The 51679-nt window shown below is 63.3% G+C and carries 37 protein-coding genes and 1 pseudogene; 19 read left to right on the forward strand and 19 right to left on the reverse strand.

Going from position 1 to position 51679, the window contains the following annotated elements; translation table 11 throughout:
* Positions 1 to 151: 151 nt before the first annotated feature.
* The 4 genes from ACF8MI_RS09505 to ACF8MI_RS09520 are packed head-to-tail and all read left to right on the forward strand — an operon-like array spanning position 152 to position 5751.
* Complete coding sequence (locus ACF8MI_RS09505) at positions 152 to 2062, forward strand: sigma-54-dependent Fis family transcriptional regulator (protein ID WP_156866902.1); 1911 nt, start codon at positions 152 to 154, stop codon at positions 2060 to 2062.
* Positions 2063 to 2065: 3 nt separating this feature from the next.
* Complete coding sequence (locus tag ACF8MI_RS09510) at positions 2066 to 3799, forward strand: ABC transporter ATP-binding protein (protein WP_104834652.1); 1734 nt, start codon at positions 2066 to 2068, stop codon at positions 3797 to 3799.
* Complete coding sequence (locus tag ACF8MI_RS09515) at positions 3789 to 4466, forward strand: peptidase S8 and S53 subtilisin kexin sedolisin (protein WP_104834653.1); 678 nt, start codon at positions 3789 to 3791, stop codon at positions 4464 to 4466. The genes ACF8MI_RS09510 and ACF8MI_RS09515 overlap by 11 nt, the downstream gene beginning before the upstream one ends.
* Positions 4459 to 5751: an NAD(P)/FAD-dependent oxidoreductase gene (locus ACF8MI_RS09520; RefSeq protein WP_200929391.1), complete on the forward strand. Its 1293-nt coding sequence runs from the start codon at positions 4459 to 4461 to the stop codon at positions 5749 to 5751. Before ACF8MI_RS09515 ends, ACF8MI_RS09520 begins: the two co-directional genes overlap by 8 nt.
* Positions 5752 to 5925: 174 nt before the next feature.
* On the opposite strand, the gene ACF8MI_RS09525 is transcribed toward ACF8MI_RS09520, so the two are convergent.
* On the reverse strand, positions 5926 to 7239 hold the full coding sequence (locus tag ACF8MI_RS09525; protein WP_104834655.1) for a hypothetical protein: 1314 nt from the start codon (positions 7237 to 7239) through the stop codon (positions 5926 to 5928).
* A gap of 155 nt (positions 7240 to 7394) precedes the next feature.
* Positions 7395 to 8888, reverse strand: a complete 1494-nt coding sequence (locus ACF8MI_RS09530) for an aldehyde dehydrogenase (protein WP_060500964.1) — start codon at positions 8886 to 8888, stop codon at positions 7395 to 7397.
* A 433-nt stretch (positions 8889 to 9321) separates the two neighbouring features.
* Here ACF8MI_RS09530 and peaA point away from each other — a divergent pair, with 433 nt between their 5' ends.
* From peaA to ACF8MI_RS09555, 5 genes are all read left to right on the forward strand, one after another.
* Positions 9322 to 10887, forward strand: a complete 1566-nt coding sequence (gene peaA, locus ACF8MI_RS09535) for a quinohemoprotein amine dehydrogenase subunit alpha (protein WP_200929390.1) — start codon at positions 9322 to 9324, stop codon at positions 10885 to 10887.
* A 48-nt stretch (positions 10888 to 10935) separates the two neighbouring features.
* Entirely contained in the window at positions 10936 to 12366 is a 1431-nt protein-coding gene (gene peaB / locus ACF8MI_RS09540) for a quinohemoprotein amine dehydrogenase maturation protein (protein WP_104834658.1), read from the forward strand.
* Between the two features lies 1 nt (position 12367).
* Positions 12368 to 12691 (forward strand): quinohemoprotein amine dehydrogenase subunit gamma, encoded by a 324-nt coding sequence (gene qhpC, locus ACF8MI_RS09545; RefSeq protein WP_012272119.1) that lies wholly within the window; start codon positions 12368 to 12370, stop codon positions 12689 to 12691.
* A gap of 32 nt (positions 12692 to 12723) precedes the next feature.
* Positions 12724 to 13845, forward strand: a complete 1122-nt coding sequence (gene peaD, locus ACF8MI_RS09550; protein WP_060500959.1) for a quinohemoprotein amine dehydrogenase subunit beta — start codon at positions 12724 to 12726, stop codon at positions 13843 to 13845.
* A gap of 76 nt (positions 13846 to 13921) precedes the next feature.
* A complete protein-coding gene (locus ACF8MI_RS09555) occupies positions 13922 to 15595 on the forward strand; it encodes a fatty acid CoA ligase family protein (protein ID WP_060500957.1) in 1674 nt (557 codons plus the stop codon).
* A 51-nt stretch (positions 15596 to 15646) separates the two neighbouring features.
* On the opposite strand, the gene mobA is transcribed toward ACF8MI_RS09555, so the two are convergent.
* The 3 genes from mobA to ACF8MI_RS09570 all read right to left on the reverse strand — a co-directional run bounded on the left by mobA (position 15647) and on the right by ACF8MI_RS09570 (position 20599).
* Positions 15647 to 16222 (reverse strand): molybdenum cofactor guanylyltransferase MobA, encoded by a 576-nt coding sequence (gene mobA, locus ACF8MI_RS09560; RefSeq protein ID WP_200929389.1) that lies wholly within the window; start codon positions 16220 to 16222, stop codon positions 15647 to 15649.
* A 61-nt stretch (positions 16223 to 16283) separates the two neighbouring features.
* Positions 16284 to 19412, reverse strand: a complete 3129-nt coding sequence (locus ACF8MI_RS09565) for an efflux RND transporter permease subunit (protein WP_060500952.1) — start codon at positions 19410 to 19412, stop codon at positions 16284 to 16286.
* A gap of 11 nt (positions 19413 to 19423) precedes the next feature.
* Positions 19424 to 20599 (reverse strand): efflux RND transporter periplasmic adaptor subunit, encoded by a 1176-nt coding sequence (locus tag ACF8MI_RS09570; protein ID WP_200929388.1) that lies wholly within the window; start codon positions 20597 to 20599, stop codon positions 19424 to 19426.
* A 159-nt stretch (positions 20600 to 20758) separates the two neighbouring features.
* Here ACF8MI_RS09570 and ACF8MI_RS09575 point away from each other — a divergent pair, with 159 nt between their 5' ends.
* Together ACF8MI_RS09575 and ACF8MI_RS09580 are read left to right on the forward strand one after the other, a co-directional pair.
* Positions 20759 to 21460 (forward strand): response regulator transcription factor, encoded by a 702-nt coding sequence (locus tag ACF8MI_RS09575; protein ID WP_060500948.1) that lies wholly within the window; start codon positions 20759 to 20761, stop codon positions 21458 to 21460.
* Positions 21461 to 21466: 6 nt separating this feature from the next.
* On the forward strand, positions 21467 to 22765 hold the full coding sequence (locus ACF8MI_RS09580; RefSeq protein WP_104834661.1) for an ATP-binding protein: 1299 nt from the start codon (positions 21467 to 21469) through the stop codon (positions 22763 to 22765).
* On the opposite strand, the gene ACF8MI_RS09585 is transcribed toward ACF8MI_RS09580, so the two are convergent.
* From ACF8MI_RS09585 to nrfB, 4 genes are all read right to left on the reverse strand, one after another.
* A complete protein-coding gene (locus ACF8MI_RS09585; protein ID WP_060500945.1) occupies positions 22740 to 23831 on the reverse strand; it encodes a diguanylate cyclase in 1092 nt (363 codons plus the stop codon). The genes ACF8MI_RS09580 and ACF8MI_RS09585 overlap by 26 nt on opposite strands.
* Positions 23832 to 23967: 136 nt before the next feature.
* The gene (locus tag ACF8MI_RS09590) at positions 23968 to 24807 is read right to left on the reverse strand and encodes a DUF4434 family protein (protein WP_200929387.1); all 840 of its coding nucleotides are present in this window, start codon (positions 24805 to 24807) and stop codon (positions 23968 to 23970) included.
* Complete coding sequence (locus ACF8MI_RS09595) at positions 24807 to 27812, reverse strand: phage receptor (RefSeq protein ID WP_200929386.1); 3006 nt, start codon at positions 27810 to 27812, stop codon at positions 24807 to 24809. The genes ACF8MI_RS09590 and ACF8MI_RS09595 overlap by 1 nt, the downstream gene beginning before the upstream one ends.
* A complete protein-coding gene (gene nrfB, locus ACF8MI_RS09600; RefSeq protein WP_164524572.1) occupies positions 27809 to 29983 on the reverse strand; it encodes a cyclic di-3',5'-guanylate-activated glycosyltransferase NrfB in 2175 nt (724 codons plus the stop codon). Before nrfB ends, ACF8MI_RS09595 begins: the two co-directional genes overlap by 4 nt.
* Positions 29984 to 30175: 192 nt before the next feature.
* Here nrfB and ACF8MI_RS09605 point away from each other — a divergent pair, with 192 nt between their 5' ends.
* Both ACF8MI_RS09605 and ilvA read left to right on the forward strand, forming a co-directional pair.
* Positions 30176 to 30607: a PACE efflux transporter gene (locus ACF8MI_RS09605; protein ID WP_060500938.1), complete on the forward strand. Its 432-nt coding sequence runs from the start codon at positions 30176 to 30178 to the stop codon at positions 30605 to 30607.
* Positions 30608 to 30788: 181 nt separating this feature from the next.
* Positions 30789 to 32348, forward strand: a complete 1560-nt coding sequence (gene ilvA, locus ACF8MI_RS09610) for a threonine ammonia-lyase, biosynthetic (RefSeq protein ID WP_200929385.1) — start codon at positions 30789 to 30791, stop codon at positions 32346 to 32348.
* A 137-nt stretch (positions 32349 to 32485) separates the two neighbouring features.
* Here ilvA and ACF8MI_RS09615 read toward each other — a convergent pair whose 3' ends face one another.
* From ACF8MI_RS09615 to ACF8MI_RS09625, 3 genes are all read right to left on the reverse strand, one after another.
* Positions 32486 to 33667 carry a hypothetical protein gene (locus ACF8MI_RS09615; protein ID WP_164524571.1) on the reverse strand — a complete coding sequence of 394 codons (1182 nt, stop codon included), beginning with the start codon at positions 33665 to 33667 and terminating at the stop codon, positions 32486 to 32488.
* Between the two features lie 63 nt (positions 33668 to 33730).
* Positions 33731 to 34198, reverse strand: coding sequence for a VOC family protein (locus ACF8MI_RS09620; RefSeq protein WP_060500934.1), 468 nt, complete (start codon positions 34196 to 34198; stop codon positions 33731 to 33733).
* A gap of 110 nt (positions 34199 to 34308) precedes the next feature.
* Positions 34309 to 35928, reverse strand: coding sequence for an NADP-dependent glyceraldehyde-3-phosphate dehydrogenase (locus ACF8MI_RS09625; RefSeq protein WP_104834669.1), 1620 nt, complete (start codon positions 35926 to 35928; stop codon positions 34309 to 34311).
* Between the two features lie 457 nt (positions 35929 to 36385).
* Between ACF8MI_RS09625 and ACF8MI_RS09630 the strand changes: the two genes are divergently transcribed.
* The 3 genes from ACF8MI_RS09630 (at position 36386) to ACF8MI_RS09640 (ending at position 39563) form a co-directional block, all read left to right on the forward strand.
* Positions 36386 to 37540: a hypothetical protein gene (locus ACF8MI_RS09630; protein WP_200929384.1), complete on the forward strand. Its 1155-nt coding sequence runs from the start codon at positions 36386 to 36388 to the stop codon at positions 37538 to 37540.
* 73 nt (positions 37541 to 37613) lie between these two features.
* Entirely contained in the window at positions 37614 to 38732 is a 1119-nt protein-coding gene (locus ACF8MI_RS09635; RefSeq protein ID WP_060500927.1) for a glycosyltransferase 61 family protein, read from the forward strand.
* Positions 38733 to 38774: 42 nt separating this feature from the next.
* Positions 38775 to 39563 (forward strand): AraC family transcriptional regulator, encoded by a 789-nt coding sequence (locus tag ACF8MI_RS09640; RefSeq protein WP_060500925.1) that lies wholly within the window; start codon positions 38775 to 38777, stop codon positions 39561 to 39563.
* On the opposite strand, the gene ACF8MI_RS09645 is transcribed toward ACF8MI_RS09640, so the two are convergent.
* Positions 39556 to 40137: a LysE family translocator gene (locus tag ACF8MI_RS09645; protein WP_060500923.1), complete on the reverse strand. Its 582-nt coding sequence runs from the start codon at positions 40135 to 40137 to the stop codon at positions 39556 to 39558. The two genes, ACF8MI_RS09640 and ACF8MI_RS09645, sit on opposite strands and share 8 nt — an antisense overlap.
* Before the next feature lie 270 nt (positions 40138 to 40407).
* On the opposite strand from ACF8MI_RS09645, the gene ACF8MI_RS09650 reads away from it, so the two are divergent.
* Positions 40408 to 41979, forward strand: a complete 1572-nt coding sequence (locus ACF8MI_RS09650) for a TerC family protein (RefSeq protein ID WP_060500921.1) — start codon at positions 40408 to 40410, stop codon at positions 41977 to 41979.
* Here the strand turns inward: ACF8MI_RS09650 and rarD are convergent.
* Positions 41942 to 42829 carry an EamA family transporter RarD gene (gene rarD / locus ACF8MI_RS09655; RefSeq protein ID WP_060500918.1) on the reverse strand — a complete coding sequence of 296 codons (888 nt, stop codon included), beginning with the start codon at positions 42827 to 42829 and terminating at the stop codon, positions 41942 to 41944. The genes ACF8MI_RS09650 and rarD overlap by 38 nt on opposite strands.
* 33 nt (positions 42830 to 42862) lie before the next feature.
* Entirely contained in the window at positions 42863 to 44449 is a 1587-nt protein-coding gene (locus ACF8MI_RS09660) for an EAL domain-containing protein (RefSeq protein WP_200929383.1), read from the reverse strand.
* A gap of 299 nt (positions 44450 to 44748) precedes the next feature.
* Here ACF8MI_RS09660 and hppD point away from each other — a divergent pair, with 299 nt between their 5' ends.
* Positions 44749 to 45825 carry a 4-hydroxyphenylpyruvate dioxygenase gene (gene hppD, locus ACF8MI_RS09665; RefSeq protein ID WP_016714000.1) on the forward strand — a complete coding sequence of 359 codons (1077 nt, stop codon included), beginning with the start codon at positions 44749 to 44751 and terminating at the stop codon, positions 45823 to 45825.
* A gap of 22 nt (positions 45826 to 45847) precedes the next feature.
* Here the strand turns inward: hppD and ACF8MI_RS09670 are convergent, their stop codons facing one another.
* Complete coding sequence (locus tag ACF8MI_RS09670; RefSeq protein ID WP_060500914.1) at positions 45848 to 46654, reverse strand: CSS-motif domain-containing protein; 807 nt, start codon at positions 46652 to 46654, stop codon at positions 45848 to 45850.
* A 133-nt stretch (positions 46655 to 46787) separates the two neighbouring features.
* A complete protein-coding gene (locus ACF8MI_RS09675) occupies positions 46788 to 47474 on the reverse strand; it encodes a type 1 glutamine amidotransferase domain-containing protein (protein WP_060500913.1) in 687 nt (228 codons plus the stop codon).
* 194 nt (positions 47475 to 47668) lie between these two features.
* Here ACF8MI_RS09675 and ACF8MI_RS09680 point away from each other — a divergent pair, with 194 nt between their 5' ends.
* A complete protein-coding gene (locus ACF8MI_RS09680) occupies positions 47669 to 49732 on the forward strand; it encodes an ATP-binding protein (protein WP_392517474.1) in 2064 nt (687 codons plus the stop codon).
* Positions 49733 to 49737: 5 nt separating this feature from the next.
* Here ACF8MI_RS09680 and ACF8MI_RS09685 read toward each other — a convergent pair.
* Together ACF8MI_RS09685 and ACF8MI_RS09690 are read right to left on the reverse strand one after the other, a co-directional pair.
* Positions 49738 to 50462: pseudogene (locus ACF8MI_RS09685) on the reverse strand (response regulator); the annotation flags it as partial.
* Positions 50463 to 50472: 10 nt separating this feature from the next.
* On the reverse strand, positions 50473 to 51528 hold the full coding sequence (locus ACF8MI_RS09690; protein WP_060500907.1) for a tetratricopeptide repeat protein: 1056 nt from the start codon (positions 51526 to 51528) through the stop codon (positions 50473 to 50475).
* Positions 51529 to 51679: the final 151 nt, after the last annotated feature.

Raw genomic sequence — 51679 nt, forward strand, 5'->3', positions numbered from 1 at the left:
CCAGATCTCATGAGGCTCCTTTCTGAGCAAGTAGGGGCTCTTGCGGAGGCTTGACCACACTGGCTTTACGCAGGCGTCAGGCTGCAGCACACTGCTGCAAGTCCTGATGCCCGTTCCCCGCCACCTTCGCGGGGTACAGCCGGAGTAGAAAATGGCGCGACAACTCATAACAAACGCCCAAGACCCGCTGCACGAATCCCGCCAGGCCCGCCTGAAACTGGCCAGTGAAGGCGAGCTGCCGTTGGGCATGCTGCGCGACGAAATCGACGCCTCCTGGCGCCGCAGCCTGGGCCATGGCCTGGATTGCCTGCAAGGCGAGCAAGTCGGCCTGGGCCTGGAGCAGGGCCATGACCTGCGCATGCTGCTGGAGCGCAACCGCCTGCTGGTCGACGCCGTTACCCCCGAACTGGACTACCTGGTCGCACGCCAGGGCAAGTCGGGCATCGTCATCCTTGGCGACGCCAAGGCGAATGTGCTGGCCATCGAAGGCCAGACCCACGTGCTCGGCCGCGAGGGCCTGCGTGACCTGCACCCGGGCAGTTGCTGGAGCGAGTCGCTGCGCGGCACCAATGCCATCGGCACGGCCGTGGTGGAAGGCCGGCCAACGTTGATCAACTGCGGTGAACACTACCTCGACCGCCTCAGCCCGTTCTCCTGCACCTCCGTGCCCCTGCGTGACCCGCGTGGCGAGGTGATCGGTGTGCTGGACATCACCCGCGAAGGGGTGATGGCGCAGCCACAGGACAGCCTGACCACGCTGATGCTGGCGGCCGGCAACATCGAAAGCCGCATGTTCGGCCTGTGCCACCCCGAGCAACTGGTGCTGGCCTTCCACAGCCGCCCGCAATACCTCAACAGCGCCTGGCACGGCCTGCTGGCGCTGAGCCTGGACGGTGAGGTGCTGGCCGCCAACGACAGTGCCTGCCAGCTTTTGCAGGTGCCACGCCATGAACTGATTGGCCGGCGCAGCACTGATCTGCTCGGCGAGCGTTCACCTGCGTTTATTGCACGCCTGTGGCAGGGTGGCGTGAGCAGCGTTCAAACGGCCAAGGGCGAGTTCTACTTCCGCGCTTTGCAGTTGCCGCGCCATGGCCGGGTAAATGGTGGTACGCCAGCCAGCAAACCGACGCTCGGTAAGCAGTCTCCCGCGCTCGATGCATTGGCCGGTGGCGATCCACGCCTGGCGCGCAACCTGCGCATGGCCCGCCAAGGGCTGGGCAATGGCCTGCCGGTGCTGCTGCTGGGTGAGACCGGTACCGGCAAGGAAGTGGTCGCCCGCGCCTTGCACCAGGCCAGCCCGCGTGCCGACAAACCGTTCGTGGCCGTCAACTGCGCCGCCATCCCCGAAGGCTTGATCGAGTCAGAACTGTTTGGCTATCGCGAGGGCGCCTTCACCGGTTCCCGCCGGGGCGGCATGATCGGGCGGTTGATGCAGGCCCATGGCGGCACGCTGTTTCTCGACGAAATCGGCGACATGCCGCTGGCCTTGCAGGCGCGCCTGCTGCGAGTATTGCAGGAACGCCGGGTAGCGCCGCTGGGGGCGGGCGACGAACAGGACATTGATGTGGCCCTGATCTGCGCCACTCACCGCGACCTCAAACGCCTTGTGCAAGAGCAGAACTTCCGTGAAGACCTTTACTACCGGGTCAACGGCGTGTCGCTGCGACTGCCGGCGCTGCGCGAGCGAGATGACCTGGGCGCGATCATCCAGGGCCTGCTGGACAAGTCCGATGCCCGTGGCGTCACCCTGGACCCGGCACTCACCACTTTGCTCGAAGGCTTCGACTGGCCGGGCAACATCCGCCAGCTGGAGATGGTGGTGCGCACGGCGTTGGCCATGCGCGAGGACGGCGAGCAGGTGTTGACTCTGGACCACCTCACTGACTGCCTGCTGGACGAACTGGCCAGCGGCACGGCGCCCTCAGGCAGCCTCAAGGACAACGAACTGGAATTGATTCGCGGTGCGCTGGCGCGTCACCAGGGTAACGTGTCTGCCGCCGCCGAGGCGCTGGGCATCAGCCGGGCAACGTTGTACCGCAAGCTCAAACAGTTGCGCGGCTGACCCATGGGCCCACTGTTCGCAAGGCTGGTGGAGTCCAGCGACCCTGTACTCATGCGCCAGGCATTGGCCTGGCTGTATGGTTTCGTGCGCCCGCACCGGCGCGCCATCGGCCTGCTGCTGGGCCTGTCGCTGGGCGCCTCGCTGCTGGCGCTGGCGCAGCCCTGGCTGGTCAAGACGCTGATCGACGAGGGGCTGCTGGCCAAGGATTACCAGACCCTCTGGCACATGGCGGCGATCATGATCGGCGCAGGCCTGCTGGGCACGGTGCTGGCCGGGGTCAACCGCTACCTGCACACGCGCCTGTCGGGGCGCATCCTGTTCGCCCTGCGCGATGACCTTTACCGCCACCTGCAGCAGTTGTCGCCAACGTTCTACGGGCGGCGGCGCATGGGCGACATCCTTTCGCGGCTGGACGGCGATGTGGCGGAGATCCAGCGTTTTGCCGTGGACTCACTGTTTTCGGCGGTGTCGGCGGTGATCGGCCTGGTGGGCGCGGTGGCGCTGATGTTGATGCTGTCGTGGCAACTGTCGTTGCTGTTGGCGCTGTTGGTACCGATGGAAGTGCTGTGGCTGCGCTGGATGCGGCGCAAGGTGGAGCGCGAAGTGCGCAACCTGCGTGAGCGTTCGGCGGATGTGTCGTCGTTCCTGGTCGAGACCTTGCCGGCGATGAAGTTTATTCAGGCGTCCGGGCAGCAAGGCCGCGAGGCAGGGCGCCTGGACCAGCTTGGGCAAGGCTACATGCGCCAGTTGCTGAAAGTGCAGGTGACCGAGTTCTTCACCCAGGCCATCCCCGGCACGCTCACCTCCTGGTGCCGCGCTTGCGCGTTTCTGGTCGGCGGCTGGTGGGTGATCCAGGGCACTTGGCAGTTGGGCGCGCTGATCGCTTTTTCCACCTACATGGGCATGGCAGTAGGCCCGGTGCAGAGCCTGCTGGGCCTGTACGTGGCGGTACAGCGCATGGCCGTGAGCCTGGGGCGGGTGATGGAGCTGAAGCAGGAGGCTGTGGCCGTGCGCCCGGCGAACAACTTGAAGCCGATACCCGATGGCCCCGGTGAGCTGCGCCTTGAAGACCTGAGTTTTGCCCATGAAGGGCGCCAAGGTGCCGTACTGAGCAACGTGCAGGTGTGTGTGCCGGGTGGCCTGAAGGTGGCCATCAGCGGTGCCTCGGGGGTGGGCAAGTCGACCCTGATCGACCTGTTGCAGCGCTTCTACGACCCGGACGCCGGGCGCATCCTGCTGGATGGCACCGACCTGCGTGACCTGGACCTGGCCGCGTTGCGCCGGCGTATTGCGGTGGTCAGCCAGGACATCGTGCTGTTCCGTGGCACCCTGGCGCAGAACCTGGCCTACGGCGTACCTGAGGCCAGCCGTGCAGAGCTGGAACGGGTCGTGCGCCTGGCGCGGCTGGACAGCCTGGTCGAAAGCCTGCCTCTGGGCTTGGACGGCCTGCTGGGCGAACGTGGCCAGCAGTTGTCCGGCGGGCAGAAACAACGCATCGCCATCGCCCGGGCAGTGTTGCAGGCCCCGGCTATATTGGTACTGGACGAAGCAACGTCCGCAGTGGACGAAGCCACCGAGCGCGAAGTGATCGCGGCCATCGACCAGCTTTTCGCTGGCCGCACGCGCATCCTGATCAGCCACCGAGCTTCGACACTGGCCGATGCCGACCTGCACTTGCAACTGCATGATGGCCAGTTGCAGGTGCTGCGGCAGGAGGCAATCAAACATGGGCACTGACGTGCGTGTTGGCATCATCGACAGCGGCTGCTCGCCGGAGCATGCCAACGGTTTGCTGGCTGCCCGCCGTTTCTGGCTGGAAGACGGCCAGTTGCGTGAAGGAGAGCTGCAGCCCGACCAGCTGGGGCATGGCAGCGCGGTGCTTGCCGGCGTGCAGCGTGAGGCTGGGCCGGTGCCGCTGCTGGTGGCCCAGGTGTTCAGCGCCCAGGCCAGCACTAGCGCCTTGCAGGTGGCTGCCGCGCTGCTGTGGCTGGTGGAGGCGGGGGCTACCTTGGTCAACCTTAGCCTTGGCCTGCAGCAGGACCGCCCTGTGCTGCACCAGGCTTGCGCCGAAGCGTTGGCAGCGGGTGTGCTGTTGTGCGCATCCAGCCCGGCGCAAGGCGGGGCAGTGTTCCCGGCCAGCTACTGCGGGGTGATCCGGGTGACCGGCGATGCCCGCTGCGCGCCGGGCGAGTGGTCGTGGCTGGGTACGCGGCAGGCGGACTTTGGCGGTTACGTGGGCACGGGCGACAGGGCGGGCGCGAGCCTGGGCTGCGCGGCCTTGAGCGGAAGGATTGCAGCGTTGTTGCGCGACGAGCCGGGCATGGGTCGCCAGCAGGTTTACGACTGGCTGCGCAGCAATGCGGCGTATACCGGCCCCGAGCGACGAGGTGTTGGCCATGCCTGAACCGCGCATTGTGGTGCTGGGTGCTGGCCCGGCGGGTGCTGCCACGGCCATTGGCTTGCGGCGGCTGGGCTACTCCGTGACGATGGTGTCGGAGTGGCGCCGTTTCGCGGCAGTCGAAGGGGTTTCGCAGCGGGTGCTGGAGAGCTTGCGACATGCAGGCCTTGGCGGGGCCTTGAGCCAGGCGGCCATGCCGGCTACCCGGCAGGTGCACTGGAATGGCCAGCACCTGCAAATGAACCAGGAGTTCTTGCTGGATCGACAGCGTTTTGACCGGGCGCTGCGCGACGACCTTCAGCGTGCCGGCGTGAGTGTGGTCGAGGGCCGGGTGCGCGAGGTTGTGCACGAGGGCGGTCATCATGTGCGCCTGGACGATGGGCAGGTGCTGATGGTTGATTTCCTCGTCGAGGCCCGAGGCCGTCAGGCACCGCTGGCCCCGGATCGCCTGCGTGGGCCGGAAACGGTTAGCCTGCTTAACGTGTGGCAGGGTAGCCCGGGGGCGCCTGCGTCGGCGGTGGAAAGCCTGGAGGATGGCTGGGCGTGGATGGCGCGGTTGGAGGATGGCCGCTGTTACTGGCAAGTCACCCTTGACGCGGCCGGGCTGCCGGGCAAGGCCGGCTTGGCGGATTACTGCCTGGCGCGGCGGGCCTGCAGCGCGCTGGTTGCCGAGTTGTTTGATGCCCAGGCGCTGGTTCCGGCACAGGTGCATGCACGCAGCAGCACTGCAATTCTGGCCGGCGAATGTGTCGGGCAGGACTGGATACGGGTCGGCGATGCGGCGATGGCCGTTGATCCCCTGTCGGGCAACGGGATTTTCCAGTCACTGTCTTCGGCGTTGCAGGCGCCGGTGGTGATCAATACGTTGTTGCGCAAGCCCGAGCGCTCGGGGCTGGCGCGGCAGTTTCACCAGCAGCGGGTCGAGCAGCTGTTCTTGCGCTTTGCCCGGATCGGGCGGGATTTCTATGGGCAGGAGCAGGGGCGCGCAGGGCAGCCGTTTTGGGCTCGGCGGCAAGGTTGGCCGGATGCGCAGCCGTTGCATAGGCCTGCGGATTGGAAAACGGTGCGGGTCGAGCGGCGGCCTGTACTGCGTGATGGGTGGGTGGATGAGGCTGAGGTGGTGGTGACGGCGGATCAGCCGTTGGGGGTTTGGCATTTGCAGGGGGTGGAGTTGGCGCCTGTCGTGCAGAAGCTACAGGGCGGGCAAGCACTTGAGGCAGTGTTGCCAGGTCTTGCGGATGAACAGCAGAAGATGGTGCGGCGCTGGCTGCTGGAGCAAGGTTTTGCTTGAGATCGCCGGGGCCGCTTTGCGGCCCTATCGCAGGCAAGCCAGCTCCCACAGGTTTTGTGCAAGGCTCAGGCTCTGTGCAAGGCCCTGGTCTTGTCCAAGAGCTCAGGCTCTGAGCAAGGCTCAGGTCTTGTGCTGACCTGTGGGAGCTGGCTTGCCGGCGATAGGGCCCTTGAGTCAGAAGAAGGTCCCCACAATCAACTGCATGTAGGCCCCGGTATCCCGCCCGCCCAGTTGTGTGCCGCCATTATCCGCACTACGCTCCGGCTTGTAGAAGCCCACCAGCGGGCTGATCAGCAGGTGGTCATTGACCATCCATTCCACATACAGGTCCAGCTCCCGTCCGCCCAAGTTGCCCTGGTCGGTGTCCAGCGTGTCGAAGTCGAAGTACAGTGCGCCCACGGTCAGGTTGTCCCGTGGCTTGCCCTTCAGCGCTACGTGGTGTACCTGGCTGTTCTTGTTGAACGGCCCGGCATAGTTGGCCGCCACTTCACCCTGGAACCAGGTGCCATAGCCCCGGCTCAGGCCATAGAACAGCGGGTCGAAACCTTCGGAAAAGCGGCTGTAGCGGTAGGTCGCGGTGGGCGACCAGGGTAGCTCGGAGAACGTCCAGTTGCCCTCCAGATACCAGGCATTCTCGCGTCCACCGGTCTTGTCCTGGGTCACGTATTCGGCGGCCAGCTCCAGGTCTTTCACGCCCAGGTTACCGCGCCCGCGCAGGCTGGCGGTGTCCATGCCGTCGCGGTGCTCCAGGCCCATGATCTGCGCGTAGCGCTGGTCAACGTCCTGCCCGCGTATCCAGCTGACGCCCACGGTGCCAGCGTCGGCGACGTGTTCAAGGTTGGCTACTGCCAGCGACGTGTCGGCCTGGTAGTGGTTGTCGGACTTAAGCCACATCAGGTCACCGCGCCAGCCTTGTTTGCCGCCCAGGCGCAAGACTGCGGTGCGGTCGAAGGCCTTACGGGCGGCCAGGTAGTAGGCGCCGCCACGGTTGAAGTTGGCGCCCAGGTCGACCTTGCCCAGGTTCACCGGGTCGCCCTGGATCAGGAACCCGTCGCCCAGTGTCACCACCTGGCGGCCACCGGAAATGTCCACGCCGTCTTCACCCAGGGCCGGGAAAAGGTTGGCCGAGCGCCAGCCCAGGTACAGGTCTTCGATGGCGGTGCGGCGTTCGTCGCCGAGGGTCAGGCCGGCGGCATCGCCGTCGCCCCAGGTGGCGGAGCTGAGCAGGTTGAACGCGCCGTAGAGTGCGCCGGCATCGGGCAGGGCCTGGCTGCCGCTGAGGCCGTATTTGATGTAGCCCTCCTGCCAGGCGGTGCTGCCGGGCTGGCGGTTGCCGGCCTGGTTGAAGCTTTCGTCGCTGTGGAAGACGCCAAACAGGGCTTCAAGGTCGGCGTTGAGGGTGGTGCCGTTGTGGTTGTACAGCTCGTGGGCTTGGCTGGCGGGTGCGGTTAACAGCAGGGCCAAAGTGCAGGCGAGTGTGTGCCTCATGGGTGTGCTCCAGGGTTTTTTATTGTTGTTTTTGTGTTGCCTGGGCCGGCCACTTCGCGGGCAAGCCCGCTCCCACAGAGTCCCCACAGATTTCAGGCTTGTGGTTATCCTGTGGGAGCTGGCTTGCCGGCGATAGGGTCGGTACAGGCAAAAGGTCAGAGCTTGATCAACACCGATTTGAGTTCGGTGTAATGCTCGATGGCAGCGGCCCCCATCTCACGGCCAACGCCAGACATCTTGTACCCCCCAAACGGCAACGCCGGGTCCAGCGCACTGTGGCAGTTGACCCAGACTGACCCCGACTTGATACGCGGGATCATCCGGTGCACCGCTGCCAGGTCGTTGGACCAGATGCTCGCGCCCAGGCCGTAGGGGTTGTCGTTGGCCATGCCGATCACTTCGTCGATATCATCGAACGGCATCGCCACCAGCACCGGCCCGAAGATTTCTTCCTGCACCAGGCGGTGGCGCTGGTCGACATCGACAATCACCGTCGGCTTGACGAAGTAGCCTGGGCCAAAGCTTTCGCCACCGCAGGCGATGGTCGCGCCCAATTCGCGACCCAGCTCGATGTAGCCGGTGACGCGGTCCTGCTGTTTGGCTGAAATCAGCGGCCCCATTTGCACGGCCGGGTCCAGGCCGCTGCCCAGTTTCATGCCATTGGCGATGCCGGCGATGTCGGCCACCACGTTGTCGAAGTGCTTGCGGTGTACATACAGGCGCGAGCCGGCGCAGCACACCTGGCCCTGGTTGAAGAAGATCGCCGTGGCCGCACCCGCAGCCGCTTCCTGCAGGTTGGCGTCGGGCATGACGATGGTTGGCGATTTGCCGCCGAGCTCCAGGGTGACGCGGGTCATGTTGTCCATGGCCGCCTTGCCGATCAGCTTGCCGACTTCGGTAGAGCCGGTGAAGGTCAGCTTGTCCACGCCGGGGTGGCGGCTGAGCGCGGCACCGGCATTAAGGCCGGTACCGGTGATCACGTTGAACACGCCCGCCGGGTAACCGGCTTCATCGACCAGTTCAGCCAGTTTGAGCACGCTCAACGGGGTTTCATCTGCAGGTTTGAGCACCACGGTGCAGCCGGTGGCCAGGGCCGGACCGAGCTTCCAGCAAGCCAGCAGCAGCGGGAAGTTCCAGGCGACGATGGCGCCTACCACGCCGACGGCCTCACGGCGCACGAAGCCGTGGAACTGGTCGTTGGGCATCAACGGCATGGAGGCGTCGACGGTGCTACCCTCGATCTTGGTGGCCCAGCCGGCCATGTAGCGCAAAAAGTCGATGGCCAACTGCACGTCCATCACCTGAGCCACGGCGGCGCTCTTGCCGTTGTTCAGGCACTCCAGCTCGGCCAGCTGGCGGGCGTCGCGCTCCATCAGGTCGGCCAGACGCCACAGCAGGTTTTGCCGTTCACGCGGGCGCAGGCGGCTCCACGGCGAGCCGTCGAAGGCCTGGCGTGCAGCGCGCACGGCGCGGTCAACGTCTTCGGCCTCGGCGGCGGGCACTTCACCCAGCACTTCGCCAGTGGCCGGATTACGGAACGACAGGGTGCGACCGCTGGCGGCGTCCTGCCAGTCGGCGCCGATGCGCATCTTCAGCTTGCGTTCGAGAAAGGCGCGGGTGGCGGGCAGGATGGGCAGTTCGGAAAGCATGGGGCTGTGCCTCTTGTCATTGGGTGTGACGGGCTCAGGCGCAATGGCCGTGCCAAGGTGGGCAAATGGCCGCAAAGTGTTGAAGGCGTTGGGTTTTGCCAGGGTGCAAGGTTGTGATTGCAGGCGTGCGCTGTTGCACATTGAGACGGCGTGAGACGGTAGTGAAACAGAAGCTGTGTCGGCCTCTTCGCGGGCAAGCCCGCGACGGCCTGCACGGCAGGCCCCTGTCTCAGGATGAAACACCCTGTCGCGAAATGGCACGCTGCAATTGGCCATCCCTGCGGGCATTGAAACCAGGAAAACGGCCTAAAAGCCTGAAAGAAAACGTTTTTACGACACCTGGCACAGTTCCTGTATCACAACCGTCACATGCACACCTGCTGTACCAAAGCGTGCGAAAAACGATAAGAACAACAACCGTGGAGGTCTGACCTTGAAGACGACTCGACTCCGGCGGCATGCGGGCAAACTGGCGCTGGTCGCCGCCGCGCTGCTGAGCACCCAGGCCATGGCGGCCGAGCAGGGCCCGAGCCTGTTGCAGAACAAGTGCATGGGGTGCCATATCCCCGAAGGCAACGATACCTACAGCCGCATCAGCCACCAGCGTAAAACGCCGGAAGGCTGGCTGATGAGTATCGCCCGCATGCAGGTAATGCACGGCCTGCAGATCAGCGACGACGACCGTCGCACGCTGGTCAAGTACCTGGCCGACAAGCAGGGCCTGGCGCCCAGCGAAACCGAGGGTGTGCGCTACGCCATGGAACGCCGGCTGAACACCGTCGAGCACTTCGATACCCAACTCAGCGAAACCTGTGGCCGTTGCCACTCCGGTGCCCGCGTCGCCTTGCAGCGCCGCCCGGCAAAGGAATGGGAGCACCTGGTCAACTTCCACCTCGGCCAATGGCCGTCCCTCGAATACCAGGCCCAGGCGCGTGACCGCGACTGGCTGCCGATTGCCCTGCAACAGGTGGTGCCGGAACTTGCCAAGCGTTATCCGCTGGACAACCCGGCCTGGGCCGAGTGGCAGAAGGCCAAGCCGAATGCCGATGTGCTGCCGGGGCAATGGGCCTTCAGCGGGCACATGCTGGCCAAGGGCGATGTGCGCGGGGTGATGAGCGTTACGGCTGACCAGGGCGACACCTTCAAGGTGGAGGTCAAGGGCGCTTATGCCGATGGCACGCCGTTCAACGGCAGTGGCACGGCAATCCTGTACAACGGCTATGAGTGGCGCGGCAACGTCAAGGTGGGCGACGCCAACCTGCGTCAGGTGTTCGCGGCACTGGATGGCGAAATGAAAGGCCGCATGTTCGAGGCCGAGCACGATGAACGTGGCCTGGAGTTCACTGCGGTGAAGGAAGGCAAGGCACGCCTGCTTGCCGTACAGCCGGCGTTCATCAAGGCAGGCGGCGAAAGCGAGATCACCTTGGTAGGCAGCGGCCTGGACGGCAAGCCCGACCTGGGCGCCGGGGTGGAAGTGACCGAAGTGTTGGAGCAAACCCCCACCCTGGTGCGAGTCAAGGCCCGCGCAGCCGCCGATGCCAAGCCTGGCCAGCGCGAGGTTGCAGTGGGCGCGCTCAAAGGTGCAAACCTGGCGGTATACGACAAGGTCGAGGAAGTGAAGGTCGTGCCGGCATTCTCCATTGCCCGCATTGGCGAGAACGGTGCTTCGGTACCGAAAGTGCAGGGCCGTTTCGAAGCCGAGGCCTGGGGTAAAGACGCCAGCGGCCAGCCACTGCGCATCGGCTACCTGCCAGCCACCTGGAAAGTCGAGCCGTTCAACGAACGTGCGGTCGAGGATGAGGACGTCAAGTTCGCCGGCAAGATGCAGGCCGATGGCGTGTTCGTGCCCGGCGGTGCCGGCCCCAACCCTGAGCGCAAGATGATGACCAACAACGCTGGCAACCTGAAGGTCATCGCCACCCTGGCCGACGGTGGCCAGACTGGCGAAGGGCACATGATCGTCACCGTTCAGCGCTGGAACAACCCGCCGCTGCCGTAACGGCAGGGCGCAACGGTTTTCCAACGGATCGATTATCGGGAGGTCGCCATGGGCGCACTACTGAACCTGGTCGAACGCAACCTGCATGAAGTGCAGGTTGATGCCGACCGCATGCTGTTCCATATACCCAGCAGTTCGCTGTTTGCCACAGATGCCGTGACCGGCAGCATCATCGACGCCTTGCGCCAGCAAGGTTGTTCGGCCGAGGAGCTGATGCAGCGCCTGGGCCAGCAGTTTGCCGGCGACGATATCCAGGACACCCTGCGCGAGCTGATCGCGCTGGAGCTGGTCAGCGACGGCTCGCCGCTTACCCCGGAAATCGCCCTCAGGCAGGTCGAGCGCACCGCGCTGAATACCGTGGTGCTGAACGTCAACACCGGCTGCAACCTCAGTTGCACCTATTGCTACAAGGAAGACCTGGACAAACCGTCCGCCGGCAAGAAGATGAGCACCGCCACCGCCGAAGCCTCGGTGGAGATGCTGCTCAAGGAATCGCCCAACGAGGAGCGCTACAGCGTGGTGTTCTTCGGTGGCGAGCCCTTGTCCAACCGGCCGTTGATCGAGCATATGGTGGCTTACTGCGAGCGGCGTTTCGCCGAGGCGGGCAAGGCGGTGGAGTTCATCATGACCACCAACGCCACGTTGTTGACCGAAGAGATCATCGACTGGCTCAATGCCCACCGCTTCGGCTTGTCGATCAGTATCGACGGCCCCAAGACCGTGCACGACCGCAACCGCATCACCGTGGGCGGGCAGGGCACCTATGACGTGGTGCGGCGCAAGGCCGACCTGTTGCTGTCGCGCTACACCAGCCGCCCGGTGGGCGCGCGGGTCACGCTGACCCGTGGCATCACCGACGTCGAGACCATCTGGAACCACCTGTTCAACGAAATGGGCTTCGCCGAAGTCGGCTTTGCCCCGGTCACCTCGGGCGACATGGCCGACTTCAACCTCACTGGCGAAGAGCTGGTGCAAGTGTTCGCCAATATGAAAGCGCTGGGCCGCAAGTACCTGGAGGCCGCGCTGGAACACCGCAACATCGGGTTCTCCAACCTCCACCAGCTGATTACCGACATCCACGAAGGCCACAAGAAGGCGCTGCCGTGCGGTGCCGGGCTGAAGATGCTGGCGGTGGACCACGAAGGCGAGCTGAACCTGTGCCACCGCTTCACCGGCTCCAGCCTGCCGACCTTCGGCAACGTGCACCAGGGCGTGAAGCAGGCGCAGCTCAACGACTTCCTGTCGCAGCGCCTGGACCGCAGCAACACCGGCTGCGAGAGCTGCCGTATCCGCAACCTGTGCTCTGGCGGCTGCTACCACGAAAGCTATGCGCGCTACGGCGACCCGCAGCACCCGACGTATCACTACTGCGAACTGATGCGCGACTGGGTCGACTTCGGCATTGAAGTCTACAGCCGCATCATGGCCGCCAACCCGGCCTTCATCGATCGCTACATCACCCCGCGGAAGGCGCACTGACATGAAGCACTTGAAGCCCCTGAACAACAAGGCGCGTATCCTCGAACAGGCCGCTGCCGAAGACCGCGTCGAAGAAGTCATGGCCATGAGTGCAGTGGCCGGCTGTACGGCCACCACCGACCCGGGTTGGGAAGTGGACGCCTTTGGTGGCGTGAGCTCGCTGTGCCAGCCGATGGAAGCCGACCTGTATGGCTGCTCCGACCCTTGCTGGTGGCCGGCCCAGGTGCCGGACATGATGAGCACCTATCAGGACTGGAACGCCCAGGCCACCAACTCGGCGGATGACTGGCGCAACCTCGGCACTGTGTTCCCGAAAGACAAGTGACCGGCCCAACAAGAATGACAAGGGGAAACCGCATGAAAGCTGGACGCTGCGCGCCACTCGCGCTCACCATCGCCGCCATGGCGTGTACCGGCCTGGCACAGGCCGACGATACCGCGCCGGCACTGAAGGCTGGCCACGAATACATGATCGTGACCAACTACCCGAACAACCTGCATGTGGTCGATGTGGCCACTGATACGGTGTACAAGAGCTGCGTCATGCCCGACAAGTTCGGCCCCGGCACCGCAATGATGGCGCCGGACAACCGCACCGCCTACGTGTTGAACAACCACTACGGCGACATCTACGGCATCGACCTGGACACCTGCAAGAACACCTTCCACGCCAACCTGTCCAGTGTGGCGGGGGAAGTGGGCCGGTCGATGTACTCGTTCGCCATCAGCCCCGACGGCAAGGAAGTGTACGCCACGGTCAACCCGACCCAGATGCTGAACGACCACTACGTGGTCAAGCCGCCACGGCTGGAAGTGTTCAACACTGCCGATGGCTTGCAGGCCAAGCCAGTGCGTACCTTCCCGATGCCGCGTCAGGTTTACCTCATGCGCACCGCCGACGATGGCACCTTGTATTTTGCCGGGCCGGACATCTACAAGATGGACGTGAAGACCGGCAGGCATTCGGTGGCCTTGCCGCTGCGCAACTGGAACCGCAAAGGCTACAGCGCCCCGGACGTGCTGTACTTCTGGCCGCACCAGAACCCGCGCCACGAGTTCTCGATGCTGTACACCATTGCCAAGTTCAAGGACGCCAAGCAGGACCCGAACGAGGCCGAGCTGTTGTACGGCTACCTGAGCGTCGACCTGAAGACCGGCAAGACCCACACCCAGGAGTTTGCCGACCTGACCGAGTTGTATTTCACCGGCTTGCGTTCGCCCAAGGACCCGAACCAGATCTACGGCGTGCTCAACCGCCTGGCCAAGTACGACATCAAGCAGCGCAAGCTGATCAAGGCGGCTAATCTGGAGCACACCTATTACTGCGTCACGTTCGACAAGAAGGGCGACAAGCTGTACCTGGGCGGCACCTTCAACGACCTGGCGGTGTTCAACCCGGAGACGCTGGAGAAGGTGAAGAACATCAAGTTACCGGGTGGTGACATGTCGACCACGACGCCTCAGGTGTTCATCCGTTAAACCGGAGTTGCCTTCTTCGCGGGCTTGCCCGCGAAGAGGCCAGTACAAACACTATAAAAACAACAAGAGAACACCCATGCCCCAGCCAAGCTACTCCAAGGGTAACCAGGACAAAGCCCTGCTCAGCCAGTGCATCGGTGATGCCTTCGACACCACCGTCGCCCGCTTCCCCGATCGCGAAGCTTTAGTAGTCCGCCACCAAGCCTTGCGCTACACCTGGCGCCAACTGGCCGCTGCAGTCGACCAGCACGCCCGAGCCCTGATGGCCTTGGGCGTGCAACCCGGCGACCGCCTGGGCATCTGGGCACCCAACTGCGCCGAGTGGTGCATCACCCAGTTCGCCAGTGCCAAGGTCGGCGCGATCCTGGTCAATATCAACCCGGCCTACCGCTCCAGCGAGCTGGACTACGCCCTCGGCCAGTCCGGCTGCCGTTGGGTGATCTGCGCCGACGCGTTCAAGACCTCCGATTACCACGCCATGCTGCTGGGCCTGGTGCCGGGCCTGGGCACAGGCCAGCCGGGGGCGCTGATCTGCGAGCGCTTCCCGGAGCTGCGCGGCGTGGTCAGCCTGGCCACCGCACCACCACCAGGCTTTCTGGCCTGGCATGAATTGCAGGCCCGTGCCGATGCAATCAGCCGTGAGGCCCTGGCCGAGCGCCAGGCGCAACTGCACTGCGACGACCCAATCAACATCCAGTACACCTCGGGTACCACCGGGTTCCCCAAGGGCGCGACCCTCAGCCACAGCAACATCCTCAACAACGGGTACATGGTTGGCGAAAGCCTGGGCCTGACCGAGCACGACCGGCTGGTGGTGCCGGTGCCGCTTTACCACTGCTTCGGCATGGTCATGGCCAACCTTGGTTGCATGACCCACGGCAGCACCCTGATCTACCCCAACGATGCCTTCGACCCACTGGCCACGCTACGCGCTGTGGCAGAGGAAAAGGCGACCGCGCTGTATGGCGTGCCGACCATGTTCATCGCCGAACTGGACCACCCACAACGCGCGGAATTCGACCTGTCGAGCCTGCGCACCGGGATCATGGCCGGTGCCACCTGCCCGATCGAAGTGATGCGCCGGGTGATCGGCGAAATGCACATGGCCGAGGTGCAGATTGCCTACGGCATGACCGAGACCAGCCCGGTGTCATTGCAGACCGGGCCGGACGATGACCTGGAGCGCCGTGTGACCAGTGTCGGCCGCACCCAGCCACGGCTGGAGAACAAGGTGGTCGACGTTGACGGCAACACCGTTCCGCGTGGCGAGATAGGCGAGCTGTGTACCCGTGGCTACAGCGTGATGCTCGGTTACTGGAACAACCCCAAGGCCACCGCAGAAAGCATTGATGGTGAAGGCTGGATGCACACTGGCGACTTGGCGGTGATGGACGAGCAGGGCTATGTGCGCATTGTCGGGCGCAGCAAGGACATGATCATTCGTGGCGGCGAAAACATCTACCCGCGTGAGCTGGAAGAGTTCTTCTTCACCCACCCGGCGGTGGCCGATGTGCAGGTGATTGGCGTGCCATGCAGCAAGTATGGCGAAGAGATCGTGGCCTGGGTGCGGCTGCACCCGGGGCATACCGCCAGTGAGGATGAACTGCGTGAGTGGGCGAGGGTGCGGATTGCGCACTTCAAGGTGCCCCGGTATTTCCGCTTTGTCGACGAGTTTCCGATGACGGTGACGGGCAAGGTGCAGAAGTTCAGGATGCGTGAGATCAGTGTCGAGGAGTTGTCGGCCGGATGACTTACTGCCTGTTCCGGCCTGTTCGCGGGCTCGAACAGGCGGTAGATGACTTCAGCCTTGTAGCAACTCCGGACTGTTGAAATTGCTTAGCCGGGGATCACTGTCGGGACATTCCAACCCCTGAATCACATCGCGCAGCAAGGCCTTCTGCAAACTCCGCTCACCCGCTGCCCATGCCTGCTCCAGCAACGGCAGCACCCGCCGTGGCAGCACGCTGAACATCGGCTGCCAATACCCCCCTTGGCGCACCATCGCCGCACTGTCACTCGCCACCGCCAACCGCAGCAAATCCTCGATCAACACCCGGTCAACCTGCGGCGCATCGCACGCCAGCAGCACCACCCACTCATGCCGCGCCACCTTGAGCCCGGCAATCACCCCCGCCAACGGCCCCGGGAAGCCCGCCTCGGCATCGCCCACCAACTGGTCGGCATACGCCCGGTAGACCTCCTGATTGCGGTTGCAGGAAATCACCAGATCATCGCTTAATGGCCGCACCACCCGCTGCACATGCGCCACCAGCGGTTCGCCCTTCCATTCGATCAGCCCCTTGTCACGGCCGCCCATACGCTGGCCACGGCCGCCGGCAAGGATGAGGGTGGAGCAGGGGGGGATTGCATCAGGCATGAAAAAGGGCTCCGGGCAGTCATTGCCGGGAACCCTCCCATTTCACGCGGGGCTTGTCCAGTCAGCTTTCGCTGCCAACCGGTTGCGTGTCGGCGTTACGCGCCTGACGACGCCCAGCCAGCCGCATCACCACCACAAAGAACACCGGCACAAACACCACCGCCAAGGTGGCGCTGAGCATGCCGCCGATCACCCCGGTACCGATGGCCTGCTGGCTGGCCGAGCTGGCGCCGCTGGCGATGGCCAGCGGTACCACGCCGAGGATGAATGCCAGCGAGGTCATCACGATGGGGCGCAGGCGCAGGCGGGCGGCCTGCACCGCAGCGTCGACGGCATCCACGCCCTGGTCGACCAGGTGCTTGGCGAACTCGATGATCAGGATGGCGTTTTTCGCCGACAGACCGATCAGGGTAATCAGTCCAACCTTGAAGAACACGTCATTGGGCATGCCGCGCAGGGTCACGGCCAGCACCGCACCCAGTACGCCGAGGGGCACCACCAGCAGCACGGCGGTGGGAATCGACCAGCTTTCGTACAGCGCTGCCAGGCACAGGAATACCACCAGCAACGACAGCGCCATCAGCATCGGTGCTTGGCTGCCGGACAAGCGCTCCTGCAGCGACAGCCCCGTCCATTCCAGGCCGGCGCCAGGCGGCAACTGGGCGACCAGGCGCTCGACTTCCGCCATCGCCTCGCCCGAGCTGTAGCCTGCTGCCGGTTCGCCGGAAATCGACACCGCCGGGTAGCCGTTGTAACGGGTCAGCTGCACCGGCCCGCTGACCCACTTGGCCTGGACGAACGCGCCCAGTGGCACCATCTTGCCGCTGTTATTGCGCACGTGGATTTTCAGCAAGTCTTCGACCTGGCTACGCTGGTCGCCTTCGGCCTGCACCACCACCCGCTGCATGCGGCCCTGGTTGGGGAAGTCGTTGACATAGCTGGAGCCCACCGCCACGTCCAGCACCGAGCCGATATCGGCAAACGAAACGCCCAGGGCATTGGCCTGGCGGCGGTCGATTTCCAGTTGCACCTGCGGGCTTTCGGCCAGCGATGCTTCACGCACGTTGGTCAATACCTTGCTTTTGCCGGCATTGGCCAGCAGCGTGTCGCGGGCAGCCATCAACGCGGCGTGCCCCATGCCGCCACGGTCCTGCAGGCGAAATTCGAAGCCGGTGGACTCGCCCAGGCCGTCGATAGGCGGCGGCAGCACGGCATAGGCCACAGCGTCCTTGAGCTGGGTGAAGGCCATGGTCGCGCGGTCGGCAATCGATTGGGCGCTGTCGTCGGCACCACGCTCGGACCAGTCCTTGAGCGTGGTGAATGCCAGTGCTGCGTTCTGCCCGCTACCCGAGAAGCTGAAACCCAGGATCAGCGTGGTGTTGCCTACGCCCGCTTCCTCGGCGTTATGCGCCTCGATCTGCGCGGCCACCTGTTCGGTGCGCATGCGGCTGGCGCCGGGTGGCAGCTGAATGTCGGTAATGGTGTAGCCCTGGTCTTCGGTGGGCAGGAACGCTGTGGGCAACTGGCTGAAACCGTAGCCCAGCACCGCCAGCAGCACCGCGTACACCAGCAGGTAGCGGCCGCTGCGCTTGAGCGCCTGCATCACCCAGCGTTGGTAGCCATTGCTCAGGCTTTCGAAGCGGCGGTTGAACCAGCCGAAGAAGCCTTTGCGCTCATGGAGCTCACCCTTGGCGACCGGTTTGAGCAAGGTGGCGCACAGCGCCGGGGTCAGGCTGAGGGCCAGGAATGCCGAGAACAGGATCGACACCGCCATCGACACCGAGAACTGCTGGTAGATCACCCCCACCGAACCTTGCATGAAAGCCATGGGCAGGAACACCGCCACCAGCACCAGGGTGATGCCGACGATCGCGCCGCTGATCTGGCCCATGGCCTTGCGCGTGGCCTCTTTGGGCGGCAGGCCTTCTTCGGCCATGATGCGTTCGACGTTTTCCACCACCACGATGGCGTCGTCGACCAGGATGCCGATGGCCAGCACCATGCCGAACAGGGTCAGCACGTTGACGGAGAAGCCCATGGCCAGCATGACCGCGAAGGTGCCCATAAGCGCCACCGGCACTACCAGTGTGGGGATCAACGTATAGCGCAGGTTCTGCAGGAACAGGAACATCACTGCGAACACCAGCAGCATGGCTTCGAAAAGGGTGTTGATGACCTGCTCGATCGACACCTTGACGAACGGTGAGGTGTCGTAGGGGATGTCGTACCTGACGCCTTCCGGGAAGTAGCGCGCCAGGTCCTGCATTTTCGCCCGCACCAGGGTGGCGGTTTCCATGGCGTTGGCCCCCGGCGACAGCTGCACGCTGAACGCGGTGGCCGGCTTGCCGTTCAGGCGGGTGCCGTACTGGTATTCCTGGGCGCCGATCTCGACCCGGGCGACGTCACCGACAGTGACCGTGGAACCGTCCGGGTTGGCGCGCAGGACGATGGCGTTGAACTCCTCCGGTGTGCTGAGCTGGCCTTTGACCACCACGTTGGCGGTAATTTCCTGGGTGTCACGGGTGGGCAGGTCGCCAATGCTGCCGGGCGCGACCTGGGCGTTCTGCGCGGCGATGGCCTCGGCCACGTCGTTGGGCGTGAGGTTGAAGCCGATCAGCTTGCGCGGGTCGATCCAGATGCGCATGGCGCGTTCCGAACCGTACAGCTGGGCTTTACCGACGCCCTTGAGGCGGCGGATTTCGTCCATCACGTTGCGCGCGAGAATGTCCGACAGCGCGGTTTCGTCGAGTTTGCCATCTTCGGAGGTGAGGGTGGCCAGCAGCAGGAAACCGGTAGACACCTTTTCTACCTGCAGACCCTGCTGGGTGACCGGGCGCGGCAGGCGCGACTCGACCACCTTCAGGCGGTTCTGCACGTCAACCTGGGCCAGGTCCGGGTTCGTGCCCGGGGCGAAGGTGGCGGTGATGGTGGCGCTGCCCAGGCTGCTTTGCGACTCGAAGTACAGCAGGTTGTCGGCGCCGTTGAGCTCCTGCTCGATCAGGCTGACCACGCTTTCGTCCATGGTCGCGGCGGAGGCGCCTGGGTACACGGCGTAGATTTCCACCTGCGGCGGGGCCACGTTCGGGTACTGGGCTACCGGCAGCTGCGGGATGGCCAGCGCGCCGGCCAACAGGATGAACAGTGCGACCACCCAGGCGAACACCGGGCGGTCGATGAAGAATTGCGGCATGAATCAGGCCCTCACTGGCCGGTGTGCTGTGCGATGGGCGCTGCGCCCGTTGCGTTGTCGACCTGCACCTGGTCACCGGCCTTGACGTGTTGCAGGCCTTCGACCACTACCTGCTCGCCTGGCGTCAGGCCTTCGCTGACGACCCAGCGATCACCCTGGGCGCTGCCCAGTACCACCTGGCGGTCGCTGACCCGGGCCTGAGCGTCGACCACCAGCACCTTGGGCACCCCGGCACTGTCGCGCAGGATGGCCCGCTGCGGCACGCTCAGGCCTTTGGGCTGTACGGCCTGCTCCAGGCGCACACGCACATAGCTGCCGGGCAGCAGGTCGAGGTCCGGGTTGGGGAACTCGCTGCGCAGGGTGATCTGGTTGGTGCTGGGGTCGACACTGATGTCGGAGAACAGCAGCTTGCCTGGCAGCGGGTAGGCACTGCCATCGTCCTGGATCAGCGTGGCGCGGGCCTGGCCGTCACCCACCTGCTGCAGCTCGCCTGCGCGCAAGGCCCGGCGCAAGGCGTTGAGCTCGCGGGTGGACTGGGTGACGTCGGCGTGGATCGGGTCCAGCTGCTGGATGGTCGCCAGCGGCGTGCTTTCGTTTTGCCCGACCAGGGCGCCTTCGGTGACCTGGGCACGGCCGATACGGCCGGAAATCGGCGCGGTTACCGTGGCGTAGCCGAGGTTCAGGCGGGTGCGCTCCAGGGCGGCCTTGGCGGCGGCCACGTCGGCGTCGGCCTGCAGGAAGCTGGCCTTGGCGTTGTCGTATTCCTGGCGGCTGACGGCCTTGTCGTCGACCAGCTCGCGGTAACGCTGCTCTTGCAGGCGTGCCTGGTACAGGGTGGCCTCGGCCTTGGCCAGGGTGGCCCGGGCACTGTCGTGGTCGGCCTTGAATGGCGCCGGGTCGATCAGGAACAGCACATCGCCTTGCTTGACGTCGCTGCCCTCGCGGTAGACGCGTTTGAGTACCACGCCCGCGACCCGTGCGCGCACTTCGGCGGTGCGCGGTGCCAGGATGCGGCCGCTGAGTTCGCTGCTTATTGCCAAGGGCTGCAATTGCAGGGTTTCGACCCGCACCTGCGGGGTAGGGGCCTTTTCGTCTTGCTCGGCGCTGTCGCCACAGCCAGCCAGGGACAAGCTCAGAAACGCCAGAAGCGCCACTGGGCGCAGGCGAGGGGAGAAAGTAGTAGGCATGCGGATCTTCCGATGATGACCGGGTATATGCTACGGCAGCTGTTGCACTGACGGCTGTTAATACCTGTAGGGTGAGTGTGAAAAAGTGTGAAGATCAATCCTCCGGGCCAGTAGGGTTATATATTCTGCGTACACCTGTACCCAGATTCCCAAGCACCTATGCCGAATATTTTCCTGGTCGAAGACGACAGCGCCCTGTCCGAACTGATCGCCAGCTACCTGCAACGCAACGACTTTCATGTCCAGGTGATCGCCCGGGGCGACCATGTGCTGGACGAGTACCGCCGACAAAAGCCGGACCTGGTCATCCTTGACCTGATGCTGCCGGGCATCGACGGCCTGCAACTGTGCCGCTTGCTGCGCCAGGAGTCGCAGAGCCTGCCGATTCTGATGCTGACGGCCCGTGATGACAGCCATGACCAGGTTTTGGGCCTGGAAATGGGGGCCGATGATTACGTCACCAAACCCTGCGAACCACGCGTGCTGCTGGCCCGGGTGCGTACGCTGCTGCGTCGTAGCAGCATCAATGAGCCGCGCCTGGACAACGACCTGATCCTGATCGGGGGGCTGCGCATCGACCTGGCCGAGCGCACGGTTAGCTGGCGCGGCGAAGAAGTGGAGCTGTCCAGCGGTGAGTACAACCTGCTGGTGGTGCTGGCGCGTAATGCGGGCGAGGTGATGAACCGCGACCGTATCCTGCAACAACTGCGGGGTATCGAGTTCAATGGCACCGATCGCTCCGTGGACGTGGCCATCTCCAAACTGAGGCGCAAGTTCGACGACAGCGCCGGCGAAGCGCGCAAGATCAAGACCGTGTGGGGCAAGGGTTACCTGTTCAGCCGTGTCGAGTGGGAGTGCTGATCGACCATGCTCAAGATCCTGGTGCGGCTGTACCTGGTGATCATCGTTGCCTACGCCGGTGCGTTGCTGTTCATCCCCGACACCATTGTCGGCCTGTTCCGCGACCGCTTCATGGCCTACAACCTGGACCAGGCCAAGGGCGTGCAGGCGTTGATCGTGCGCCAGTTCCGGCAGGCCCCGCGCGAGCAGTGGCCAGCCGTGGAGCAAGAACTGGCCAGTGATTTCGCGCCGCTGGAATTGCAACTGCTGCGCATGGACCAGGCCGGCCTGAGCGATGAAGAACAGGCGCGCCTGGAGCATGGTTTGTACGCGGTGCGCATTGCCGAGTGGGGCTACTACGAAACCGTGCTGGCACCGCTGGACAAGGAATGGCTGGTGCGCCTGCACTCACCGCCAGACCCGCTGGACATCAACGTGTTGTCGTGGGGGGTGACCGTGCTGATTGGTGCGGCCATGCTGGGGTGTCTGCTGCTGTGGGTATGGCCGCACTGGCGCGACCTGGAGCGCCTGAAGGAAACCGCTCGGCGCCTGGGCCAGGGGCAGATGGCCGAACGTACGCATATTTCGCCGCATTCCAACATTGGTGAGTTGGCTGGCGTGTTCGACACCATGGCCAGCGACCTGGAGCGCCACGTCAACCAGCAGCGCGAGCTGCTGAATGCAGTGTCGCACGAATTGCGCACACCCCTGACCCGGCTGGATTTCGGCCTGGTATTGCTGTTCGACGAGGTGCCGCCGGCCAGCCGCAAACGCCTGCTGGAACTGGTGGGGCATGTGCGTGAGCTGGATGAACTGGTGCTGGAACTGCTGTCCTACAGCCGGCTGTACAATGCCGACCAGGCCCGCGAGCGGGTCGAAGTGTCGTTGCTGGAGCTGGTCGACAGCGTGCTCGGTGGTTTTGCCGAGGAACTCGACGGCCGGGGTATCCGTTGGGAAGTGCAGGCCGAGGGTAATCTGCCCCGGTTCGTGCTGGACCCGCGCTTGACGGCGCGTGCGGTGCAGAACCTGGTGCGCAATGCCATGCGTTATTGCGATGAAAGCCTGTTGTTGCGGCTGCGGCTGGAGGGCGATGGTGCCTGCCTGCTGACCGTGGAGGATGACGGCATTGGCATACCGGTTGAGGAGCGCGAGCGGATTTTCCAACCGTTCTACCGCCTGGACCGCAGCCGGGATCGCAACACCGGCGGGTTTGGCCTTGGGTTGGCGATCAGCCGGCGAGCGATCGAGGGGCAGGGCGGCACCTTGACGGTGGCGCAATCGGCGCTGGGTGGTGCGCAGTTCAGGATTCGGCTGCCAGCCGGGTAGTCCACAACACAAACCGGTCCTTGCCCGTGTGCTTGGCTTCATACAGCGCCTGGTCGGCCTTGATCAGTGCCATGGTCAATGTATCGCCCGCGCTCACCTGCGCCAGGCCGATACTGATGGTTACCGGATGTGTGCCTGCATCTTCACGCACTCTGCGTACCAATGCCTCTACCTGCTGTTCAGCACTTTGCTGGTCCAGCCCCTCAAGAAAAATGGCAAATTCCTCACCGCCCAATCGGGCAAACCCGGAACCGGCCATGGCCGCCTTGATGTGCAGTGCCACGCGTCTGAGCACTTCATCACCCACGTCGTGGCCAAAACGGTCATTGACCTTCTTGAAGTTGTCTATGTCGACCATCGCCAGATACTGCCCGGGCGTCGCCCGTTTCAATTGCTGCTCTGTTTCGGCCATGAACGAGCGGCGGTTGGGGATTTCGGTCAGGGCGTCGACATAAGCCTGCTCAAGCAGCACCTTCGACAGGTAGAAGTTGTGCAGTTTGGCCTTGCGGATTTGCAGGTAGCTGTAGCTCACCAGGCCGCTGAGGAAAATGGCGTAGCTGATGAGCATGGCGCCTTCGAGGGCGCCCGGTTCAATGCGCGTGTGGTAGAAAGGGTTGAGCATCACCCAGGTGATGACCATGGCGCAGAAGAACGACCAGCGTCGCACCGGCTGCACCGACACGGCGTACAGCACGGTGGAGACGCCGAGCACCAGCCACACCGGGCGCAGGGCTACCGGGATGCCTTCGATCACCAGGCGCATGCCCAAGGTGATGACGGCAATGAACAGCAGGTTGAGCACGTCGAAGTGATGGCTGCGGCGTGTGAAGTGCAGCACGATGGTCAGGCAGCCCAGCAGGGCGATGAACAGGTAGGACAGCCAGGTGAAACCCTGGCCGCCGAGGAAGCTGACGATCAGGTCGAAGACCAGCCAGATCAGGATACTGATGCAGAACACCAGCAGGCAGAACGGGCGCATGGACTCGAATTCGTGCTGGCGGAATTCGGCGCGCAGGGCGGCGGGGGCGACCTGCTGGCGTACGTGTGCTTCGATGGTTTTGAACATCGGGGGCTCCTGGGAGTACTGCTTTGCCAGGCCCGGCCCTATCGCGGGTAAACCCCCACAGGTCCCCCACAGCGTTCGAGTGCTGTGCGGTCTGTGTGGGAGCGGGCATGCCCGCGAACAGGCCGGGCCTGGTGGCTCAATTCTGTGGCAGAACGTTCCGCGCCCAGGGCCGGTAGCGCAAGGCAAACACCGCCTCGGCATGGCACCCGCTACCCAGCTTCGGTTCGGCGGGCTCAGCCCTGAATGCCTGCCCTGGTCCGCTCACCTGGCGGAACGCCTCGCGCACCATGCCCACCCGGCACGGCAAAGCCTGTTCATAGCCTTGGCGTACCAACGCGGGCAAACGCCCGGTCCCGGCGCCATCCTGCCACCAGACAGTCAAGCCCAACCCGGCCAGTTGCTCCAGCCACGCGGCGTTGATTCTTGGCGACAATTTGCCCGCGCTGAACGCACTGATATGCAACGGTTTGTCCAGCTGGCGGTTGAAGGCCTGCAACTGGCTGTACAGCGCATCGCGCCGTTCAGCCTCACGAAAGTGCTGGTCGTCCAGCTCCATCGGCAGGTACCAACCGTCCACCGGCAACTGCCAGGTCTGGCGCAATTGCTGGTACTGACTGAGCGAGCGACCCAGCTGCGCTTTCCAGTAGCTGTTCATCCCTTCGCCGTCCAGTTCGTCGAGGCGCTGGTAGTAGGCCGGGTCCATGTACAACCCCACGATCAGTTGCAGGCCTTGGGCACGTGCGCTACGCAGGCTGCTTGCCAGCCAGCCCTGGGCACCGCCAAAATCGCTGTCACCATACGCGCTCCACTGCACGATCAGGGTCTTGCCACCCTGCGCCACGGTGGCGTGCCACAGCTGTTGCCACTGGGCAGGGGTGATACTGGCGTCGCGGTTCAGGGGTTGGTAGAACAGGCGCTGGTCAGCTGTGGCCGGCAGGCACAGGGCAAGCAGGCAGAGGGCGAGGATCGTACGCATCAGAAGGTCATCTCCGCACCGACCAGCACGCCGTTGGCGCGCTCGTAAAGATTGCCGCCCAGCGACTGCTGGTATTCGGCACGCACTTTCAGCGAGCCGCGGTAGGCGTTGTAGCGGTCGTCATCGAACCACCACTGCCAACGCACACCCACCCCCGCACGGGCGTCCTGGCGCCAGTCGTTGCTCGGGTCCTGGCTGGAGAACTCGACAAAGCCGTAGGGCATCAGGGTTTGCGGTGAGCTGCTGGGCAGCTTCCAGGCATGCCCCTGCTGGTAGCGCGACAGCCAGGCATGGTCGCCGGCACGTGTCCACCAGGCGGCGTCGAGGTAGAGGAAGCGCTCGTTCCAGTCGTCTTCATCCACCCGCCAGTCGTTGCGCCAGTCACCTTGGTCAAGGAATGAGGCCGTGGCGCGCAGCAGCAGGTCGTTGCTCGACTCGGCGTTGTGGCGCAGGTCGCCCCAGTTGCCGCCGACCTTGGCCGGGCTCAACAACTGCCCCAGGCTCAGGCTGCGATAGTGTTCTTCGTCGATCTGCCGCTGGTGATACAGCTCGGCGTACAGGTTGAGGTTGGCCTGGCCGAGCGGCTTGTAGCGCAGGCCAACACCGGTACCCATGCTTTGCGCGTAATCGGTACGGCCCTGACCACCGAACAGTACCCGGCCATACACCGACAGGGTGCTGCCGTTGCGGCTGGGCTCTTCACCCAGGGCGTGGTCCCACATGACCAGCTGCACGTTCTGCGATTGTGCGCGGCGCGAGCTGCCGCTGCGCTGGCCGTTGTCGAGGAACTTGTCGTTGGTCGAGGTGCCGGCGGGCGACCAGGTGCTGGCTAGGGTGATGGTGTCACGCCGTGACAGGGCTTCGTGGGCCCTGCGCTGGCGGTATTTGCGGGCTTCCAGGCTGCCGTATTCGTCGTCACCGTCGACCAGGTTCTGCTCCACATCGAGGATACGGCGCAGTTCGCGGCGTGCCGAGGCGCTGTCTTCGGCTTCGTCGTAGCGCAAGGCCAGCGTTTCGCCGAGGCGGTAGTCCTCGGGGAAGTCGTGTGTCGCCTGCTCCAGGTACGGGATCGACTGGCGGCGCTGGGCCTTGTCTGTGGCGCCGGCCAGGCGCATGCCGTAATCGGCGCGGTAGCGTGGCTGATCGGGGGCCAGGCGCACCGCTTCGGCCAGCCAGGCCATGCTTTGCGCGCTGTCGCCGGCCAGCTGCGCGGTGCTTGCGGCCGCGTAGTAGTGGTCGGCGCGTGGGTTGCTGGCCAATGCCTGGCGCTGGAAGCCCAAGGCGGACGGGTAATCGCCCTGGCGCTGGGCAATGGCGGCGCCCAGCGCCCAGTCATCAGCACTGTGGTGCGCGGCGGCGTCCCAGTAGCGTCGAGCGGCTTCTGCATCGCCGGCATTCAGCGCACCACGGGCGGCAGTGAGGCGGGCGTTGTCGGTCCAGGCGCTGTCCGGGACGCTGCGCCAGATGGGCAGGGCCGCCTCGGAGTCGCCCGCCGCTTCAAGGGCATAGGCCAAGGGCAGGCGATCGCCGCTGCCGCCCAAGCGTTCGGCGGCCTGGTAGTAGACCACCGCTTCGCCGGGCTGGTCAGGCATGGCGCAGCGGCCCAGTGCGCGGTACTGGCCGGGTTCGCTCGGGGTGGCCGGTATCGCCTGGTGCACGGCATCGCACTGGCCGGCTTCGGCCAGGCGGCTGAGTAACTGGGCGCGGGTGTTGGCATCCACTCGTGGTATCAGGCCAAGCATGCGGCGGCTGTCCAACGGCCCGTCAGTACGTGTATACAGGTTGCCCAGGCGTTGCAGCAACGACGGGCTGAGGCGGCCTTGGCGGCGGTCGTAGGCGTGCTCCAGCAGTTCCCGGGCGTGTGCCACCTGGCCTTGTTCCACCAACAGGAAGGTGGCTTGCTCCAGCGCGGCCAGGTCGTCGCTTTGGCGGTAGCGCTTTTCCCATTCGCTGGCGGTACGCGGTTGCGGCGGCTGTGGCGGGTCGCCGTACAGGCGTTGCTTGAGCACGGCGTAGGCGCGTGCATCGGCCGTGGTCGTGCATCCTTTGAACTGCTCGCGGGCCAGATCCGGATCATGGCGCGACAGCCAGTCCACGGTCTCCAGGCAGGGGCGCTGCAGGGCGTTGCTCAAGCGCATTACCATTGCCGCATCATCGCCTTCGCGGGCCAGCTCCCACAGTTGCTGGCGCTGCTCGGGTTGATTCAACTGATCGGGCGGCAGCGACTGCAACCAGCGTTGGGCCTGTTGGTTGTGGCCGACGGCAATGGCGCGGTTGGCCATGGCCAGGCGTGCCTGGCTGGCTGCCTGAGGGGAGGGTGCGCTGGCCAGCAGCGTGTTCAGCCCTTTTTCGTCCACCTGCTGGATATATGCATTGGCCAGGCGTTGCCAGTCTCCGGCGGGTAACTGGCCCTTGTCGGCGAGCGGCTGCAGTTGCTCGATGGTTTCCTTCCAGTTGCGCAGCTGTTCGGCAAAGCTGGCACGGGCCAGGCGCAGTACCTGACCATCATCGCGCGGTGGCAGCTGGTTCAGCCATTCCAGCGCTTTGCCAGCACCCCCGAACTTGGCCAGGCTCAGGCTGTAAGCCTGCCACAGGCGCACCCGGTGCATGGCATCGCTGGTGGCCAGCCATTGCTCGACCTGGCTGGCTGGCGGTGGGTCCTGCTCGATCCACGTCAGGCGAAGTTCGAGCAGCGCGTCGGCGTATTCGGGGCTGCCTTGCAGTTGTTCGGCCAGTGCTTCGGCGTCCTTGTAGCGGCGTTGGTGAGCCAGGGCTTCTACCAGCAGTGCGCGGGCTTCGTCGTTGTTCGGCACGCGGCCCAGCACGTGACGGGTCAGGCGCTCGACCTCGGCCCAGTTGTCTTTCCTGGCCTCACGATAACTGCGGTCCATGAACGGAAAGCTGGTGAACCGCTGGAAATCGGTCATCGGTGCCGAGGCGGCGACGGGCAGTGCGGCGGAGCACAGCAACAGGCCGGTGAAGGTGAGAGTAAAACGCGGCTTCATGCCACCTCCCGGGTCAGGTCAAGGGCAGCCTGCTGTTCGCTGGCCTGTTCGTCGAGTGCTTGCTGCAACACCTGCTCGGTGATGATGCCGCGCGCGATCAGGTGCTCGCCCAGGCTCTGGTGTTCGGGGTCGAAGTCGATCAGTGCCTGGTTGAACAAGGTGACGGGCACCATACCGCGCACCTGCAGCAAGGTACCGAGCATGACCTGGTGGTGGCTGACCCGTTCCAGCAGCGCCTCGTCGTCCTGATGGCGTGCGAGCGTGGCCAGCATGTCGCGGGTTTCCGGCTTCTGCCAGGGGCTTGGGTAGTGGTAGCGCAGGCCCAGGGTTACCCGGCCTTGTGGTGCCAGGCGCACGCGTACCGGGCGTTTGAGGTGGCGGCTGATTACCCCCAGTGACACTTGGCTGACCGGGCTTTCGCTGGCCAGGATCAGCGTGTCGCCGTCCTCGGCCACCGGCAGCACGCCGTAGTGCGTCGCCAGTTTGCGCGGCAGTTTGGCGATCAGTAGCGGTTCGAGCTTGAACGGGTTCAGCGGAGCCCATGGTATGTCTAGCTGCTCGGCCAGGGTGGCCACCAACTGTTCGCTGTTTACCCAGCCACGCAGCAGCAGTTCGCGGCCCAGGCGCCGGCGCACAGGGCTGTTGATTGCCTGTTGCAACTGCTCGTCGCTGATCAACCCTTTGGCCACCAGTCGCTGGCCCAGTGGCGTGCGGGCAGGGGCGGCGATGGCGGGGAACTCGTGTGTGGTCTTGTCCCAGGCCACGCGCCGAGAGTCACCCATCTCCATGACCTGGCGCAGGGCACGCAGGTTGGCGAAGAAGTTGACGAAGTTGCTCCACATCATGCGCGGTGCCGACAGCAGGCCTTCGCCAATGCCGTAGAAACGGGTAACGAACCAGCCGCGCTGGAACAGGCGGTTGAACAGCATCAGGCCGTTGAGCCAGAGCAGGGTCGAGAGCAGCCAGCTGTCGCTAAGGATCGACATGAAGCGCCACGAATCCGGCGCAATCACCGTGACCAGCCACATGGCCAGCAACACCAGCAGCAACAGGTTGACCAGAAAACTCAGCAGGTAGGCGAACAGCCCACGGCGGTCGCGCCAGAGGAAGTAGTTGAGCGCGCCCTTGCGGCTCCAGCCCAGGTTGCTGGTGCCCTGGAACACGATGCCGACGATCCACCGCGACTTTTGCCGAATGGCATGCTGCCAGTCCCGCGGGAAGTGCTCGCGTACGCAGATTACCTGGGAAAACTCCCGGCTCATGCCCGGGCGCCATTCCTGTTTCAGGGTCAGCGCCGGGTCGCTGATGGAGTAGCGGGCGAAAATGCACTTCATGCCTTTTTGCTTCAGGCGAAAACCAATGTCGTAGTCTTCGGTGAGGCTTTGCACGTCGAAGGCGATGCCGTCGCCGTCTTCCAGCAGCGCACTGATAGCGCGACGGCTGAAACAGGTGCCGACCCCGGCACTGGGCACCTGGCCGGTGAGTGCTTCGCGAACGATAACGTCCTTGCCGTGGTTTTCGGCGAACTCGTCGACATAGTGGCCGGCGGTAAAGCCCTTCCATTCGGGTGCGTAGGGGTACACCGGGATCTGGATCATGTCCTTTTTCGGCAGCAGGTAATTGAACAGGCGCAGCTCCATGGGCGAAATCACGTCTTCGGCGTCGTGCAGGATAAAACCGGCGAACTCGATACGGGCGTCCTGCTGAAAGCGCAGCAGCGCGTCGATGATGTTGTTCAGGCAGTCGGCCTTGCTGGTGGGGCCGGGGCGGGCGCATACCACCTTGTGCACGTTGGGGTAGTGCAGGCACACCGCGTCGACATCGGCCTGGGTTTGCGGGTCGTTCGGGTAGGTGCCGACAAAGATCTGGTAGTTTTCGTAGTCGATGGTGGAGGCCGCCAGGCGCGCCATTTCACCAACCACGCCCACTTCGTTCCAGGCCGGGACCATGATGGCCAAAGGTTTTTCCGGGACTTCGTACAGGCGTTTCTCGTCGGCCTTCTCGAACCTGTCGTAGATGCGAAAACGCCGGATCAGCTTTCGCCCCCAATAGCACAGGTCGATGAACAGGTCGTCCAGGCCCAGCAGGAACATCAACGAGGCGAGAATGATCGCCAGGATCTTCAGGCCGAACAGCACATAGGTGAGAAAATCGATGAATGCCAGGCTCATGCGGCAGTCACCGGCAGAATGGAATAGGCCATCGTCTGTATCCTCGCTCGGTTCCCTCGACGAAGTTGTACGACATGTCGCCGTTTGTACGGGATAGATACAAGCAGCCGAATGCGAGGTTGTCCAAATTTGGGCTTTTTCTTGTGGGCCACATCTTGTAGTTTTACAGGTCGTTTACCCAGGGAGCTGAACATGCAAGGCAAGGCGCGCAAGATCGTCCAGGCCATTCTTTACGAAGCCATCGCTGTGGCCTGCGTGGCGCCTGCGCTGGAGCTGGCGTTCGGTGCCGGCATGGCGCATTCGACCGTGCTGTCGGTGCTGATGTCGGGCATCGCGATGAGCTGGAACATGGGCTACAACTGGGTGTTCGAACGTTGGGAGGCGCGCCAGCACCAGCGGGAGCGCACTTTCATGCGGCGCTTGCTGCATGCACTGGGTTTCGAGGGGGGGCTGGTGGTGATTTTGCTGCCGCTGGTGGCGTACTGGTTGGACGTCAGCCTGTGGGCGGCACTGCTGACCAACCTGGCGTTGTTCGTGTTCTTCTTCGTTTACGCCTTTGTCTTCCAGTGGGGGTTCGACAAGGTGTTCGATGTGCCGCTTTCGGCGCAGCAAGCCAAGTGTTGACTTTGTGCCGCGCTACCGGCTAAGTTCCTACCCCATGAATACATTCCCGCACGTGAACGCCATTATTATTACCGCCATTATCAGCTTGGCGGGCTAGCGCGTACGTGCACCGAACCCGCCCTGGAGGCGGGTTTCTTCTCTCTGACTCCTGGGCAAACTGAAAACAGCCAAGGAGTCATCGATGACCAGCTTCAGCGTCCCGCGTACTGCCGTCACCCCCCAGCAACTGCTGTCGGAGCAGGTGCGGCGCATTCTTGCCGCCCCGGTGTACGACCTGGCCATCGAAACGCCCCTGCAAGCCGCGCCTGCCCTGTCTGCCAGCCTGGGTAACCAGGTATTGCTCAAGCGCGAAGACCTGCAGCCTACCTTCTCGTTCAAGATCCGTGGTGCCTACACCCGGCTGTCGCGCCTGACCCGTGCGCAGCGTGAGCGCGGGGTCATTACCGCTTCGGCCGGCAACCATGCCCAAGGCGTCGCCCTGGCAGCCTCGCACCTGGGCATGAAAGCCACCATCGTCATGCCCACCACCACGCCATCGCTGAAGGTGGAAGGGGTGCGTTCACGTGGCGGCCATGTGGTGCTGCACGGTGAAAGCTTCCCGCACGCCCTGGCACACGCGTTGAAGCTGGCCGACAGCGAAGGCGCTACCTTTGTGCCGCCGTTCGATGACCCGGACGTGATCGCCGGGCAGGGCACGGTGGCCATGGAAATCCTGCGCCAGCGCCCGGGTGCGCTGGATGCCATCTTCGTACCGGTCGGTGGTGGCGGTTTGATCGCCGGCATTGCTGCCTATGTGAAGTACCTGCGCCCAGAGGTGAAGGTGATCGGCGTGGAGCCGGAAGACTCCAACTGCCTGCAGGCTGCCATGACCGCTGGCGAGCGGGTGATCCTGCCGCAGGTCGGTACGTTTGCCGATGGTGTAGCGGTGGCGCAGATCGGCGCCCATTGTTTCGAGCTGTGCCGGCACTTCGTCGACGAGGTGGTGACCGTGAGCAGCGATGAGCTGTGTGCGGCGATCAAGGACATCTATGACGATACCCGTTCGATCACCGAGCCGTCCGGCGCCTTGGCGGTGGCCGGGATCAAGAAATACGTGGCACGCGACGGCGTACAGGGGCAGACCCTGGTTGCCATCGATTCCGGGGCGAACGTCAACTTCGACCGCCTGCGCCATGTGGCCGAGCGGGCGGAGCTGGGGGAACAGCGCGAGGCGATCATCGCTGTGACCATTCCGGAACAGCCGGGCAGCTTCCGCGCGTTTTGCCAGGCGCTGGGCAAGCGGCAGATCACCGAGTTCAACTATCGCTATTACCCCGGTAAAGAGGCGCGCTTGTTTGTCGGGGTGCAGACCCACCCTGTTCACGATCCGCGTGAGCAGTTGCTGGCCAACCTGCGCGAGCAGGGTTACAGCGTGCTGGACCTGACCGAAAACGAGCTGGCCAAGCTGCATGTGCGCCATACCGTGGGTGGCCATGCTGCACCGGGGGCTGATGAGCGGGTCATGCGCTTCGAATTCCCCGAGCGGCCTGGGGCGTTGTTGGGCTTTCTGGAGCGGCTGGGCAAGCGCTGGAACATCAGCCTGTTCCATTACCGCAACCATGGCGCGGCAGAGGCCCGGGTTTTCGCGGCGTTGGAGGTGCCGGGGGACGAGGTAGCGGGGTTGCCGTTGGCGCTGGATGAGATGGGGTATCGGTATTGGGATGAGACCGATAACCCGGCTTACAAGCTGTTCCTGGGCTGACTTGAAAGCTTGAGGCTGCCTGTACTGGCCTCATCGCCGACAGCAAGCTCTCACAGGGACCGCGCAATGCTGAAGAGCTATGCAGTACTTGTGGGAGCTGGCTTGCCGGCGATGGGCCGCAAAGCGGCCCTGGGATTTCAACGCTCCCGCATGAAAAAGCCGGCAACGAATCTGCTGAAGGTTTCCATGCTCTTGAAGTCGGCATAACGCTTGAAATTCTCGGCATCCGGCTCAGGCCCGATCGGCTGTTCCAGCAACGACACGGACAGCACCCGGTCCCGGTCGGAGGTCAGCACCAGTTCATCCATGACCTGCCCGCCAATCACCGGCCTGCGCATTTGCACTTTCACACCTTTGCTGGCCATCCAGTCAATCAACGACACCAGCGCCTTGAGCGGCTCGCGCTCTTCGTCGCGGTACACCGGGAACAGGTGAGCGCGGGACAGTACCGGTACGCTGGCCACATGGATCAGCTCATAGAAATGGCTGCCGGCGCTGGTCGGCGAGTAGATCATCAGCGCCAGGAGCGGCCCGGTGGTACGGCTACCGCCCCAATACAGGTGGTGCCCCTGGAAATCGAAGCCGTCTTCATTACGGTTGTTGAACAGCTTGCGCCCTTTGATCTGGTCGACACAGTCCAGCAGCAAGCCGTGCCGGCGGTGGTTGCCGAACACAGAGGCATCGCGCAGGCGGGCCTTGAGCATCATCATGTGCTTCATGTCCAGGCGGGTTTCCAGGTAGTTGCTGGCGGGCACCCGCTCCAGCAGCGGGTAGCGACTGGCAACGCTGCGCAGTTCGGCAAACTGGGTGGTCAGGTCCTTTTTCAGGTGGGTGGCATACAGGTTGAGGCCGCTGGTTTCGATCCAGGTCAGCAGCAGCGACAGCAGGCGCTGTTGTTCCCGGCGGTCGTTGCCCTCGCCGCTGGCACTGCTGGTGGCGCTGCGGAAGTCGCCGATCAGGCGTAGCGGCGTGTCGGGTGGCAGCCAGGCCGCAGGTGGGGCAGGGTCGTTTTCACGCTCGGCTGCCTCCCGCTCGTCCTTGGTGAACGGGCAGCCAGGCGCGTGTTCTGCCGTGCCCGGGTTGTTCTTGAGAAACAGCGTGCCGGTACTGCCGTTAAGGGTGACATTGAGCACCGGCAAGGCGTCGTTGCGGCAGTCACAGGCCAGCCACTGGTTTGCGTTGCGCACGTTCATCAGCAGCTGGTTGGCCTGCAGCAGGCGCGGGCCGCCAAGGCTACCGGTGGCAAAGCCGACCAGCAGCTCTTCTTCGGCGGGGGTCAGGCTGCGCACCTGGGCGGCGGATTTGTCGATGATTCGCATGAAGCAGCTCCAAGCTACGAGCCCCAAGCTTCAAGCAAAGTCGCGCTGCTTTCAACTTGCCGCTCAGTTGCCGCCAAACAGCTTCGCGGCACGGGCACGAATTTCGTCCGGGGTGAGGTCCTCCTTGTGAGTGGAGACGAACCAGATGTTGCCGAACGGGTCTTTCAGGGTGCCGCTGCGGTCGCCGTAGAACTGGTCCGTCAACGGGTGCAACTGGGTGCCGCCGGCCGCCAATGCTTGAGCGTAGACCTTGTCGCAGTCTTCGACATACAAGTGCAGGCCCACGCCTGCGCCGCTGAGTTTCTGGCTGGCGGTAAGGCCGCCCTCCATGTCGCAGGGGTCGCCCAGCATCAGCGACGAATCACCGATTTTCAGCTCGGCATGGCCCACACGGCCACCTGGGGCATCGAGGCGGAACATCTCGACCGCGCCAAAGGCCTGCTTGTAGAACTCGATGGCCTTGGCGGCATCGTTGATGGCCAGGTACGGGGTAAGGCTGTGCTGGCCTTCGGGGATGGGTTTGGCTGCCATGTTCGACTCTCCTTCGCAGTGGGCGCCGGAGGGCGCCCTGTTGCTTAGAGTCGTTTGCACAGAGGGAAAATCGACAATGGCCCTAGATCGATTTCCTATAAGCGCGGCCGTCAGAAGATGTAGTCGGTGGTCAGGAAGCTCGACTGGCGGTTGCGGATGATTTCGCTGATCAGCGCCTTGTTGGCCTCCTGGAAGCGGGTGGCGACCAGAGTGCGGATGGAGAACACACGCAAGGCATCATGCACCGACAGGGTGCCTTCGGCGCTGTTCTTGCGGCCGTTGAACGGGTAGGTGTCCGGGCCACGTTGGCACTGCGCATTGATGTTGATGCGCCCGACCTGGTTGGCGAAGGTGTCGACCAGGCTGCCGATGGTAGCCGGGTCGTTGCCGAACAGGCTCAGTTGCTGGCCGTAATCGGAGTCCAGCACGTAGTCGATCACGGTTTGCAGGTCGCGGTAGGGCACTACGGGCACCAGGGGGCCGAACTGCTCTTCGTGGTACACGCGCATGGCCTGGCTGACCGGGTACAGCAAGGCTGGGTAGAAGAATGAGCCGCGGCTCTGCCCGCCACCTTCGTTGAGCACTCGAGCGCCCTTGGCCGTGGCATCGGCGACCAGGCCGTCGAGGTAGTCGACCTTGCCAGGCTCGGGCAGCGGTGTCAGTGCTACACCGGGCTCCCAGGGCATGCCGGGCTTGAGCGCGGCCAGTTTGCGCTGGAACTTGTCGAGGAAGGCATCGACCACATCCTCGTGGACAAACAGGATTTTCAGTGCCGTGCAGCGCTGGCCATTGAACGACAGCGCACCGGTGACCGCTTCTTCTACGGCGTTGTCGAGGTCGACCTGGGGCAGCACGATACCCGGGTTCTTGGCATCCAGCCCCAGCGCGGCGCGCAGGCGGTGAGGGCGTGGGTGCAGCTTTTTCAGGTCGCTGGCGGCCTTGTGCGTACCGATGAAAGCGAACACATCGACGTTGCCGCTGGCCATCAGCGCGCTCACGGTTTCCCGGCCTCGACCATAGATCACGTTGATCACCCCGGGCGGGAAGCTGTCACGGAAGGCTTCGAGCAGCGGGCGGATCAACAGCACACCGAACTTGGCGGGCTTGAACACCACGGTGTTGCCCATGATCAGCGCGGGGATCAGCGTGGTGAAGGTTTCGTTGAGCGGGTAGTTGTAGGGCCCCATGCACAGGGCGACACCCAGCGGCGCCCGGCGGATCTGGCCCAGCGTGCCTTGTTCAAGCTCGAAGCGGCTGGAGCGGCGGTCGAGGTCCTTGAGGGCGTTGATGGTGTCGACGATGTAGTCGCAGGTGCGGTCGAATTCCTTTTCCGAGTCCTTGAGGTTTTTGCCGATCTCCCACATCAGCAACTTGACCACGGCCTGGCGCTGCTCGCGCATGCGTGCCAGGAAGGTTTCGACGTGCTGGATACGCTCGGCCACACGCATGTTCGGCCAGGTACCACGGCCTTTGTCGTAGGCCTGAACGGCGGCGTCGAGCGCGGTAAGGGCGGTGTCGGCATCAAGCAGTGGGGCGCTGCCCAGCACCACTTGGCGTTCTTCGCCGCCTTCCTTGAGCCAGACGGGGCTGCGTACCGTGGCCAAGGGGCCGTCCCAGCGCCTGAGCTCGCCGTTCACCAGGTAATCACGTTGTTCCAGGGGGGCTTCCAGGCGCCAGATTTGCGGAATGCTATCGGCGTTGGGGAAGAGTGAATCGAGCAGACGGTCCATGGGTACTGCACCTCACTTAGCGGGGCGGGTTTCAAGCCGGGTGAATCGCTTCAGCTGCGAGCATGCACCGGCTGCCGAAAAAACACCAGTCTGGCTCAACAGGGCCCCTCGTGCTTGTCGACAGGCTGCCTTCGGATTCTAGGGTTGTTATGCAAAGACGGCATCAAGGGTTATCGATTGATAGCGAAGTGATAATTGCATCGGCGCGCACCGGGCACGGTTATAGCAAAGTGCTTGTCGGGTATGGACTTCATGCAGGAAATTTGACGCCATGAAACTTGATCTAAAGTTAGCGGGAGGCCGCTTGCCAAAGCGTTTGCAGGCATCTTAAATTGTTACTGAATGTGATAAATAAGTTTGAGCTCATACTATAAAAATCAAGACGTTAGGTGTTATTGCTGATTTTTTCTCTTTTTCCGATAGACCATAGAGCACTTCAAAGGACGTCGAAGAAGAAATGAAAGAGACCTTGACGGCTGTGGCGCGAAAACTCCTGTCGCCCTCCATGCGCTACGAAATGAGGCTGCTGGCCAGCAAGGTGCGTGAAGTGCTGGCGCGTGCCTGTTTCTGGCGTTGGGAAGTTGCCAGGTTCCGGATGCAGCAGGAAAGCCCGTACGAAATCCTCTACATAGGGCGCAAGCAGCAACGGGAAATGGCCAAACTGCTAATTGGCGGCAAGGGCCAGGGCAGTGCGTCGATCGTCGAGGGTGCAAGCGCGACTGCGGCGGCCAACCATGTTGTGGTGATCAGCGAAGTGCCCACCTCAGGCGCGTTGTCAGTGCCGCATTACCTGAGTGCCGTGGTGCCGCTGGGGCGCCCGCTGGAAGACATCACGGCCCGGTACGACAGCGAACTGCGCCGCAGCATCCGCAAGAACCGCCCACTTTACCAGATGCGCCAAACCCTCTCGGACGAGGAGATCGCCATGGCTGACCGAGACCTGCTGCGCCCCTATGCCACGGCCAGACAAGGCATTCATGCGGCACAGTTCCCCACCGACGAAGTGTTCCGGATCGCCAAGGGCGTTGGCCGGCTCGACCTGATTACCTTGGGCGATGAGGTAATCGGCTGCCATTTGGGGTGCGAAGTGGTGCGCGGCGGCAAGCGCTATTGGAGCACCTTGCGCTTTGGTTATTGCGAAGCGGTGTTTTCCGATGCCAAGAAGTTGCGTGAAGTGAACTCCATCACCACGTTCATGGCCCTTGAATGGGCACTGGAACAGGGTTTCGATTATTACGACATCGGCCTGTGCCTGGCGCGGCCAGATGACGGGCTGTTGAAGTGGAAGCGCCGGCGTGGCGGCGATATCGACTCGTTGGGCAACCATGCCTACCTGTTCGTTCGCTTGCCCAAGGCCGGCACGGCAAAGTTTTTGTGGGACACGCCTATGTTCGCGGTCGAAGGCGACAAGCTCACGTTGCACCTGGGGTTGCCCGAGGGGCCGAGTGAAGAAGAATTTGCCAGCCGCTACCACGAAATGGTGTTTGGCGGGCTGCACAAGATTTACCTGTATGGCGGCAACGGTGCGGGCGAACCGTTTGTGGAAGCATTGCGCAGCCGGTATGCCAACCTGCAATCCCCCCCCGCGATGGAAAGGGTGATGTCCAACTGAGTGTTAGCCAGGGATGCGTTGAGAGGGCGCGATGCGCCCGGTTTCTGATTTCGTTACCAAGGGAGGACGCTTCATGGGAAGCGACATCTCGCAGTTCAGTGCATCGCCCGCAGCCAAGCAGCACACCTGGACACTGGCTGCCTACCGCTACATGGCACGAAAACGCCTGGGCAAGAACACGGCCATTGACCTCAAGAGTGTGGCTACCAGGAGCTGGGACATTGCGCCGGGCGAGACCACGGTGTCGCCACCGGCCATCTACCTGCCCGGCCAGCTGGAGCGGGTGACGGGCTGGGAGGGCAAGCGTTTTTACCCCTACGTACACCCTGCGCGCACCATGGAGGGCGGCATCAGTACGCTGCAAGGGCCAACCCGGGGTTACCTGATCAAGAATGTGTGGCTGGTCGATGGTGCGTTGTACAAGGGCAAGGCCAGCCATTGGTTGTCACTGAAACCCAGCACCTTTCCGGGCATCATCGTGGACAACGAAATCGATCGTGCAGCCATTTATTGCACGCAAAACGGCAACTCCTGGTTCGGCACCTGGCTCATGGAAGATTGCCCGACCTATGCGCTGGCCTGTAACGAAGGCATCCCGGTGACCACCGCCCCCTCGGCCAAATACCCGTTGTTCACCCAGGCCCCCGCCTATGAAGACTGGCTGGACATGAAGCCGCTGCGCCTGCGCAGTGCGTTTTTCCGTGAGCTGGTGCTGTTCGATGACCAGAGCAACAACCGTAGCCGCCACGCCCGCTACCGGGCCATGGGGGACAAGCTGCTGTCGCATGTGCCGCATGCCCCGCACCCAGGCGTGTTCCTGCTGCGGGGCGGCGACGGCGACCTGCGCCTGCTGCGCAATGAGCTGGAGCTTGCCGAGCATCTGCGGGTTACCCGTGGTTTTCGCGTGGTCAACCCGCTGAAGTCTGATGTACCGAGTATTGTCGCAGCCTGTGCCGGGGCAAACGTGGTCATTGGCGTAGAGGGTAGCCAGTTGGTACATGGCGTGAATGTGCTGCAGCCTGGCGGTAGCCTGCTGACCTTGCAGCCGCCTAACCGGTTTGTCAGCTACTACAAATACCTGACGGATCGCGACCACCAGCAGTTCGGCTTTGTGGTGGGGATACCGGAGGGCGATGGTTTCAGGATCGATATCGGTGAAGTGGAACGCACGCTCGATCTGTTTGCGCGATAACCGTGTAGTATCGGGGCATCTGAGCAACGCGTGGGCGAGAGGATGATAGAGGCATCACGGTTCTGGCGTGACCCTGCGTTACCCTTCGTCGAAGCCCGGCGGGTAGGGGACGGGCGGCAGGTGTGTTATGCCGCTCATTCCCACGAGAGCTTTTCCATCGGTGTGATCACCGGTGGACGCAGCACTTACCTGAACGGGGGCCTGCGCATTGAGGTGGGGGCCGGCACCACGGTGCTGATGAACCCGGGCGTGGTGCATACCTGCAACCCCATCGATGGCGAGCCTTGGTCCTACCTGATGCTGTTTGTCGACATGCCTTGGTTACAGGCGCTGGGTTTCACCTTGCCGACGCAAACCTGGAGTAGCTCGCCTGCGCTGTACCAACGTTTGATGCAGGCTTTTGCCGACCTGTTCGACGCCAGCGTGCCTGACAGGGAGGCGCGCCTGGCGACCCTGTTTTGCGCATTGCCGGGCTTTCTCTCGGGTGAAACTGGCGAGGGTGAAGCAGGTAACCCACGGCTGGACGCGGCGGCAGCCTTCATACGTGCCCATCGTAGCGATCCGCTGAGCCTGGAAGACATCTGCACCGCCTGCGGCCTGTCACGTTCCTACCTGATTCGTGCATTTGGCCAACGCTTCGGGCTGACGCCGCATGGCTACCTGCTCGATCAGCGCGTACAGCTGGCCAGGGCGCAGCTGCGCCAAGGCCGCGCGATTGCCGAGGTGGCGCAGGAGGCCGGGTTTGCCGACCAGGCGCACCTGCAGCGGGCATTCAAGCAGCACCTGGCGGCGACACCGGGGCATTACCGCGATGCCGCTGGCGTCAGATAACCAGGTAGACAGCACTGCCTACCAGCAACACCGCCAACCCTCGATTGAGCAAGCGCACGTGCCGTGGGTTGCCCAGATACTGGCGAATCATGCTCCCGGCCCATGCCCAACACGCAACCGAAACAAAACAGATCGGGCCATAGATCCAGGCAAAGAGCCACAGCAGGTGCTGTTCACCCCCCGTGTAAGCGCCGACCCCGGCCACTGCCGCCAGCCAAGCCTTGGGGTTTAACCATTGCATTGCCGCGCCGTGCCAGGCTGAAGGCGCTGTTGTCGAGTGTGTGCCGGTCAGCCGGCCGTCGTCGCGGGCCAGCTTCCACGCCATGTACAGCAGAAACGCCACGCCGCCCCAGTGCAACAGCAGGCCCAGTAGCGGCCAGCGCAGCAGCAGTTGATGCAGGCCCAGCCCGACCAGCACCAGCAACAGGCAGAAGCCCAGCGTGGCGCCGGCCACATGCGCCAGGCTGGCGCGTAAGCCATGGTTGGCGCCGCTGCCCAGGGCAATGATGTTGACCGGGCCGGGGGAAATCGACGCCGCCAGTGCGAAGGCGGCCATGGACAGGGACAGGCTCATGAGAAAGATCCGGTGGCTGGAAGGAACCGTGATTTTCAGCCCTTGGCTGTCGAGGGTATTGAAGAAAAGTACCCCCTAAATGCCGCCCCACACCTGATACAGGTTTTGTAATAGTTTTGCGCTATCACAGAAACCAGTGCTGCTTGTAGGATCATTTTCCCAATTTGTTAACAAGGTCTATATGAGCACCTTCGCGGAGCCCCCCAGTTTTCGGCCTTTCTGGCCATCCTTCCCCCGTCCTCGTGACGCTTCCCCTGTGAGTACCCGCTAATGGAATGGCTAGCCGATCCCACGGCCTGGCTAGGCCTGTTGACGCTTATCGTCCTTGAGCTGGTGCTGGGTATCGACAACCTGGTGTTCATCGCCATCCTGGCAGACAAACTGCCGCCGCATCAGCGTGACCGCGCGCGGGTGATTGGCTTGAGCCTGGCATTGATCATGCGCCTGGGCCTGTTGGCCAGCATCTCGTGGATGGTCACCCTCACCGCGCCGCTGTTCGAAGTGTTCGGCAAGAGCTTCTCCGGCCGGGACCTGATCATGCTGTTCGGTGGTGTGTTCCTGCTGTTCAAGGCCACCATGGAACTGCATGAACGTCTTGAGGGCCATGTAACCCAGGCCAGTGGTACGCTGCGTCATGCTGCGTTCTGGCCGATCGTGGCGCAGATCGTGGTGCTTGACGCGGTGTTCTCCCTGGACGCGGTCATTACCGCGGTGGGCATGGTCGAGCATCTGTCGGTAATGATGATCGCCGTGATTTTCTCGATCGGTATCATGATCGTTGCCAGCAAACCGCTGACCCGCTTCGTCAACGCCCACCCCACAGTCATCATGTTGTGCCTGGGCTTCCTGATGATGATCGGTTTCAGCCTGACCGCCGAAGGCCTGGGCTTCCATATCCCGAAAGGCTACCTGTACGCGGCCATCGGCTTCTCGATCCTTATCGAGCTGTTCAACCAGCTGGCCCGTGCCCGCCGCAAGCGCAGCTTGCAGCAGCACCGGCCGTTGCGTGAACGCACTGCCCATGCCGTGCTGCGCCTGCTGGGTGGCCGCCGTGTCGAGGCGGACGAAGTGGGTGAGGAAATCGCCGACCTGGTCGAGGGGGGTGAGGAGCAGGTGCTGTTCGACCGCCGTGAGCGGGTGATGATCAGTGGCGTGCTGAACCTGGCCGAGCGGCCTATCCGTACGGTGATGACCGCCCGTGCCGAGGTCGACATGATCGACCTGGGACAACCGGCCGACGCCATTACCCAGGCCCTGGCCAACTCGCCGTACTCGCGCCTGCCGCTGATCCGCAATGGCCGTGTCGACGAGCCTCTGGGCTTCGTGCACAAGAAGGAATTGCTCAAGGAGCTGCTGTCGGGCAGCCAGCCGGACCTGGAAGGCATGGCGCGTGTGCCGCTGAATTTGCTGGAGAGCTTCAGCATTCTCAACGCCCTGGAGCAGATGCGTGGCCAGTCGACTCACATCGCCTTCGTGGTCAACGAATTCGGTGACTTCACCGGCCTGCTGACCATGACCGACATCCTTGAGTCGATTGCCGGTGAACTGCCGGATGCCAGCGAGGTTGAAGGCCCCGGCATTGTCCAGGAGGGCGAGGGCTTCGTGGTCAGTGGTGCGCTGAACCTGAGCCAGGTCCATGCGCGTACCGGCTTCAGTGCCCGTGCTACCGAGGACTACCAGACCCTCGCCGGCCTGGTGATGAGCCTGCTCGACCGCCTGCCGATGGTGGGTGACCGCCTGGCCTGGAATGGCTGGACGCTGACCGTGGAGGCGGTGGAAGAGCGGCGGGTGCGCCAGGTTCGGCTTACACCGAACGGCGACGCTGACGCAGCAGGTGCTTGAAACCCTCGAGCACCAGCACCAGCACCGCGGCCCAGATCGGCAGGTAGGTCAGCCACTGATCCGGGCCGATGGTTTCGCCCAGCAGCAACGCCACGCCCACCAGCAGCACGGGCTCGACGTAGCTGAGCAGGCCGAACAGGCTAAATGGCAGCATGCGGCTGGCGAGCACGTAGGCGATCAGGGCCGAGGCGCTGATCGCCCCAAGGATCGGGATCAACGCATACAGCCCAGGGTGGGCTTGCAGGTCAGCGCTGGAAAGCGGGCCCTGGATAACGAAGTACAACGCCCACGGTAGCAGCAGGCACATGTCGCACCACAGCCCGCCCAGGTGGTCGGTGCGGCAGCGTCGGCGCAGCACGAAATAGATCGGGTAGCCGATCGTCACCAACAGGGTTTCCCAGGCAAAACTGCCGTTTTGGTACAGCTCGTGGCCCACGCCCAGTGCGGCACAGGCCACGGCCACCTTTTGCAGGCGTGATAGACGCTCGCCGTACACCAGCCGCCCGGTCAGGACCATGGCCAGTGGCAGCAGGAAATAGCCCATCGACACTTCCAGGCTGCGCCCATGCAAGGGTGCCCAGAGGAACAGCCACAACTGTACGCCCATCAGCCACGAGGTACCGACCATGCCCAGCAACAGGACAGGCGTGCGCTTTACCCGGGCCAGCAGCTCGCCCACGCGTTTCCAGTCTTTCGAGACCAGCATGAACAAGGTGAGGCAGGGCAGCGTCAGCAGGGTGCGCCAGCCAAAGATCTCTTCGCCATCCAGTGGCGTGAGCAGCGAGGTATAGAAATACATCACAGCGAACAGACAGGACGCCATGACCGATGAAACGATGCCTTTTGACACGAGTGCCTCGAATAGGGGAGTTGAGCGGGTGGATCAGCCGCGCATGATCTCAGGGGCCGCGCCTTGCGGCAACTGCGCAGCGCCCGGGCGTGTGGCCAGTGCCTCCAGGAACTGGGCGGCCGGCATGGGCCTGGCAAACAGGTAGCCCTGCTGGAAGTCCACCCCATGGCTGGCCAGGTAGTCGCGCTGGGTGTTCGTTTCCACACCTTCGGCCACGATACCCAGGCCCAGCTTGGCCGACAGGTCGATGATGCTTTCCAGAATGTGCACGGACAGCGCATCGCCGCCGATCATGGCGACAAAGCTCTGGTCGATTTTCAGGTAGTCGACCTGGAACTGGCGCAGGTAGTTGAGGCTCGACTGGCCGGTGCCGAAGTCGTCGAGGGCAATCATCACACCCATGGCGTGGAGCTTTTCGAACAGTTCCAGGGTCACCGGGGTAGGCTCGATGAGTTTGCGCTCGGTCAACTCCAGGGTCAGCACCACCCGGCCCGGCGGAAAGTGCTGCAGGAAGGTGCGGCAGTCGTCCAGCAGGCTGAGGTCGCGGCAATGATCGGCGGTGATGTTGACACCGATATGGAACCCGTCCTCCAGCAACCCCGCATAGGGCGCCAGGCTTTGCGCGGTCTGCAACATCAGCGCACGGGTCATGGCGACGATCTGCCCGCTGTGCTCGGCATAAGGGATGAACAGGTCGGGCCTTACCAGGCCCTCGCGCGGGTGGTTCCAGCGCATCAGCACTTCGGCACCGGCCCAGCGGTAGTCACCCTTGCGCACCACAGGCTGGAAATACGGCAGAAACTCGTCGGCCTGCAGCGCCCGGTCCAGCTCGGCGCGGGGAGAGGTGGCCCGGCGAATCTGCCAGCGGCATACCAGCGCCGCCACGGCACCCAGCACCAGCAGCAAGCTGATGAGGGCAGGGTAGTGGCTGCGTAACAGCTGGCCCTGTTTGCCGGTGCTGTAGCCGCCCTGCACGCTGAACGGGTAACGGGTCGAACCCAGCAGCACGTTGGCGCTGGCGGCGGCAGGTGGTACGCCTTTGTGCACGACACCGTCCTTGCCCATCCAGGCATCGCCCACGCGGATTTGCAAGTCTTCGTCAGGGCCGATCAGGCGCAGTGCCGTTAGCAGGTGGTCGCCATCCACCGTGGTGATTGCTCCTTTGTCGCCCTCGCTAACACGGTACACCAGCAGCGCGTGCCCCGGGGTGACCGAGTTGCCGTCCATCAGCCACAGTTTGCCGTCGATATAGTCACTGGCGTTGACCGGTTCGTCGAACTCGCCGAACAGCGAGGTGCAATACAGGTTGTTGTGCCTGAACAGGTTGGTCGAGCGCACGAAGGCGTTGCGGGTAACCTGGGCACGCAGCGTGAGCTGGGCCTGATCGCAGGGGCCGCCAGCCAGGGGCAGCAATGCATTGGCAGCACTGGACAGGTTGTCGAGGATGCGTTCGACGTGCTCCACCGCCTGGCGGGTGGTGGCCTGGCTGCTGGCCTGCATCTCGCGCTCGACCTGCCAGTTCATGATGGCCAGGCCGCACACCACTGGCAGCACGCCTACGCCCCAGGGCAACAGGGTACGCCAGCTGAATGCGGCGCGGCGTTTTACGGTAAGGGGCATGCTGACCTGGCTACGATGAGAGATAAGGAGAGCATAGCCGTTTGTCGGCGCTCAGGACCAACTAAAACGCGACAAACCATTTTACGCAATGTAGAATCCGTTTACGAATACAACAATAAGGTCCTTCAGCTCCGAAGGATCAAGCCCGCCGAGAATGGGTCCATATGACATACCATGGGTTCAAGCTGATCATAGGTGACTTCCTCGCTCGCAGCGTGCGGGGCATCCCGTGCTCACCGCCGTTTCTGTTCCACATCCCACGCAATCAATAATTTTTCGCTGCAGATGAGGACACGAACATGGCTGATATCTTCGACAATCCAATGGGCCTGATGGGCTTCGAGTTCATTGAGCTGGCTTCGCCTACGCCTGGCGTACTCGAGCCGGTCTTCCAGATACTGGGTTTCACCAAGGTGGCTACCCACCGCTCCAAGGATGTGCACCTGTATCGCCAGGGTGGCATCAACCTGATCCTGAACAACGAACCCAAGAGCATCGCCTCGTACTTCGCGGCGGAACACGGCCCTTCGGTGTGCGGCATGGCGTTCCGCGTGCGCAATGCCCATGAAGCCTATGCCCGCGCCCTGGAGCTGGGTGCCCAGCCGGTAGAAATCGAAACCGGCCCGATGGAGTTGCGCCTGCCGGCAATCAAAGGCATTGGTGGTGCGCCGTTGTACCTGATCGACCGCTTCGACGAAGGCAGTTCGATCTACGACATCGACTTCAACTTTATCGAAGGCGTGGATCGCAACCCGGTAGGTGCGGGCCTTAAAATCATCGACCATCTCACCCATAACGTTTACCGCGGGCGCATGGCTTACTGGGCCGGCTTCTACGAGAAACTGTTCAACTTCCGTGAGATCCGCTACTTCGATATCAAGGGTGAGTACACCGGCCTGACGTCCAAGGCCATGACTGCGCCCGATGGCATGATCCGCATCCCGCTCAACGAAGAGTCGTCCAAGGGGGCCGGGCAGATCGAAGAGTTCCTGATGCAGTTCAACGGTGAAGGCATCCAGCACGTCGCCTTCCTCACCGACGACCTGCTCAAGACCTGGGACGCCCTGAAGGGCTTCGGCATGCGCTTCATGACGGCGCCACCACAAACCTATTACGAAATGCTCGAAGAGCGCCTGCCTGGCCACGGCGAGCCGGTGGATCAGCTGCAAGCGCGTGGCATCCTGCTCGATGGCGCTTCGCAGCCCGAAGACAAGCGCCTGCTGCTGCAGATATTCTCGGAAACCCTGCTTGGTCCGGTGTTCTTCGAGTTCATCCAGCGCAAGGGTGATGATGGCTTTGGTGAAGGCAACTTCAAGGCGCTGTTTGAATCCATCGAGCGGGACCAGGTGCGCCGTGGAGTGCTGAGCACCGACTGATCCAGCCTGAGGGGCGCCGCCATCATGCATGCTTGGCGGTCGCCTCACGGCTGTGGGCTCTCGCCCCGTACAGGCCCAGATACACGATCGAGCCGGTCACGATCCCTACCAGCATCAGTGAGGGAAAGATCTGCACCATTGACTGCTGAATTTCCTTGGCGGTGAAACCTTCGGCGTAACCGCCTTTTACCCTATACCCATACTTGTTCGACAGCGCGCTCGCAAAAAACTCGGGCTGCGAAGGGCGCTGTGTGTCTCGACTATCGCCTTTGCTCCAGATGTAGCGGTCGTCGAACTCCAGCAGCAGTGTCAGGCCATCCTGAAAAGCGTCCAGTTCGTTGCGTAGCAAAAGGGCATAGGCGGTCACGATTACCCCGCCATGATTCCCCTGCAAGTAATAGTTGACCAGCAGCTTGCGGCGCTTGTCGGGTTGCCCATAGGACAACTCGACCTGCTGGCCGGACCCGGCAAAGGACGATAGGTATTCCAAAGAATCTGAAGTGCTGCTGCAGGAGGCTTCATTACCTTCTACCAAGGTCAGCGATCGGATCATGGAGCGGCTCACAACTTGCTCCTGTAATGCGCTCTTGACCCTGTCGCATGGCTTGCCTGCGAGCGGCAAGGCGCGCTGGGCAGCTTCATGCATCCTGTTCAGCGCCTGGTCAATGCTGAACACAGCCTCCTGAACAGAGATGGCGGCGTTTTCCGAAAGCTTCATCTCCAGCTGAACAATCATCACCAACAAACCGGAAATCACAGGTACAAGGCCCACCGTGATGAGCAGCAACAGCTCCCGCAGGCGGTATCCTGCGTTCAGGATTTTCAACATAGGGCAATCGCTCTCCGGGCCGAAGCTGTTCGGGGTGAACAACTGAACCCTGAGCCTATGCATTCAATGGCCGATCGGCTGTAGTCCTTGTGCAGTATGCGGCAGAGGAAAACTACAAGGTTGATGTCAGGCTTTAGCTCGCCTTGAGTTTTGCCAGTACATGTTCGGCGAGCAGGGCGGTCGAGGCTGGGTTCTGCCCTGTGATCAATCGACCATCCTCGACCACGTATGGCATCCACGGATCATCATGCTTGCTGTACTCGCCGCCGCGGCCACCTAGCTCGTTTTCCGTCAAAAATGGGACTACTTTGTCCAGTTCGGCCAGTTGCTCCTCGATATTTGAGAAACCGGTCACCTTGCGGCCTTTCAGCAGCAAGCTTTTGTCGCTGAGCTTGATGTTGAGCAGGCCAACCACGCCGTGGCAGACCGCCGCTACAATGCCGCCTTTTTCGTAGACTTTGCGTGCCAGCTCCTGCAGGGGCGGGTTATCGACAAAGTCGTACATCACGCCATGCCCACCGGTGTAGTAGATGACGCCGTATTCGTCGGCCTTTACCTGATCGGGGCTCAAGGTGGTGCCCAGGCGCGTCATGAAGCGCTTGTCGTCATACCATTGCCAGTCCAGCTCTGGAGCCATCTGCAGGCTGTGCGGGTCGATGGGCACGTAGCCGCCCTGTGGGCTAACATAATCGACCGTGTAGCCGGCCTTTTCGACCTTCTCGACAAAGTGCACGGCCTCGCCCAGCCACAACCCGGTCGCCCGCTTGAGGGTTGGGTATTTGGCTGTATTGGTCAGCACTACCAGCATTTTCTTGCTCATGACCATGCTCCTCTCGGCAACCTAGACAGGCCGGTGCTCCCTGGCCCAAGGGAAAACCTAATCAGCATAGCTGCCCCCTGCAAGTGCGCCATGGTACGTGGTGCGTGCTGTGCTAACGTGAACAGATTCCACGGGTGAGCCTGCCTGTTCAGGTAGCACCGTGGCCAACCCGGAGCATTGCTGGAGTCACGATATTGGTCGCAAACAGTACGCCACGCGGGCCTTTGCAGCCGGTCATGCTGCAGCCGCCTGTTTCACAGCCGGTCGACTTGATGGCGCAGCGGATTGCACGGTTCGACTGGGGGCGTACTTCGCTCGGACCATTGCCGCGCTGGCCGGCTTCGTTGCGTATTGCCGTCGACATGATGCAGTTGTCACCGTTCCCTTGTGCCGTGGTCTGGGGGGCTGACCTTTGTGTGGTGCACAACGAAGGTTACAGGATGCTGCGGGCAGTTCCGGACGCCTTGGGTGTCGCGTTCGATAGGCTGTGGCACGATGTCTGGCCGGCAGTGGGATCCCGGGTGTTCCAGGCGCTGGAGGGGCGCTCGAGTTTTGTCGAGGATCTCCCCCTGAGTGTTCCCGGCATCGCGGGCGAGGAGCCGATATGGTGCGCGTTCGGTTTTGCACCCTTGCATGATGAGCTGGGCAATGTGGCGGGTTTTCTGCATACGGTGATCGAAACGACAGCCAGTGTCGAGGCGCCCCACCATTGGCGCGCGCAGGCGCTGGGGTTTGAGCAGCCGGTCGAGCGCCATGTGGCTGAGCGCGAACAGTTGTGGCAACTGTCGCGCGACGCGATGATGACGGTGACTGCGGAACTGAAACTGCATGCCGTCAACCCGGCCTGGTACCGCATTCTGGGCTGGACCCAAGCGCAGGTGCAGGATATGCCGGTGCTGGACCTGGTGCACCCGGCTGATCGCGCCGACGTGCAGCTGGCAGTGTCCGGGCTGCTGCAAGACAGCAACACGGAACAGATCGAGACCCGCCTGCGGCACCGTGATGGTCATTACCTCTGGTTTCGCTGGAACGCGCGGTTTGATGGCAGGCTGCTGACGGCGGTTGGCCGAGACATTACCGGAGATCGCGACGAGCTTGCACGTCGGTCCAAGGCGCTGATGCGTAACAGCGAGCGTATGCAGGTGGTCGGCCAGTTGGCGAGGGGTATGGGCCACGAAATGAATAACCTGCTGTCCGGGGGCAACGGCAGCCTTGAGTTGTTGCAACGGCGCCTGCGGGAGGGACGCCTGGAGGGGGTGGATGCCTACGTGGAAGTAGCGCGCGAGTCGGTGCAACGCGCCACGGAACTGACTCACCGCCTGCTGGCGCTCTCTCGCCTTCAACCCTTGGCCACCCGGCCGCTGGACTTCAATCGGCAACTACGCCTTTGCGAGCCATTGCTGCTGAAGACGTTGGGCGCGGAGGTTGGCTTGCACTGGCAGCTGGATGTAGTGCCGTGGGCGGTGAACCTGGACGTTCATGAGCTTGAAAATGCCTTGATCAACCTATGCACCAACGCCCGGGAAGCGTGTCTGACGCAGGGCAGTGTCACGTTGCGTACGGTCAACAAGCGCTTGACCAGTGCTTTTCCGGATGCGCGGGGCCTCCCACCTGGCGACTACGTAGCCTTGTATGTCGAGGACGACGGCTCTGTTATGTCGGCAGCGGACATCGCCAGGGACTTTGAACCGTTCTTCACCACCAAACCCGTCGGGCGTGGGGCCGGGCTGGGGTTGTCGATGGTGTATGGTTTTGTCAGCCAATCGGGCGGGTATGTCTGGATCGAGTCTGTCCCGGAGCGGGGCACCAAGGTTTCCATGCTTTTCCCAAGGTGGCATGAGCCCGTTCCGGAAGAGCCAAAGCCCGCACCGCCCTCGCAGCGCGTGGCCCGGGGCGAACGCCTGCTGCTGGTGGATGACGAGGTGAATTTGCGCGTGGTCATGCACGAATACCTGGCCGAGCGTGGTTTCGACGTGACGGTAGCAGGCGATGCGAACACTGCCCTGGAACGCTTCCGCCATGCTGGCCCCTTCGACCTGGTGATCACCGATATCGGCTTGCCTGGCGTTTTCAGTGGCCGGCAACTGGCCAGCGCCATGCGCACGCAGATTGCGCAACAGAAAATCCTGTTCATTACCGGTTATGCGGACCAGCCCATCGAAGCGCAATTGCTCGATCAGCCGGGTACGGCGTTGATGAGCAAGCCATTTCTGCTGGCGGAGCTTGCCGACCAAGCGCTACGCATGCTTGATGAATAATGGCATCACGGCTTGCCAAGAATTTGCGACACTTGAGCCTGCAGTTGCTTCAGTTCGAACGGCTTGCAGATCAAATGCATGCCCGTCCCCAGGAAATACTCGCGGGCCATGGCCGTTTCCGCGTTCCCGGTGATGAACAGCACCGGCAAGTGTGGGCGCAGGCTGCGGGCAATCTCGGCCAGTTGCCGGCCGTTCATGCCGGGTAGGCCGACATCGCTGATCAGCAGATTCACCGTTTGTGTCGAGCGCAGCACCTTCAGTCCCTCGTTGGCGTTGGCGGCGCTGTGGCAGGTGAGCCCCTCATCGCGCAGCATTTGGCACAGCAACTGGCGCACATGTAGGTCGTCCTCGACGATCAGTACATGTCGGCCGCCGTCAGGATGCACAGGTTGCGCCGGCTGACGCGATTGTCTGACCGGGCCGGTATGACGCGGCAGGTAAAGGTCTACCTGGGTACCTTGGCCGATTGCGCAGCGCGGACTGGGTCATGTGCAACAGCTGGGCGTTTTCAAAGGGTGCCACCAGCAATACCAGGTTGCCCACCGGATGGTTGCTAACGCCGCTGGGCGACCAGCACGATAGGCAAATCCGACCAGCTCGGTTGTTGGTCGATGAAGGCCTGCAGCGATGCGCTCGGGCCTTGGCTGAACGCTTGTTCGGCGATGATTGCCAACCCTGCACCTTCGGCCAGGCGCGCCTGCAGGTTGGCCAGGCCGACCGCGCAAAAAGTCAGTCGTTACCTACAAGCCCTGTTGCAGCACGGGGTCGTCAGGGTTTTGCCGCTCCAGCTCGGCCAGCAGCACCTGCACGTTCTGAAGCTGGCCGGACTCCTTCGAGTACTGAATCAGCAGCACCCGCGCCCGGCGATTGGCTGGCTGGCGATTGAGCACGGTTTCCAGTTGCTTCTGTGCGGCGTCGAGTTGGCCCAGCTCATGCAGGGTAACGGCCAGGGTATAGCGGTAGTCAGCGTTGTCCGGCTCCAGCTCGACGGCGCGGGACAGGGCCAGCAAGGCATATTCGCGCTGTTCGTGGCGGTTTAGCCAAAGCCCTAGCTCGTACTGCAGAAAGGACGAGTCGGGGCTTAGCGCCAAGGCTTGCCCCAGCACCTGGCGGGAGGCATCGTGATGCCCCTGGCGCTCGAGCAGGCGTACCTGAGTAGCCAGGGCGTCGAGGTTACCGGGGGCGACCGCCAGCGCTCGTTGCAGGGCTGTGGCGGCCTGGGTGTAGTCGTTCTCGTGCAGATAAAGGCGCGCCAGGTGCACTTGGGCATCGGCATCCTCGGGCTGTTGCTCCAGCGCTTGCTGGTATTGCTCGAGGGCTGCTTGCAGCGGGCCGAAATACAGGCCAATGGCGTCGGGGTCGAGGCCCAGCAGGGCATCCACGGCGGCAAAACGCACGCTTTGCTCGTCGTCGTCCAGCAGCGGGCCGAGCACCAGGCTACGCTGCGCCGCCGGTAACAGACGGCGGATACCGGCAATGGCCGCTCGGCGCACCAGCGGGTCGGCATGCTCCAGGTCCTGGCGGGCGAGCTTCAATGCCTGGGGCGAGGGGTAATTGGGCAGTTCGGCGTACAGTGCTGCACGCCGGATGGCGGGCAAGTCATTACGTTGTAATTGCTGATACAGCACCCGTGCCGCACCGGGCTGGCCGTCGTGGGCCTGGCGCAGGGCCTTGGCGTAGCTGTGTGCCGGCAGGGTCGGTGCGGCTGGCGGGGTGTCGCGCCACAGGTAGCCGAACAGGGCCAATACCAGGATCAACAACAGCAGGGCGATCAGGTAGCGGTTGCGTCTGGGCATCGGACGGTCCGTGGCGGCGGGAAGGGCAGAGCTTGGGCCAGCTGGGGGGTAAATGCAACCGAGCCACCTTGGTTTGGGGCTCTGCGCAGCCCATCGCCGGCAAGCCAGCTCCCACAGGAATTGCGCATGGCTTGAAATCAACGCTGTCGAG

It is taken from the genome of Pseudomonas sp. yb_9 (assembly GCF_043103635.1).
Taxonomy (GTDB): Bacteria; Pseudomonadota; Gammaproteobacteria; order Pseudomonadales; family Pseudomonadaceae; genus Aquipseudomonas; species Aquipseudomonas monteilii.

Coding starts and splice junctions, on each gene's coding strand:
- ACF8MI_RS09505 (WP_156866902.1), top strand. CDS start 152: ATGGCGCGACAACTCATAACAAACGCCCAAGACCCGCTGCACGAATCC.
- ACF8MI_RS09510 (WP_104834652.1), top strand. CDS start 2,066: ATGGGCCCACTGTTCGCAAGGCTGGTGGAGTCCAGCGACCCTGTACTC.
- ACF8MI_RS09515 (WP_104834653.1), top strand. CDS start 3,789: ATGGGCACTGACGTGCGTGTTGGCATCATCGACAGCGGCTGCTCGCCG.
- ACF8MI_RS09520 (WP_200929391.1), top strand. CDS start 4,459: ATGCCTGAACCGCGCATTGTGGTGCTGGGTGCTGGCCCGGCGGGTGCT.
- ACF8MI_RS09525 (WP_104834655.1), bottom strand. CDS start 7,239: ATGAGGCACACACTCGCCTGCACTTTGGCCCTGCTGTTAACCGCACCC.
- ACF8MI_RS09530 (WP_060500964.1), bottom strand. CDS start 8,888: ATGCTTTCCGAACTGCCCATCCTGCCCGCCACCCGCGCCTTTCTCGAA.
- peaB (WP_104834658.1), top strand. CDS start 10,936: ATGGGCGCACTACTGAACCTGGTCGAACGCAACCTGCATGAAGTGCAG.
- qhpC (WP_012272119.1), top strand. CDS start 12,368: ATGAAGCACTTGAAGCCCCTGAACAACAAGGCGCGTATCCTCGAACAG.
- peaD (WP_060500959.1), top strand. CDS start 12,724: ATGAAAGCTGGACGCTGCGCGCCACTCGCGCTCACCATCGCCGCCATG.
- ACF8MI_RS09555 (WP_060500957.1), top strand. CDS start 13,922: ATGCCCCAGCCAAGCTACTCCAAGGGTAACCAGGACAAAGCCCTGCTC.
- mobA (WP_200929389.1), bottom strand. CDS start 16,222: ATGCCTGATGCAATCCCCCCCTGCTCCACCCTCATCCTTGCCGGCGGC.
- ACF8MI_RS09565 (WP_060500952.1), bottom strand. CDS start 19,412: ATGCCGCAATTCTTCATCGACCGCCCGGTGTTCGCCTGGGTGGTCGCA.
- ACF8MI_RS09570 (WP_200929388.1), bottom strand. CDS start 20,599: ATGCCTACTACTTTCTCCCCTCGCCTGCGCCCAGTGGCGCTTCTGGCG.
- ACF8MI_RS09575 (WP_060500948.1), top strand. CDS start 20,759: ATGCCGAATATTTTCCTGGTCGAAGACGACAGCGCCCTGTCCGAACTG.
- ACF8MI_RS09580 (WP_104834661.1), top strand. CDS start 21,467: ATGCTCAAGATCCTGGTGCGGCTGTACCTGGTGATCATCGTTGCCTAC.
- ACF8MI_RS09585 (WP_060500945.1), bottom strand. CDS start 23,831: ATGTTCAAAACCATCGAAGCACACGTACGCCAGCAGGTCGCCCCCGCC.
- ACF8MI_RS09590 (WP_200929387.1), bottom strand. CDS start 24,807: ATGCGTACGATCCTCGCCCTCTGCCTGCTTGCCCTGTGCCTGCCGGCC.
- ACF8MI_RS09595 (WP_200929386.1), bottom strand. CDS start 27,812: ATGAAGCCGCGTTTTACTCTCACCTTCACCGGCCTGTTGCTGTGCTCC.
- nrfB (WP_164524572.1), bottom strand. CDS start 29,983: ATGAGCCTGGCATTCATCGATTTTCTCACCTATGTGCTGTTCGGCCTG.
- ACF8MI_RS09605 (WP_060500938.1), top strand. CDS start 30,176: ATGCAAGGCAAGGCGCGCAAGATCGTCCAGGCCATTCTTTACGAAGCC.
- ilvA (WP_200929385.1), top strand. CDS start 30,789: ATGACCAGCTTCAGCGTCCCGCGTACTGCCGTCACCCCCCAGCAACTG.
- ACF8MI_RS09615 (WP_164524571.1), bottom strand. CDS start 33,667: ATGCGAATCATCGACAAATCCGCCGCCCAGGTGCGCAGCCTGACCCCC.
- ACF8MI_RS09620 (WP_060500934.1), bottom strand. CDS start 34,198: ATGGCAGCCAAACCCATCCCCGAAGGCCAGCACAGCCTTACCCCGTAC.
- ACF8MI_RS09625 (WP_104834669.1), bottom strand. CDS start 35,928: ATGGACCGTCTGCTCGATTCACTCTTCCCCAACGCCGATAGCATTCCG.
- ACF8MI_RS09630 (WP_200929384.1), top strand. CDS start 36,386: ATGAAAGAGACCTTGACGGCTGTGGCGCGAAAACTCCTGTCGCCCTCC.
- ACF8MI_RS09635 (WP_060500927.1), top strand. CDS start 37,614: ATGGGAAGCGACATCTCGCAGTTCAGTGCATCGCCCGCAGCCAAGCAG.
- ACF8MI_RS09640 (WP_060500925.1), top strand. CDS start 38,775: ATGATAGAGGCATCACGGTTCTGGCGTGACCCTGCGTTACCCTTCGTC.
- ACF8MI_RS09645 (WP_060500923.1), bottom strand. CDS start 40,137: ATGAGCCTGTCCCTGTCCATGGCCGCCTTCGCACTGGCGGCGTCGATT.
- ACF8MI_RS09650 (WP_060500921.1), top strand. CDS start 40,408: ATGGAATGGCTAGCCGATCCCACGGCCTGGCTAGGCCTGTTGACGCTT.
- ACF8MI_RS09660 (WP_200929383.1), bottom strand. CDS start 44,449: ATGCCCCTTACCGTAAAACGCCGCGCCGCATTCAGCTGGCGTACCCTG.
- hppD (WP_016714000.1), top strand. CDS start 44,749: ATGGCTGATATCTTCGACAATCCAATGGGCCTGATGGGCTTCGAGTTC.
- ACF8MI_RS09670 (WP_060500914.1), bottom strand. CDS start 46,654: ATGTTGAAAATCCTGAACGCAGGATACCGCCTGCGGGAGCTGTTGCTG.
- ACF8MI_RS09675 (WP_060500913.1), bottom strand. CDS start 47,474: ATGAGCAAGAAAATGCTGGTAGTGCTGACCAATACAGCCAAATACCCA.
- ACF8MI_RS09690 (WP_060500907.1), bottom strand. CDS start 51,528: ATGCCCAGACGCAACCGCTACCTGATCGCCCTGCTGTTGTTGATCCTG.